Source organism: Solihabitans fulvus (genome assembly GCF_008386585.1).
Taxonomy (GTDB): Bacteria; Actinomycetota; Actinomycetes; order Mycobacteriales; family Pseudonocardiaceae; genus Solihabitans; species Solihabitans fulvus.
On the sequence record NZ_VUOB01000003.1, the window covers coordinates 112,792 to 170,462 of the forward strand.

A 57,671-nucleotide genomic window follows, 5' to 3' on the forward strand; every position below is an offset into this window, starting at 1 on the left:
AGCAGGATTGCGGTGACACTCACCGGGAGACCCTTCTGGTTTTTCGCGCGCGCGAAAACCCGGTTCCTCCAGGCTTTTGTCCCGTCAGATGACAGAAGGCCGCCCCTCGGCCCCCGGTGGTGCCGCTCGGACCTGACCCGTCGTCCCTAGTTGTGGTGGTGCGCTCAGCGGGACTGCGGCGGAACCCTAGGCACTAGCGAGATCAACACTACTCCCGGCCGATCCCGGCCGTGCTCCATTCGAGTAGTAGTTGCCGGCTTGACCAAGTGCCGCACGGAAAGCACCTACTGTGACTTTTGGGGTCGGGGGACCTCCAAACAGTTCACCGTGCTGGGGGGCAGGTATGACTGGGGACTGGCGCGCGCCGTGCGACGCGCGCGTGCTGCACAGATCCGGCTGGCGGTCACCGGGGTGGTATTCGACGGTGGTTGCCGGCCCAGGTGGTCCGGTCGACGCGCCGGGATTCTGCCCGCCGCCCCGACGACCCGAGCCCGCCGCGCGGACCTCGCCGGTCACCGCGTCGGCTCGGCTGGCGCGCGGCGTGCTCGCCGGGCTGGCCCGCGCGGGGCGACGGTCCTGGCTGGCGGCGCGCAGGCCGTGGGCCTGGGGGTTGTGGTCGCAGCGGCCGCGCGTGGTCGGCTACGTGCTCACGATCGAGCTGCTCGCGGTGGTCGCGGTCACCCGGCGGATGGTCGGCGCCCTGCTGGCGCACGACGAGGACTGGGTGCGGTTCGCGCTGCTGGCGGCGTGCGCGACCGTGCACCTGTGGCTGTCGCGGCGGCAGGACGAGCGTCAGCAGGGCGCGGCGCAGGGCGGTGTCCAGCCGCGCATCGGCCTCGCCTCGGCGTGGACGTTCGCCGGCGTGGTGGTGCTGCCGGCCCCGCTGATGGTCGCGCTGATCCTGTTCGTCCGGGCGCAACGCTGGCCACCGGTCGGCCGGTCGCCGTACCGCTTCGCCTTCTCCACGGCGAGCATGCTGCTGGCCGCGGTCGTCGCGCGGTTCGTGCTCGACCGGACCGGCCCGCACACCTGGGCGCACCTCGACCTGGCCGACTCGCTCGGGCAGGTCGCCATCGCGCTGGGCGCCGGGCTGGTCTACGCCAGCACGCACGCGCTGCTGATCGGCGTCGCGCTCGCGCTGTCCGGGACGAGTTCGTCCACGGCCGTCCTGCTGGGCACCCGCAGGGACACCGTGCTCGGCATGACGGCCGTCGCGCTCGGCATCGTCACGGCGGCCCTGCTGGTCAGCAGCCCGGCGTTGGCCTGCGTGATGGCGCTGACGGCGGTCGGGGCCGGCAACTACCTCGGCCAGGCGCAGGAACTGGAACAGGCCTGGGGGCACGCGCGCAGGGACGCCAAGACCGGCGTCCTCAACGACCTCGGCTGGGCGGAGCGGGCCGAGCGCGAGCTGGCGCGGGCCAGGGACACCGGCCGCCCGGTCGCGCTGCTGATGGTGGACGCCGACAAGTTCAAGCGCATCAACGACACCCTCGGCCACCCGGTCGGCGACGCGGTGCTGCGCGCCATCGGGACCGTACTGCGCACGGCCACCAGGGACCGGGACGTGGTGGCGCGCTTCGGCGGCGAGGAGTTCGTCGTCCTGCTGCCGGACACGGGACGGGCGGGCACCGCGCGGGTCGCGGAACGGATCCGCCGCACGATCGCGGAGTTGCAGCTCCCGGTCACCGATCGGCACGGCGCGGAGGTGGTGTTGAAGGGCCGGCAGGCCCCGGTCCCGGTCGACCCGCGCGGTCGGCCGTTGCGCGACGTGAACGGCAACTACGCCGACGCCGCGTGCCGAGTGTTGAGCGTCTCGGTCGGCGCGGTGGTGCGCTCGGGCGCGGACGCCGACCTGGACGCGATGCTGCGCAACGCCGACGAGGCCGTCTACGCGGCCAAGGACGCGGGCCGCAACACGGTGCGCTTCAAGGCCTGAAGCGCACCGTGTTCGCCGTGTTTACTAGGTTGGCCAGAAATGCTTAGCGATCGTCGCCGCAGTCCCGGACGAGGGTGACGTCGGAGGTCACGTAGCCGTGTGCGGTGCCGAGGTCGCGGCGGTAGCAGCGGCCCGCGTCGTCGAGGCCGTGCCACGCCGCCGTGGACGAACCGTCCGAGTAGGTCAACACCCCGTTGGTGCGACCGAATCCGCCGCTGGTGTCGATCGAGTCGTCGCTGCGGGCGATCGTCCGATCGCGGTCCTCGCCGACCTGACTGCGCAGTGACCGTCCCATGTGGACGGACGCGTCGATGCGGTAGTTGTTGTCGTTGACGATCTTCTGCGTCACGTCGGCGCGCAGCGTGAAGTCGAAGCTGTCGCGGCGGCCGGTCGACTCGTCGTCGTGCCGGGAGCCGCCGCTGTTGCGGTAGGCGCCGGTGGTCCGCTGCTCGGTCGTCTGCTTGTTCGCCGAGTCGGCCAGCGTGGTGGTGTTGTCGAAGGTCCAGTCACCGGACGAGCTGGCCGTCACCGTGCCGGCCGAGGTGTGCAGCACTCCCTCGGTGCGCCAGGCCCGATCCACGTGCGTCGCGACGCTCACGTCCAGCCCGGTGCCGGTGGTGGTCGTCCGGACAGCGGCGTCCGGGACGTTCGCCGCGCGCAGCTCGCCGGTGACCCGCGAGACCTTCGGGTCGGTGCTGGCGAACAGCGTGCCGCCGAGCGTCCAGTTGTCCACGATCCCGTGCGGTGGCACCAGTTCCACGGTGTGCTTGGCGCCGTCGGTGAGCGTGCCGACGAACGGGGTGAGGTCGACCGTGTAGGGCAGGGTCACGATCGCGTCGATCGCCGAGACCGGCCGCCACAGGATCGGCGCGACGCCGCCGGTGTAGATGGTCGGGTACGGCACCACGACACCGGCCGGCTTACCGTCGACGCGGACCGTGACCTCGCGGTAGGTCCCGCCGCCGCACAGGCCCGCCTCGGGGTGCGCCTTGGCGAGGTCGGTCGGCACGTTGGACCACCAGAACTCCTCGCAGCCGCCGCCCCGCGCGTACACCTGGGCGGTCAGCTTCGCGGTGTTGGCCGGCACGCCGACCGAGGCGGTGTAGACCTTGCCGTCGGTCAGGTCCTGCCAGCCGGGCTTGGTCGCGTCCTGCGCCAGCGGCACCACGACGTCGGCCTGCTGCGGCGCGGAGTGGCGGCGGTCGGCCTGGTAGTAGGTGATCGTGACCTCGATGTCGTACAGCCCGGTGTAGGTGTCGTTGACGACGTTGCCGAGGTCGACGACGAACGGCTGCTGGGTGCGCAACAGCGGGCTGAATGCGGTGATGTCCCGGTCGAAGTGCCAGGTGATGCCGGACGGATCGGGCTCGGGGGTGGACGTGCGCAGCACCTCGGCCCCGCCGATCCACAGCCCGGCGAGCCGGTCGTACTGCCGCCCCTTCACCTTCCCGGTCCAGTCGAGCACGACCTTCGTCCACGGGCCCGCGCAGTCCGTCGGCGGCGTCAGCGTGCCGACGTAGGGCTGGCCGTAGGAGTTGGCGAAGACGTGCTTCATCGCCGTGACCTGACAGTGTTTCGTCGGCGGCCGGCTCACCGGCGGCAGCGGCTGCAACGGGTCCTGGTAGTCGGTCACGACCCGGTCGGCGGCGAACGCCGACGGCGCGGCCAGCACTCCGAGCGTGGTAAGCAGGGCGGTCACGGTGGCGAGCAGGAGACGGCGCACGGGGTGCGACGCTAGCCCGGCGGTGGACCGTTCGGACCCACCGAAAGGGGACCACGCATTTTAAGTTTTAAAGGGGATACGGCGGGACACGGTCGGTGCCACGGTGGGTGACATGACCGATATCGACCCGGCTGACGCCCGCGCACTGGCCCGCGCGTTACGCGACCTGCTTGAGCGAGCGGGACAGGTCCTCTCCGCCGAGCGGGAGTCCCCGTTGGTGAAGCTGATCACCGACCACCTCGGCTGCCCGCTGTCCCAGGTGCCCAACGTGACCATCCGCTTCGACGGCCTTGAGCACGTGAACCTCCAGCGCGCGGTGGACGCCTACGTGGCCGAGCACTCCCCCGACGCCGCGTGGTTCGGCATCGCGGGCGGGCACCCGTTCACCTCCCTGATCGAGATGCTGACCGCGGCCGCGCAGTCCGGTTCCCTGCATCTCGCCGCGGTCAACTACGTGACCACGGCGATCGGCCCGGACACCTCGACCGAGGTGGTGCAGTTCGGCCTGGTGCGCACCGCCGCACCGGACGGCAGCCCCGCGGTGTTGGCGATTTCCGGCGCAAGGGAGGAACGCGGCGACCCGAGGTGTTCGGTGCAGGTGCTGGCCGCCAGCCGGGAAACGGCCGCCGAGGTGCGCGCCGAGGTCGAACTGTTGCACCGTAAGCACAACGTGTTCCTCGGCCAGGTGCTGACGTTCGGCGCCAACGAGCACCGCGCCATCCAGGCGGTGTCGTTCCTGCCCCGGCCGGAACTCGCGGCGTCCGACGTCATCCTGCCCGATGGCGTGCTCGACTCGATCGAACGGCACGTGGTGCGGTCCTCGGCGCTGACCGAGCGGCTGCGGGCGCACGGCCAGCACCTCAAGCGCGGGCTGCTGCTCTACGGGCCGCCCGGCACCGGCAAGACCCACACCATCCGCTACCTGCTCAGCCGGCTCACCGACAGCACGGTGATCCTGTTGTCCGGCACGGCGATCATGCGGATGTTGCAGGCCAGCTCGGCGCTGGCGCGGCGGCTCGCACCGGCCGTCGTGGTGGTCGAGGACGTCGACCTGATCGCCGAGTCGCGCCACATCAGCCCGAGCGGCAACCCGGTGCTGTTCGAACTGCTCAACGAGATGGACGGCCTCGCGGCGGACGCGGACGTGACGTTCGTGCTGACCACCAACCGGGTCGAGGTGGTCGAGCGCGCGTTGATCGACCGGCCCGGCCGGATCGACCTGGCCGTCGAGGTGCCGCGCCCGGACGCCGACGCCCGCGAGCGACTGCTGCGCCTGTACGCCAGGGACGCCGAACTCGACCCGACCGCGGTCGAGGAGGCGGTCGCGGCGACGGAGGGCGTTGCGGCGTCCTTCGTCAAGGAGCTGGTGCGCAGGGCCGTGCTGACGGCGCTGGAAACGCAGCAGGGCGAGGAAGTCTCGCGGCTCGACGGCGCGGCGCTCAGCACGGCGCTGGCCGGGCTGCTCGACGAGCGGCAGGCGCTGACCAGGAGCGTGCTCGGCGGCGGTGCGACCAGATAGCCCGGATAGCGCAGGACAGCGACAGCTCGACGGCGACAGCGCGGTAACGGCGGCGAGCTACCTGCTCACCAGCACTGCCGACCCTCGGGCCGGTCGACGCAGGAGGTGACGCCGCTGGGCTGCTCGAAGAAGTGCGCGCCGCCGGGGACCATCAGGTAGAAGCCCGCGATGACCAGGAGGAATCCGACCGCCCAGTAGACGAACTGCCGCCAGGTGTGCCACCACCGGTCGCACAGCTCGGGCGGCACGCAGGAACACAACGGGTGGCCGTGCTGGTTGACGGGCATCGTCCTCACCCACTGCCGCTCGCGGGTCCGTCCTGACGCTCGTCGAGCCTAGTCCTCGAACGGCTCCGGCAGCCCGTGAGCGATCAGCCGATGGCGACCTTCCAACCGAGGCTGACCACCAGGGTCACCACGACGGTCAGGAAGACGCGGCGGACGAAGGCCGAGCCGCGGCGCACGGCGATCGTCGCGCCGAGCACCGCACCGGTCATGCTGCAACACGCCATCACCAGGCCGAGGCCCCAGAGCACGCGGCCGGCCGGCACGAAGTAGAGCAGCGCGCCGCAGTTCGTGGCGATGTTCACCACCTTGGCGGTGGCCGAGGCGCGCAGGAACGCGTAGCCGACGACGCTGACCAGCAGGAAGACCAGGAACGATCCCGTGCCGGGGCCGGCGAGCCCGTCCCAGAAACCGATCACGGCGCCGCCGACGACCATCACGGCGAGCTGCCGGCGACGGCCGAGCCGCGCCACCTCGTGCACGCCGAGCTGCCGCTTGCGCCAGGTGTAGAGGCCGACACCGACCAGCGCGACGAGGACGATCACGTTGAGCGCCTTGGCCGGTAGCGCGTTGGCGCACGCCGCGCCGCCGAGCGAGCCGAGCAGGGCGGCGGCGGCCATGCCGAGCGCGGCCGGCCAGTCCAGCTTGGTCTGGCGGGTGTAGGTGCGCACCGCGGCGGAGGTGCCGACCACGGACGCGATCTTGCTGGTGGCCAACGAGTACACGGGCGCGCCGCCCGGCATGAGCAGCAGCAGGGCCGGCAGCTGGATCAGGCCGCCGCCGCCGACCACGGCGTCCACCGCGCCTGCCAGGAACGCGGCCAGGCACAGGAACAGCAGCCCCGCCAGGGAGATCTGGCCGAATCCGGCCCAGTCCAACGGGTTCGTCACCGCAGAAGCTTAACCGGACGCTTGTACTGCTTTCGGTGAGAGCGCTCTCAAGTTCGACCATTCGGCGCTGTACGTGACCCACCTCACAAGGTGAGAGTGCGAGTCGCTGTCCCTGCCCGAGCCATGGAGGCATCGTGAACCGGATCCGCCCCTCGACCAGGCGCGGCTATCGCACCGCGCTCTGCGCGATAGCCGCGGTCGCGCTCACCATGACCGTGACCCAGTCCAACGGTCAGGCCCAGTCGGCCGACGACCAGTCCGCGCAGAGCAACGGAAAGGCGCTCTACCTCGACCCGTCCGCCCAGGTCGACCGCCGGGTGAACGACCTGCTGCGCCGGATGACGCTGGAGGAGAAGGTCGGCCAGATGACCCAGATCCGGGTCGGCAAGCTGCGCGGGGACTGCCAGTGGACCGCGGGCGCGCTGCGGGACGACTGCATGCAGGCCGTGCTGACCGACAAGAACGTCGGCTCGATCCTGTCCGGCGGCGGCGACTTCCCGGTGCCGGACAACACACCCAAGGCGTTCGCGGAGATGACCAACACGATCCAGCACTACGCGCTGGACCACAGCAGGCTGCACGTGCCGATCATCTACGGCGCCGACGGCGTGCACGGGCACAACAACGTGGTGACCGCGACGATGTTCCCCCAGCAGATCGGGCTCGGCGCGACCTGGGACCCCGCGCTGCTGGAGAAGCTCGGCGCTTCCACCTCGCGGGCGATGCGCGCCACCGGCGTGTTCTGGGACTTCGCGCCGGTCTCCGACGTGTCCCGCGACACCCGCTGGGGCCGCTACTTCGAGACCTACAGCGAGGACCCGCAGCTGGCCGGCTCGCTGGCGGCCGCGACGGTCCGCGGCCTCCAGACCGCCCCGGGCAAGGACGGCACGGCTTCGCTCACCGCGACGGCCAAGCACTTCGCCGGCTACTCCCAGCCGATCAACGGCCACGACCGGGTGCCGGCGCAGATCCCGGTGCGCGAGTTGCAGGACACCTTCCTGCCGCCGTTCCAGGCGCAGTTCGACGCGGGCGTGCGCACCGTGATGATCAACTCCGGCGCAGTCAACGGCGTGCCGGTGCACGCCTCGAAGTTCATGCTCACCACGGAACTCCGGGACCGGATGGGCTTCAAGGGCGTGGCGATCAGCGACTGGCAGGACGTCCGCGCGCTCACCGACACCTACCACCTGGCCGCCGACTACCCCGGCGCGATCGCGCTGGCCGTCAACGCCGGCGTCGACATGGCGATGGAGCCGTCCGAGGCAGGCCAGTTCACCGACGGCCTGCTCCAGGACGTGCACAAGGGCCTGGTGAGCACGAAGCGCGTCGACGAGGCCGTGCGGCGCATCCTCAAGCTCAAGTTCGACCTCGGCCTGTTCGAGAAGCCGTTCGTCGACGCGAACGCGGCCAACGGCGTCGTCAACGGGGCCGACCGCGATCTCGCCAGGCAGTCGGCGGCCGAGTCGACCGTGTTGCTGCGCAACGACAAGAACGTGCTGCCGCTGGCCAGGAGCGTGCACAAGCTGGTGGTGATCGGCGACACCGCCGACGCCCCCGCGCGGCAGGTCGGCGGCTGGACCGTCGGCTGGCAGGGCCCGCCGGACAACCAGGTGCCCTCGGTCGTCACGCCGTTGCAGGGCATCCGAGAGGCGGTGCCGGGCGCCACGGTGACCAGCGCACCGGACGCGGCGACCGCAGTCGCACAGGCGGCCGACGCCGACGCGGTGATCGTCGCACTCGGCGAGAAGCCCGGCGCGGAGGGCCTCAACGACAAGGAGGACCCGTCGCTGACCGCCGACCAGCAGAGCCTGGTCGACGCGGTGCGGGCCACCGGCAAGCCCGTGATCGTGGTGCTGCTCACCGGCCGGCCGCTGGTGCTCGGCAGCGTGGCGAACGCGAACACGCTGCTGGAGGCCTGGCTGCCGGGCACCGAGGGCGGCCACGCCATCGCCGACGTGCTGTTCGGCGCGGTCAACCCGAGCGGCAGGCTGCCGGTGTCGTGGCCGAAGACCGTCGGCGACGAGCCGATGTCCTACGACCAGCTGCCCGGCACCAACGGCGGGCCCAGCTCCAACTACGACCCGGCGTTCCCGTTCGGCCACGGGCTGTCGTACACGACGTTCACCACCTCGACCCCGACCGTCACCGGTGAGGTCGACACCGACGGGAAGGTCACCGTGCGGACGACCGTCACCAACACGGGCGCCAGCGCGGGCACCAACGTCGTGCCGGTCTACGTGCACACGCCGGTGAGTCGCGTGCTGGTGCCGGACAAGCGGCTGGTCGGCTACGCGAGGGCGGACCTGAAGCCGGGTGAGCAGCGCGAGGTCACGGTCACCTTCGACGTCGGTACTCTGGCGCTGACCAGCGGCGATGTGGACGCGGTCGGGAAGCGCGAGGTGCCGCGCGGCGCCTACCAGGTGGTGGTCGGCGACGCCGCCGTCGGGTTCACCGTGCGATAGGCGGCCGCGCCGCAGCGGGCCGAGTTGGGTGCGCCGATGACCCGCTGTTACTATTCTCGATCGTGCCGTGCGGCATTCCGTCATGGAGGAAAGCTGCACACGAGCCGTGCCCGTCACGGCGGTGTCAGCGCCACACAGTCGCGGCACGACCAACGTCTACCGAGATCGAGGCATTCGCGTGGCCAACATCAAGTCCCAGCTCAAGCGGATCAAGACGAACGAAGCGGCTCGGCTGCGGAACAAGTCCGTTAAGTCGTCGCTGAAGACCGCGATCCGCAAGTTCCGCGAGGCCGCCGAGGCCGGTGACAAGGAGAAGGCGACCGCGATGCTGCGCGACGCCTCCCGCAAGCTGGACAAGGCCGCCAGCAAGGGCGTCATCCACGCCAACCAGGCGGCCAACAAGAAGTCCGCGATGGCTCTGCGCGTCGACAAGATCTGATTGTCGACCACCAGCTGACATCGCAGCGGCGTCGTCCCCTCGGGGGCGGCGCCGCTGTCGTCGTAAAGGGCGCCCGAGCTGCGCGCCGGCATCCAACGCCGAGCATCCGAGAACCGCCCGCTGACCGCGCACCCGCCCGCACCCAGCCCGCAGGCCGGGATCCTCGCCACCCCGCAGCTTCGCTACCCCGCGCTTCTCGACCTCGCTACTTCGCTACCGTCCGCGCTGCTGGTGCGCGGCCACGATCCGCAGCACGGCCCGCTCGAGCGCGTAGTCGGGATCGGCCGCGGCACCCTTGACGTCCGCGTTCAGCCCGGCCACGACCTGCATGCACTCCGCGAGGCCCTGTTCGGTCCAGCCCCTGGCCTGGCCCTGGGCCTTCTTCACCTTCCACGGCGGCATGCCGAGCTGCCCGGCGAGCTGGAACGGGTCGGCGCGGCCGACGGCGGACACCCTGGCGACCGTCCGCACCGCGTCCGCGAGCGCGTCGGCCACCAGCACGTGCGCCACGCCGGTCTGCATGGCCCAGCGCAGCGCCTCCATCGCGCCGGCCCGGTCGCCGATCACGGCCTTCTCCGCGACGGCGAACCCGGTCACCTCGGCCCTGCCCCGGTGGTACCGGCGGACCGCGTCGGCATTCACCTTGCCTGCGGAGTCTGCGACGAGCTGCGACGCGGCCGCGGCGAGCTCCCGGAGATCGGAGCCGACGGCCTCGACCAGCGCCGCCACTCCCTCCGGGTCGATCTTGCCGCCCGCGGCGCGCACCTCGTTGCGCACGAAGGCGTCCCGGTCGGCCGGCTTGGTCAGCTTGGGGCACTCGGTGACCCGCGCGCCCGCCTTACGCAGCGCGGCCGGCAGCTCCTTGGCCACCTTGCTGCGCCCGCCACCGGTGTGCACCACGACGAGGGTGATGCCGTCGGCCGGATGGGCGCAGTAGGAGATGACCGCGTCCGCGATCTCCTTGCCCGCCTCCTGCGCGGCCTCCAGCACGATCACCCTCCCCTCGGCGAACAGCGAGGGGCTGACCAGCTCGGCAAGCTCCGGCGGCGTGAGATCGGTCACTCTGACCCTGGTCAGGTCGGCCTGCGAATCGGCCAACCGCGCGGCTTCGAACGCGGTCCGCACCGCCCGTTCGACCAGCAACTCCTCGTCGCCGAGGATCAGGTGCAACGGGTCCGGCGTGACGGCTGGCGCATTCACGACGCCAATCCTCGCACGACCCGCCAACAGCCCGTCGCCTCCCGCATCGTGGGCAACCCTGGCCCCGCCCCGAGATCATGCCGTAACGTGGACGGCACAACTGAATACCGCTCATCCAGAGGGGCAGAGGGATCGGCCCGACGAAGCCCCGGCAACCGGCGTCAACCAGCTCGCTTCAGCGCGGGCTTATTCAGACGATCACGGTGCCAATTCCGACCCGCAGACGCGGGAAAGATGAGGAGACACCTCGCGATGACTGCTGTCAGTGCGCCAACGAGCGCCGGTACTTCCTTCGACCTTGGCCCCGCCCGTGCGTTGTCCTGTCGGGAATGCGGCCACCAGATCCCCCTCGCCGCCGAGTTCGCCTGCGCCGAGTGTTTCGGGCCGCTGGAAGTGGCCTACGAGTTCGGCAAGATCCGGCGCGAGGACATCGAAGCCGGACCCAAGTCGATCTGGCGCTACCGCGGCCTGCTCCCCGTTCCGTCCGATGTGGACAGTCACCCGAACACCGATCCCGGCCTGACCCGCCTGGTGCGCGCCGACCGGCTCGGCGCCGCGCTCGGCGTCAAGAACCTGTGGGTCAAGGACGACACCGGCAACCCGACCCACTCGTTCAAGGACCGCGTGGTGGCCGTCGCGCTCGCCGCCGCACGGCAGCTCGGCTTCACCGTGCTGGCCTGCCCGTCGACGGGCAACCTGGCCAACGCGGTCGCCGCCGCGGCGGCCCGCGCCGGCTGGCAGTCGGTCGTGCTGATCCCCTCCTCGCTCGAGCGGGCCAAGGTGCTCACCACCGCCGTGTACGACGGCGCGCTGCTCGCCGTCGACGGCAACTACGACGACGTGAACCGGCTCGCCACCGAACTGGCCTCGGAGCACGAGGACTGGGCGTTCGTCAACGTCAACGTCCGCCCGTACTACGCCGAGGGCTCCAAGACCCTGGCCTACGAGGTCGCCGAGCAGCTCGGCTGGCGGCTGCCAGGTCAGATCGTGGTGCCGGTGGCGTCCGGATCCCAGCTCACCAAGGTGGACAAGGGTTTCCGCGAGTTCGGCGAACTCGGCCTCGTCGAGCCGACCCCGTACCGCGTGTTCGGCGCGCAGGCCACCGGCTGCTCGCCGGTGTCCGCCGCGTACAAGTCGGGCCTCGACGTGGTCGCCCCGGTCCGCCCGGACACGATCGCCCGCTCGCTCGCGATCGGCGCACCGGCCGACGGCCCCTACGTGCTGGACGCCGTGCGCCGGACCGGCGGCGCGGTCGAGGACGTCACCGACGAAGAGGTCGTCGAGGGCATCCGGCTGCTGGCCAGGACCGAGGGCATCTTCGCGGAGACCGCAGGCGGCGTGACCGTCGCGACCGCGAAGAAGCTGATCGAGACCGGCCAGCTCGACCCGGACGCCGAGACCGTGCTGCTGATCACCGGCGACGGCCTCAAGACCCTCGACGCGGTCGCCGACCGCATCGGCCCGAAGGCCACCGTTCCTCCTTCCGCCAAGGCGGTCCGCGAAGCGCTCGGCTTCTGATCGGCCGCGACAACCTTTCCCCAGCAACGGAAACACCGAAACCAAGACGCACATCGCAAGTCCGGTGACCGGCACGGCGCCCCCGTGGTCCGCATCGGCAACCTCGGCCACCGTCCCGCCAGGACGGTGGCCGAGGCGCGTCAGCGCCCCACAGTTCTGGTGCTCTAATGCCTGGGCGGCCCGCGCGGGTCGCCGCGCCGAACCACCCGTGCCCCGGTCAGCACGGCGGTGTCGCCGGCCTGGTCGGTGCGCAGCACCAGGGCGCCCTGCCCGGCGAGCAGGTCGATCACCGGCTGGTTCGGGTGGCCGTACCTGTTGCCCGCGCCGACGCTGATCAACGCCACCCTCGGCCGCACCGCCGCCAGGAACTTCGGCAGCGAGTACCGCGAGCCGTGGTGCGGCACCTTCAGCACGTCGGCGCTGAGGTCCGCCCGGTCGGCAAGCAGCGCGGCCTGCCCGGCGAACTCGACGTCCCCGGTCAGCAGCACCCGCCCCACCGACGTGGTCGCCCGCAGCACCAGCGACGCGTCGTTGATCAGCGAGCCGGGATCGCCGCTGCTCGCCCACTGACCCAGCCGATGCGGGCCGAGCACCTCGACGGCCAGGCCCGGCCAGTCCAGCCGGTCCCCCGCTTCGAGCTCCACCAGCGGCACACCCGCCGCGCGGGTCTGCCTCGCCACCTCCTCCCATGCCCATGACGGTTGTTTCAACGGCCCCACCGCGACCGCCCCGACCGCGTGCTCCGCGAGCACCGCGCCGAGACCGCCGATGTGGTCCGCATGCAGGTGACTGAGGATCACCAGCGGAATGGTCCCGACGCCGAGCCTGCGCAGGCACTCCGCGATCGGCGCCGGGTCCGGCCCGGTGTCCACGAGCACCGCCCGATCCGGTTCGGCCGTGGCCAGCACCGCGGCGTCGCCCTGCCCGACGTCGCAGCTCACCACCCCCCAACCGGCGGCCGGCCAGCCCGGCGACACCGCGCCGACGGGCACCAGCACGACCAGCACCCCGATCAGGACGGCGGCCAGCAGCACCCGGAACCGCCGCAGCCGCAGCAACACGACCGCACCGGCCAACGTCCCGGCGAGCAGCAGTCCACCGCCCCAGCCGCCAGGCCACCCGATCGTCGCGCCCGGCACGGCGGACGCCCACCGGCCCACGGTGATCAGCCAGCTGGTCTCCGGTCCGGCGAGGCGCACCAGGAACTCCCCGACGCCCTGGTGCAGCGGGGTGAGCACCGTGGCGAGCACCCCGAGCAGCGTTGCCGGCGCGACCGCCGGCTCGGCCAGCATGTTGGCCGCCACGGTGACCAGGCTGACCTGCCCGGACAGCCCAGCGAGGACCGGCTCGGTGACGAGGCTCGCCGCCACCGGCACCGCGAGCGCCTCGGCGATGCCCTCCGGCAGGCCCCGCTTGCGCAGCCTGGCCACCCAGCGAGGAGCGAGCGCCACCAGCGCCCCGGTGGCCAGCACCGACAGGGCGAACCCGGCGTGCTTGCCCAGGCTCGGGTCGTACAGCAGGAGCCCGATGACGGTCGTCGCCAGGGCCGGCAGCCCCGACCGCTCTCGGCCGAGCACCAGGGCGAGCAGCCCGACCGCGCCCATCACGGCCGCCCGCAGCACGCTCGGATCCGGCCCGGTCAGGATCACGAACCCGACCAGGACGACCAGCGCGCCGCCTCCGCGCACCCTCGGCCCCAGCCGCAGTGCGCGCAGCAGCAACAAGGCCGCGCCACAGACGATGGCGACGTTGGCCCCGCTGACGGCCGTGAGGTGGGACAGCCCGGCCACCCGGAACTCCTCGGTCACGCGCTGCGGGAGCGCGCTGGTGTCGCCGACGACGAGTCCGGGCAACAGGCCTGCGGGTTCCGCGTCGAGCACGGCGCAGGACCGGCGCAGTCCCTGTCGCAGGGATTCCGCGCCGCGCTGCCACATCGACGCCGGCTCCAGCCCTTCGGGCGGTCCGCGCACGCGCAGGACCGCGACGGTCAGCTCGCCGGGCCGGGCGGGCGCGAGCACTCCGGTCGCCTGGAGCGACTGGCCCGGCAGCAGGTCGTTCCAGCGCTGGGCCGGTGCCATGAGGAGCACATCGCCGCCCTGTTCCACGACCTCTGTGCCGACCTTTGCCCAGCGCAGGTCGGCCTCGATCAGCACTTGGTTGATCTGAGCCTGGCGTCCGCCGAAACCCACCGAGACGAGCCCGCGAGGGTGGGCGCTCACCTCGACCGACATGGTCGTCGGCGTCGCACGCTCGGCCGCCTCGCGCAGCGGATGCGTGGCAGAGCTGTGCAGTCGGAGCCCGATCCAGCCGGACGCAGCCGACGCGCAGACCAGCAACGCGACCACGGCGGCCCGACACCACCAACCGCGCCACCACGCCAACCCGCCGACGCAGCAGGCGACGACCCCGCCGAACACGGCCGCCGGCCAGCCCCAGTAGAGGCCGGTCAGAGCGACGGCCCAGACGGCCAGGGCGGACGGCACGAGCCGGTAGGCGCCGCTCATGTCCGCACCTGCGCAATCGGTTGGTTGGGTTGGTGGCGGCGGTGTTTGTTCCGGTGGACGGTGTTGGGGTGGCGGTTGAGGGGTTGGGGCGAGTGGTTTTCTGCCTCTCCGTTGACGGCGGGACGGCGGTTGAGGGACTTGGACGGCTGGATCTGCTTGCACTGACTGACGGAGCGGTGCATGACGCTGTTCATGCCCGGACAACCCGAGCGAGCGATTGAGGTAGGTGGTGTGCTCGCAGGCCCACGAGCGTTGGAGTGGCAGTTAATGGATCGGGGCGAGTGGTTTTCGACCACTCCGTTGACGGCGGGACGGCGGTTAAAGGATCGGGACGGCTGGATCTGCTTGTGTTGGTTGACCGAGCGGTCCATGGCGCTGTTCATGCCCGGACAACCTGGGCGAGCGATTGAGGTTGACGGTGTGCACGCGGGCCCGCGAGCCTTGGGGTGACAGTTAATGGACCGAGACGAGTGGTTTTCGACCACTCCATCGACGACGAGATGACGGTTGAGGGATCGGCACGGGTGGATCTGCTTGCGCTGGCTGACGGAGCGGAAGGTGGTGGCCAGGTTGCTGCTCGGGGGCGCGTTGTGTGGTGGGTTGATGGGCGGTGCTGCGGTTCGTGGGGTGGGGGTCGAACACGTTGGCTGGTCGGGGTTTGTCGGGTTCGGACTCGGCGAGGTTGTCGAGTCGGGGCCTGGCACGGAGATCGGTTGCCTGGCGTTCGTCGACGCGCTCGTCGGTCGCGCGGGCGTCTGGTGTGTCTGGCGAAGGCTGCGGTGTGGGTGTGGGTCGTCGGACAGCCGGAGTTGGAGAAGCTGGCCGTGGCGATCGATAGTGCGGAGTGCGCTCATCGCGGTGGTCTTCATCAACTCCTCCAACTGTCGGGTTAGCAGAACGGCATAGATATGGTTGGTGGCAACGAATTCAGCGGAGCGAGGACCGGTTAGACCCGCACTCGGGCGATCAGCTGGGAGAGGCGGTTGCCTCTTAGGCCTTCGACCTCGCGTAGTTGGTTCACGGACCGAAATCGGCCGTGTTGTTCGCGCCAGTCGACTATGCGTTGCGCGGTCACCAAACCCACTCCTGGCAGGGCGTCCAACTGTTCCCTCGTTGCCGCGTTGAGGTCGAGCTTCGCGCCCGGCGCGGGTGAACCGCCTCCGAGCACAGGCTGTTGCTCAGCGGCTGGCACGCCGACGGCGATCTGTTCGCCGTCGGCCAACCGGCGGGCGAGGTTGAGTGCACTCAGGTCCACGCCCGGATTGGCTCCGCCGGCCGCGCGCAGGGCGTCTGCCACCCTGGCGTTGGCCGGCAGGGTGGCCAGTCCCGGTTTGGGCACCGCGCCAACGACGTTCACGACGACGTCGGCCTCGGCGTCCTTGGTGGGGTCGGCGGAGTGCCCTGTCGACTGGGACCGCTGGCTGACCACCGCCGCGGGCAGGGCCGGGACGGGCTCGACCGAGGGTCGCGCCAGCCAGGATCCGGTCGCCGCAAGCACTGCCGCCACGGCGGCGACCGCCGAGAGGACCGGGACCATTCGACGCCTGGCCTTGTCTGGGGCGCGGGCGGCGGCCGGGACCCATCTCTCGACCAGGCGGCCTGCGCGCCTGCGCACGCGTCCCTGGCGGGGTGGTGAACCGTCGGTTGTCGGAGACTCCTCGGGTGGCGAATCGAGCGGAGGAGTGAGGGGTTGAGTGCTAGGGGAGGCGGGCGATGGGTTGGGGGGTGCCGCCAGTTGGTCGACCAGGGCGGCCAGGCGGGCTCGGGGGTGGTTGTTGTCGTTACGGCGGTGGGGCTGGTGATCGAACATGGGACGGACGCTAGGCGGGTGTCCGGGGCGGCGCGATGATGAAGCTGTCCACTGTGGACAAGGTGAGGGGTTGTGGATAAGTAGGGGTTGGTGTTCAGCCGAATGGGTGGGGGTGTCGGGGTTTGGTGCGAGAATGTCGCGCCCTCTGGGCGCGGACCTTGATCCGGATTTGGCGCGGGCATGCGGGCGAGTCTTGGCGCACCCTTAGGCGCGGGCTTTGCTGCGGGATCTGCTGTGGGCTTTGGTGCGGGGAGTGCCGGGCCCGGTCAGGCCTCGTCCAGTCCGCCGGGGAGGACGACGACGCCCAGCACTCCGGGGCCGGTGTGCGCGCCGATCACGGCGCCCACCTCCGAGATCAGGCAGCCGTCCGCGCCCGGCAGGCGCTCGTTCAACTGCAGCGCCAGCTCGGTGGCGCGCTCCGGCGAGGCGAGGTGGTGCACGGCGATGCCGACCCGCTCATCGCCGGCCGTCGACGCGGCGAGGTCGACGAGCCTGCCCATCGCGCGGCTGATCGTGCGGACCTTCTCCAGCGGCACGATCCGGCCGTCGTCCACGTGCAGCAGCGGCTTGACGGCGAGCGCGGTCCCCAGCAGCGCGGCTGCGGCACCGATCCGGCCGCCCCTGCGCAGGTGATCGAGGGTCTCCAGGCAGAAGAACGTGCGGGTGCGCGCCACCGCCCGCGTCGCCGCGTCCACCACGTCGGCCAGCTCGCCGCCGGCCGCCGCCACGACCGCGGCGTTGAGCACGGCGAAGCCGAGTCCCATGCCCGTCGACCGTGAGTCGACCACGCGAACCCGGGCCGGGTCTATCTCCTCGGCCGCCAGCCTCGCGGCCTCCCAGGTCCCGGACAGCTCGCGGGACAGGTGCACGGCGACGACCGCGTCGGCGCCACCGTCCAGCGCGGCCCGGTAGACCTCGGCCAGTTCGGCCGGGCTCGGGCGCGAGGTCGTCACCCTGCGATGCTCGCCAAGGGCAGTGGCCAGGGCGTCCGGTCCGAAGTCCACGCCGTCCAGCCGGCCATGGCCGTCCACGGCCACGTGCAGCGGCACGACCCTGATCGACCGTCGCCGCGCGAACTCCTCCGGCAGGTACGCGGTGGAGTCGGTGACGACGGCGACGGACACGAACGCCGAGCCTACGGCTCCGCAGCGCCAACTCCGTGAAACGGCACGGTTCAGATCGGGTCAGGGACGTTCGTTGGCTCGGGTCGAGCGGCTCAGGTCAGGTCGGAGACAGACAGGTCGGGCAGGTTCTTGCGGATCAGGTCGACCAGCTCGGTCGCGACCTTCCGGTGCGCGGACCAGCCCCAGTGCATGCCGTCGGGGTTGCCCTGGCCGGCGCGCAGGTGGGGGCCGACGAGGGTGGGCAGGTCGAGCAGGGGGACGTCCGCCTCGGCGGCCCAGGTCCGCACGGCGCGGACGGCCTCGGCGTGGCCGGTGTGCACGCCGGCGTAGGCGGGGGCGCGGTGCACCGAGGGCACGATGCCGACCACCGGCAGTCCGGGACGCAGGGCACGCACGGCCCGCAGGCTCTCGTCCAGGTGGTGGACGGTGAGCCGGGGCGGCAGCGCCACCGGTCGGCCGCCAAGCGCCCTGGCCAGCCAGGGCTGCGCGGCGACGTAGCCGCGCCGCGCGGCCCGCCGCAGTCCCTCGGGACGCAGGTACCGCAGGCCCTGCCGCAGGTAGGTGGGCAGCGGCGAGGGCAGCGTGTCCATGCTGCCGACGGCGAGCACCAGCACGTCCGCGTCCGCCAGCTCCGCCCACACCCTCGGGTCGCCGGTCAGCGCCCACCAGGCTTCGCGGGCGGTCCACCCGAAGCCGGCCGCCAGTTCCGCCCTGCCGCCGAGCTCGGCGGCGGCGAGGTTCGGCCACAGGCGCGGGTCGTTGGCGGGCAGTGGACCGGCCGGGCCGTGGAAGGCGAGCGAGTCCGCCAGGACGAGCAGGCGCACGTCAGCCGGTGATGCCGGCGTTGTAGGTGGCCAGCCGCCAGCGCCCGTCGGTGTCGGGACGCCTGGTCAGCACCGTCCAGTGGCAGTTGCCGATCCCGGCGAGCTGCGGCCACAGCGGCACCGGCAGGTCGAGCAGCCGCGCGGTCAGGGCGGTGATGAGGCCGCCGTGCGCGCAGAGCACCACGGTGTCGTCCAGCTCGGCGTCGAGGTCCGCGACCACCGCCGCGGCGCGCACGGCCACCTCGACCTTGGTCTCCCCGCCTGGCGGGGCGAACTCGGGGTCGCGCTGCCAGACGGCCATCCGGCCGGGCCACTCGGCCTCCACCTCGACGCCCGTCAGGCCCTGCCACTTGCCGAGGTTCGTCTCGCGCAGCCGCTCGTCGATGCGCAGCGGCACGCCGACCGCGCTGGTGAACACGGTCGCGGTGTCCTTGGCGCGACGCAGGTCTGAGGCGACCACCACCTCGGGCGCGAACCCGGCGAGCACCGGCACCGCGAACCTGGCCTGGTTCCAGCCGGTCTCGGTGAGCGAGGAGTCGAGATGGCCCTGCATCCGACCGCTCGCGTTGTAGTCGGTCTCGCCGTGCCGCCACAGCACGACCCGCCGCAGTGTCATCTGCCCACGCCTCCCCGCAGCCGACTCACGCCTGCGTCTCCTCGCCCGGGATCGAGTCGACGGCGTCAGCGACGGCGGCGACGGTGTCATCGGCCGGCGTCGGGTCGAACTCGATGCGCGGGCAGTCCTTCCAGAGCCGCTCGAGGCCGTAGAAGGTGCGCTCCTCGACGTGCTGCACGTGCACCACGACGTCGACGAAGTCGAGCAGCACCCAGCGGCCCTCGCGCGCGCCCTCGCGGCGCACCGGCTTCGTGCCGGCCTCGCGCATCTTCTCCTCGATGAAGTCCACGATCGCGCCGACCTGGCGTTCGTTGGGCGCCGAGGCGATCACGAAGCAGTCGGTGATCACGAGCTGGTCGGAGACATCGAGCACGATCACGTCGTGCGCCTTCTTGTCGGCCGCTGCGTGCGCGGCGACCAGCGCCAGCCGTTGTGCCTCGTCGGTGGCTGCCACGTCACTCCTCAGGGTCGAACACCATCACGGTGCGGGCACGAAATGACCCGCACGAATCAATCAGAGTACCGGCGTGGCCAGGGTCGGCCGTGCCAACGCTCCCCGGACGGGCCGCCGGGTCCCCGTCGCCGCGCGCGATGCCCACTGCCGCAGGGCCAGTGGCCGTTCGTGCGTTTGCCCACACCTCGCCCACGCGTCGCCCCCACCTCACTCGCGCGTCGCCCGCGCGTCGCCGTCAGCCGACCTCCTGGCGCCGGCCGTCCACGCGCGGCGCGAGGCCGTTGCGGCGGACGGACTGCCAGCGCAGCTGGGTGCCCTGCAACGCGGTGACCAGCGACTGGACCACCACCAGGTAGGTCAGCTGCCGGTAGGCGAGCTGTTGCAGCGGGAGTGTCCACAATGGCCTGAGCGACTCCCCGTCCAGGCGCATCGCGTAGCCGGCTCCCGCGGTCTGCGCGGCCAGGAACAGCAGCCAGATCAGCGCGGCGCGAGGCGCGTCGGCGATGGCCATGCCGTAGATGACGTACACGTCCATCAGCGGCGCCAGCAGCGGCAGCAGCAGTTGGAACAGCAGCAGATAGGTCAGGCCGCGCCGCCCCATGTGCCCTGCGGGCCCGCGTTCGACCAGCGCGCGCCGGTGCTTCCACATGGCCTGGAAGGTGCCGTACGACCAGCGGTAGCGCTGCCGGTAGAGGCCGCGCAGGGTCGTCGGGGCCTCGGTCCACGCGCGGGCGGCGGGCTCGTAGGTGACCCGCCATCCTGCGCGGGTGATCGCGATGGTCAGGTCGGTGTCCTCGGCGAGGGTGTCCGCGCTGACCCCGCCGACGTCGACCAGCGCCTCCCGCCGGAACGCGCCGATCGCGCCGGGCACGGTCGGAATGCACTGGAGGGAGTCGAGGATCTGACGGTCGAGGTTGGCTCCCGCGCAGTACTCCAGGTGTTGCCAGCGACCGAGCAGCCCTCGGCGGTTGCCGACCTTGGTGTTGCCGGACACCGCGCCGACGCGCGTGTCGGCGAGGGGCTGCACGAGGTGGCCGATGGTGTCCGGCTCGAAGACGGTGTCGCCGTCGACGAGGACGAGGACGTCGTGTCTTGCGGCGTTGATACCGGCGTTGAGCGCGGCGGGCTTGCCGGCGTTGTCCTGTCGGATGACCCGCACGCAGGGCAGCCGCTGGGCCTCGACGAGGTCGGCGGTCCGGTCCGTCGAGCCGTCGTCGACGACGATGACCTCCACCTCGGCGGTGTGCGCGTGCGCGGCCAGCGAGCGGACCGTGGACACGATGTTCGCGGCCTCGTTGTAGGCGGGGATGATCACCGACACCGCTGGCGCGAACCGGGGCAGCGGCTGGTGCGCGCGTTCGCGGCGGAGCCGCCGCGCGGTGTGCGCCAGGCCGAGTTGCATCAGCATGCGGAGCACGGCCAGCGCGGCGACGGTCGCGATGAGCACGTCGAGCACGAGGATCACGGCGTCGCCGGAGAGCTGGGACGCGCCGAGGACGCGCCCGGTGATCTGCGCGGCCACTCCCGCGTCGCGGCCCCCGGGCGGCAGGCCGACGCCCTCGGCGACCGTGTCGAACCGGAAACCCTGTGGCCCCAAGGTTTCCAGCAGTTGGCGCGTCGCGTCGACGCTGATGCTGCCGGCGTCGTGCAGCCGCACGACCGCGCCGCTGCCCGGCGTCGGTGTGCAGACCGCGACGATCTGCTCCAGGTCCTCGACGGCCAGATCGGGACCGTCGAGGTCCGGGCTGACGACCAGGTAGCCCGCGCGCCCGAGTTCGGCGACGGGCGTGTCGGCCGGGTCGCCGGACGCGCCGAACAGCCGCGCCTGGACGCCTGCGGCGCTGGCGAGCGCGCTCTGGGTGAAGGAGCGGTCCAGGTGTCGCCGCCAGCTCGGCAACGCGGCCGGGTCGCCCCGCCGAAATCCGCTGATGCCGACCTCGTGGCCCTCCGCGATCATCCGGCGCACCAGCTCGGGGTGTTCGTTCACCCGCGCGCCGAGCACGAAGAACGTGGCGTGCGCGTGGTGTCGCGCCAACACGTCGAGGATTCGCGGTGTCCAGACGGGGTCGGGGCCGCCGTAGAAGGCGAGCGCGACGGTGTCCGGCGGCATGCTTCGGCCGCGCAGCTGCTCGCCGTCCGAGCGCAACACCGGACCGAGCGACGAGGCCGTGTGCCGCTCCTGCCCGAGTGCCCGCGCCGACGGGCTCGGGGCGGTCGCGTAGGCGTGAAACGCAAGCACGCCAAGGAGCATGCCCACGCCGAGGAGCATGGTGACCCAGTGCGCGGATGGGATGCGGCGACGGCCCCTCACGGCGCGGTCTCGACGGTGTCGGGCCACGACGGGGGTGTCCGGTCGACGGGGTCGAGCACGGTGGCCGCGATGACGATCGCCAGACCGGACACGACGCAGGCGAGCCCGACGCTGGCGGCGCGCACCGCCGTCCGCCGCCTGCCGGCCGGGTCGACGAACACCTGGGTCGGGTCGGGATTGCGCTGCGGCGTCAACAAATGCCTGTCCAGTCGTGCTGCTTGTGGGTGCGTCACGCGTGGTCGTCGACGGGGTTCGCGGCGCGGGACCTGCCGAACACCGCCCTGATCACCGCGACGCCGAGGGCGACGGCGATGGCGAGCGCCAGGTGCGGAAAGCCGTGGATGAACCAGGGGGCCGCGGCTTCGAGGAACTTCTTCTCGCTCCCCCACGCCGTCTGCCGCCGCCAGGCCGCGTTCGCCGCCGCGAGCACCAGGAACACCGCTGGCGGCGCGGGCACCACGATCCAGAGGCCGACCGGCCGGACCAGCGCGGCGGCCACGAACGCCCCGGCCGCCAGCCACGCCCCGAAAACCCAGCCGAGGATCGGGCCGTCCATGGCGATCCCGATGCCGCCGAAGACCGCCGAGACGCCCACCGCCGCCAGCGTGGGCAGCTGAACCGGCGCGCGCGGATGCACCGGTCCCCCGCCTGACCCCATCACGCGCGCCGCCCCCATTCCCCCCGTCAGTGGCCCCATTAGAGAGGGCGAATCCACCCTATAGATACAGAACGACGCACCTGTTCAGGTGAGGTCGATCACCGATCGCGCCGGGGACAAGTCGGTCGTTTCGCCGCGACTACTTCATTAGAGTGACCATGGGGGTGTGCTGTGGGGGATGACAGCGCGGCGGGTGCGGCAGTGCGCTCGCGGCGGCGATGGTGGGCGGTCGGCGGACTGGTGGTCGCGCGGACGGCGTGGGTGCTGACGTCGGTGGTGTTGATGGTCGCCTCGGGCGTCGCGTGGGCGACCTACCAGGACTTGGACGCCGGCATGCAGCGGTCGGACGCGATCGCGGCGGACGCGCCGAGGTCGCCAGGCGGCGCCGACGGCGCCGTCAACATCCTGCTGATGGGGCTGACCACGCGGCTCGACCTCAACGGCGACCCGCTGCCCGAGGACCTGCTCCGCAGGCTCAACGCAGGCGAGAGCGACCGGGGCGGCTACAACGCCAACACGCTGATGCTGTTGCACGTGCCCAACAACGGTTCTCCCGCAACGGCTTTCTCCGTTCCGCGCGATGACTACGTCGACTTCGTCGGCGTGCCGGCCGGACCCAAGCAGGGCAAGATCAAGGAGGCCTACGGGCGGGCCAAGGAGATCGAGGAGGACCGGCTCACCGCCAACGGCCTACGGGACCGGCACGAGTTGGAGCGGCTGGGCCGCGAGGCTGGGCGCAGGGCGCAGGTGGAGACCGTCCGGGCGTTCCTGAACGTGCCGATCGACCATCTGGTCGAGCTGAGCCTCGTCGGCTTCTACCACCTCGCGGACGCGCTCGGCGGCGTCGACGTCTGTCTGAACAACGCGACCCGCGACCACTTCTCCGGCGCGAACTTCCCGGCAGGCCGCCAACATCTCGACGCCGCGCAGGCGCTGTCGTTCGTGCGGCAACGCCACGAACTGGCCAACGGGGACCTGGACCGAACGCGCCGCCAGCAGGCGTTCCTTGCCTCGGTGACGCGCCAGCTCAAGGGCAGGGGCGTGTTCTCCGACCTCGGCGCGTTGCGCGCGCTGCTCGGCGTGGCGAAGCAGGACGTGGTGCTCGACAGCGGCTGGGACATCCTGGACTTCATCAGGCAGGCGCCGAACCTCGCGGGCGGCGTCCAGTTCCGCACCCTGCCGATCCTCGACGTCACCACCGTCGACGGTCAGATCGTCAACACTGTGGACCGGGCCGCCGTCCGCGCGATGGTGTCGGCACCGGCCGTGCGGTCGGCGCCGGGCACGTCGGCAGTGGCCGGACCGCGGCCGGCGCTCACGGCACCGGGCAGCGGCGAGCGGCAGAGGGTCAGCGAGATCCTGGTCATTGACGAGGGGCCGGGTGGCGGCGAGGCCGCGAACGGGATCCCCTGCGTCGACTGAGTCCCCGGCGGGCGGCGGGCCTCAGGCGTCCGGGGCGCGGTAGAGGTCGCGCTTTTCGATGTACTGCACGACGCCGTCGGGGACCAGGTACCAGACCGGCTGGCCGGCCGCGGTGCGGGAGCGGCAGTCGGTCGAGGAGATGGCCATGGCGGGCACCTCGATGAGGCTCACCGCGCCGCGCGGCAGGTGGTGGTCGTCCAGGTCGTAGCCGGGGCGGGTAACGCCGATGAAGTGCGCCAGGTGGAACAGGTCCTCGGCCTGGTGCCAGGACACGATCTGCTCCAGCGCGTCGGCGCCGGTGATGAAGAACAGGTCGGCGTCGGGGTGCGCGTCACGCAGGTCGATGAGCGTGTCGACCGTGTACGTGGGCCCGGTGCGGTCGATGTCGACGCGGCTGACCGAGAACCTGGGGTTCGAGGCGGTCGCGATGACCGTCATCAGGTAGCGGTCCTCGGCGGCGCTGACGGCCTTGTCGTCCTTCTGCCACGGCTGGCCGGTCGGCACGAAGATCACTTCGTCCAGGTTGAACCGGGACTGCACCTCGCTGGCCGCGACGAGGTGCCCGTGGTGCACCGGATCGAAGGTGCCACCCATGACGCCAATTCGACGACGATCGGACATAGCTGGTCAGCCTACGTGCCGCCGTCGGCTCAGTGGTCGCGCGGGCGGCGGAAACGCTCCCCGGCTCGCCGCCCGCGCAACACTGGACTCCCTCGACGGACGCTGGGGGTGTCACCCGTCGCCAGGAGCGCGAGCCCTCCCCCGCGAGGGCCACGCGGTACTGAGACGCCGCTGGCCCGGCCGCCATGACGCGGACCGCGCGAGAAAGTCACCGCACAGCCCATCAATTCTCCTTATGGCTCGGCGGTATGTCCCAGCTCGTCCATTTGGCCCTGCTCTGCGGACTCCGCGCCGGGAAAACTTGAGGGACATGAGCACCTGGACACCCATGCACGGTCAGCCGTACCAGCCCGTCCCGTACCACCCGGCCCGAATGCCGGTCGACGAGTCCCTGCACACCGCAGCCACGCTGCGCGAACGCATGATGGAACGCCGCACGGTGCGCGCCTTCTCCACCGAACCCGTGCCCGAGCAGCTCGTGGTGGACGCGATCGCGGTCGCCGGGACGGCCCCGTCGGGCGCCCACCAGCAGCCGTGGACGTTCGTGCTGGTCACCGATCCAGAGGTGCGCGCCAAGATCCGGGCGGCGGCCGAGAACGAGGAGAAGCTGTCCTACGACGGCAGGCTCGGCGAGGAGTGGCTGAACGCCCTTCGGCCTCTGGGCACCGACATGCACAAGCCGCATCTCACCGACGCGCCGTACCTGATCATCGTGTTCCAGCAGCGGTTCTACCTCGACGAGGACGGCGAGCAGCACAAGCACTACTACGTCGACGAGTCGGTCGGCATCGCGGTGGGCATGCTGCTGACCGCGCTGCACCTGTCGGGCCTCGCCGCGCTCATCCACACGCCGAGCCCGATGCGGTTCCTGTCCGAGGTGCTGGCGCGCCCGCGCAACGAGAAGGCGTTCGCGGTGATCCCGGTCGGCTACCCGGCCGAGGACGCGACCGTGCCGGACCTGGTTCGCAAGTCGCTGGACCAGGTGCTGGTACGGGTCTAGCTACGGGTCCAACCGTGCGGTGGGACGGCCGCGCGACCGACCAGGGTCGCGCGGCCGACGTGCGCTACGCCTCCGGGGCGAGCACCGCCCCGGAGGAGGCGTCCTTGACCAGGATCGCCTCCATCGGACAGGAGTCCGCCGCGTCAAGCACGACCTCGTCCGAGTCGATCAACTCGGCGACCGGGTACGACTTCCCGGCGTCGATCCGGAAGTACGCCGGCGCCGTGCCGGCACAGATTCCGGATCCGATGCAGGCACCGTGATCGACCCCGACCTGCCAACGACCTTCGCTCATCGACATCCCTCACCACTCGATGGGCAACGACTCGAGCCCTCGAACCAGCATGCCCCTCTTCCACCGCAGCTGTTCCTGCGGAACGGCGAACCGCAGATCGGGGAAACGGCCGAGCAGCGTGCCCAACGCCACCTGGAGTTCCAGCCGTGCCAACGGCGCGCCGAGGCAATGATGCACGCCGTGCCCGAAGCCGATGTGCGGATTGGTCGAACGCGCCAGCCGCAGCTCGTCCGGGTCCTCGAACACCGACTCGTCCCGGTTCGCCGAGGCGACCGCGACCAGCACCGGCTCGCCCGCCCTGACCAGCACCCCGCCGACCTCGATGTCCTCCTTGGCGTAGCGGGGAAACGCCGCCGCGGTGCCGAGCGGCACGTACCGCATCAGCTCCTCGACGGCCTGGGCCACCTGCTCGGGCCGCTCCCGCAGCCAGGCGAGCTGGTCGGGATGGTTCAGCAGCACGTAGACGAAGTTGGGGATCTGCGTCGCCGTCGTCTCGTGCCCGGCAACCAACAGCCCGACCGTGAGGCTGATCAGCTCGTCCTCCGACAGCACGTCCTGCTCGTCGCGGGCGAGCACCAGCGCGCCGATCAGGTCGTCGGTCGGCTCGACGCGGCGCTGCTCGATCAGCCCGCCCATGTACTGCCAGAGCTTTCCCTTGTACTCCATGACCTGCTCGAGGGTGAGCGAGGTCGTCGAGAGGAAGGCGTCTGACCAGACCCGGAAGTGCTCCCGGTCCTCGACGGGCACGCCGAGCAGCTCGCAGATCACCGTGATCGGCAGCGGCAGCGCGAACTGCTCGACCAGGTCGGCCCGCGAGCCGCCGGCCAGCATCTCGTCGGCGAGGCCGTCGGCGATCTCCTGCGCGCGCGGGCGCAGCAGCTCGACCCGGCGCATCGTGAACGCCTTCGTGGCCAGCCTGCGGATCCTGGTGTGGTCGGGCGGATCCATGCTCAGGATGCCGCCGTTGCCCTGCTCGGGCCGCGTCCTCGGCTCGTCCCTGCCGACGCTGAGCGCACGGCTGAACCGCGCGTCGCCGAGGACGACGCGCGCGTCGACGTGCCGGGTCGCCAGCCAGGCATCCTCGCCGAACGGCAACCGCACCCTGGTGAGCGGCTCCTCCTTGCGTAAGTGGGCGTACAGCGGGTCGAGCCGCAGTTGTTCCGCCGTGAACGGGTAGATCCTCGGCTCGCCATCGATCGCAGTCACTGCGTTGTCCCTCCTCACCAGGTGACCGGCAGGGCCCGCAGGCCTCGCACGAGCCGGCCACGCTTCCATGGAACCTCGTCTGCCGGCACGGCGAAGTCGAGCCGGGGAAAGCGATCCAGCAGCGTGCCGACGGCCACCTGGAGCTCCATCCGCGCCAGCGGCGCACCAAGGCAGTGGTGCACGCCGTGCCCGAAGGCGATGTGCGGGTTGTGCGCCCTGACCAGGTCGAGGTCGGCGGCGTGCTCGAAGACCCGCTCGTCGCGGTTGGCCGACACGGCGTGCACGAGCACCGCCTCGCCCGCCCGCACCAGCACGCCCCCGACCTCGACGTCCTCCATGGCGATCCTCGGGAAGCCCGCGGACGAGCCGAGCGGAGTGAAGCGCAGTAGCTCCTCGATCGCGGTCGGCAGCGCCTGCGGATCGGCCCGCAACGCGGCCAGCGGCCCGGGATGGGTGAGCAGCGCGTAGACGAAGTTGCCGATCTGGTTCGCCGTCGTCTCGTGGCCGGCCACCAGCAGCGTGACGCCGAGCCCGACCAGCTCGTCCTCGCTGAGCCGGTCGTCCTCGTCGCGGGCCAGCACCAGGGCGCCGAGCAGGTCGTCGGTCGGTTCCTCGCGGCGCTGCTGGATCAGCCCGGCGAGGTAGCCGTTCAGCTCCGCGATGGCGACCTCGATCTCCTCCGGGGAGAACGCGGTGAGCGCCAACACGGTGTCCGACCACGCGCGGAACCGGTCCCGGTCCTCGGTCGGCACGCCGAGCAGCTCGCAGATCATCGTGATGGGCAGCGGCAACGCCAGCCCCTCGACCAGGTCGGCGGGCGAACCCTGCGCGACCAGGTCGTCGAGCAGCCCGTCCACGACCTGCTGCGCCCTCGGCCGCAGCTGCTCGACCCGCCGCGCCGTGAACGCCTTGGCCACCAGCCGCCGGAGCCTGCTGTGCTCCGGCGGGTCCATGCTCAGGATCGAGGAGTCCCGCGAGAGGGACGGCGTCAGCCTCGGCACGTCCCTGCCGACGGTCGCCGCCCGGCTGAACCTGGGGTCGCCCAGCACCAGCCGCACGTCCTCGTGCCTGGTCGCCAGCCAGGCGTCCCCGCCGTAGGGCAGCCGGACGCGCGCGAGCGGCTCGTGTTCCCGCAGCTCCGCGTATCTGGGATCGATGTCGAGGCGCTCCGACTCCGCGAACGGATACGTCCTCGGCTGCTGATCGACGGTCGTCATCGCACGTCCTCCCCGATGGTCGCGACGGCCCCACACTGCGATGTAAGCGCGTGCTTACATAATTCGACGATAGGGATCCGGCTACGGGCCGTCAACAACTCGTTTCGGTGAGTTTGTGCCGACTGGGCGCGGAGAGCCGGCTACTCGGCGGGCGGCAGCTCGGTGTCCGCGCGTTCCAGCAGGACGCGGACCGCGCGCAGCACGTGCCCGGCGACGTCGTCGGGCTTGGCGCTGGCCAGCGGTTCCTTGCCGTGCACCGAACGCAGCAGCGCGATGCCGAGCAGCCAGGCGAGCACGAGGTCGGCCCGCACGCGGGCGTCCTCGGCGTCGGTGAGCGCGGCCAGCGCGCTCGCGTACTCCTCGCCGAGCTCCTGGCGGATCGCCGTGGCCGCGTGGTCGTGGCCGCTGGACCGCAGCACGGCGTACATCGGGTGGTCGATGAGCTTGAGCGACTCGTTGTCGAGCATCTGCCGCAGCACCCTGCCGAGCAGCTGCTCGGCGGGCGAGTCGTCGAGCAGTTCCCTGCCTCGCCGCGCCATCGCGGCGGCGAACAGGGCGTCCTTCGAGCCGAAGTAGCGGAACAGCAGGGCCTGGTTCACCCCGGCCCTGCCGGCGATGTCGCGGACCGTGGTCCGGTCGAAACCGCGCTCGCCGAACAGCTCGGCGGCGGCGTCGAGCAGCGCGGCCCGCGTCGCGGCCGAGTCCCGACGGCGCGACCTCGGCTCCGCCTCATGCTCCGGCACGGCACCCCCTCCTGCGGTCAGGGTCGTGCCCGCAACCTACGGCACCTCGGCCGGCACTGCGGCGAACTCAGGACTCCGCGCGGATGTGCCCGTCGCCCCAGACCACCCACTTGGACGAGGTCAGCTCCGCGAGCCCCATCGGGCCCCTGGCGTGCAGCTTCTGCGTGGAGATGCCGATCTCCGCGCCCATGCCGAACTCGCCGCCGTCAGTGAACGCGGTCGAGGCGTTCACCACGACGGCCGCCGCGTCGACGCGCGCGGTGAACTGCCTGGCGGCGCGGACGTCCGAGGTCACGATCGCCTCGGTGTGACCGGAGCCGTGCGCCGCGATGTGGCCGATCGCCTCGTCGAGGGAGTCGACGACCCCGACGGCGATGTCCAGCGACAGGTACTCGGTGTCCCAGTCCGCCTCGGTGGCCGGCACGACCCCGGCGCCCCCGGCCAGCGCGAGCACCCGCTCGTCGCCGTGCACGGTGACCCCGGCGGTCCGGAACTCCCCGACGACACGAGGCACGAACTCCTCGGCGACGTCGGCGTGCACGAGCAGCGTCTCGGCCGCGTTGCACACGCTCGGCCTGCGGGTCTTCGAGTTCAGCACGATCCGCAGCGCCTGGTCCAGGTCCGCCGCCGCGTCCACGTAGACGTGGCAGTTGCCGACACCGGTCTCGATCGTGGGCACGGTGGCCTGCTCGACCACGGCGGCGATGAGGCCAGCGCCGCCCCGGGGGATCACGAGGTCGACCAGGCCGCGCGCGGTGATCAGGTGCCGCACCGACGCGCGGTCGTGGCAGGGCAGCAGCTGCACGGTGTCGCGGGGCAGGCCGCTCGCCGCCAGCGCGTCCCGCAGCACCGCGACGAGCGCCTCGTTGGACCGTTCGGCCGAGGAGGAACCGCGCAGCAGCACGGCGTTGCCCGACTTCAGCGCGAGGCCCGCCGCGTCGACCGTGACGTTCGGCCGCGCCTCGTAGACGATGCCGACGACGCCGAGCGGCACGCGGACCTGCCGCAGCTCCAGGCCGTTGGACAGGACGCCGCCGCGCAGCACCTCGCTGACCGGGTCGGCCAGGTCGGCGACGGTGAGCAGCCCGTCGGCCACGCCGGCCACCCGCTTCTCGGTCAGCGCGAGGCGGTCGAGCAGCGCGTCGGACAACCCGGCCGCCCGTCCCGTGGCGAGATCCTCCTCGTTGGCCGCCAGCACCTCGGCGACGCGGGAGCGCAGCGCGTCGGCCATCGCGTGCAGGGCGTCGTCCTTGTGCCGCCTGGTGGCCAACGCGAGCTCGACGGCGGCGACGCGCGCCCGGCCGGCCGCCGCGCGGACCTGTTCCCTCAGCTCGTCGCCGGTGGCCGGGGACGGTGACTTGGGGGTTTCGGTGGCGGTCGTCACGCGCGCAAGCCTACGACCCGCGTCGACGCGGTTGGCCGGCGCGTCGAGGTGAATGACTCATTCGGTCGCCCGCACGGGGTGAATGACCCATTCACCCAGCCAACAGGAGACTGCGCCGCCGGATGCTGCAAGGGTGTGCCATATGGACGAACACGCCCTTCGAGAGCTCGCGGAAGAACGCCTGCGCGCCCTGGCCGGCCCGGGAGCCACGCTCCGGGAGGACCAGTGGACCGCGATCGAGGCGCTGGTCTCCGGCCGCCGCCGCGCGCTCGTCGTGCAGCGCACGGGATGGGGCAAGTCGGCGGTGTACTTCATCGCGACGGCCCTGCTCCGCTCGCTGGGCGAGGGACCGACGGTGATCGTGTCGCCGCTGCTCGCTTTGATGCGCAACCAGGTGGAGGCGGCGGCGCGGGCCGGCGTGCGTGCGGCCACCATCAACTCGGCGAACATGCAGGACTGGCAGTCCGTCCAGGAGTCGGTCGCGGCCGGCACCGTCGACGTGCTGCTGGTCAGCCCGGAACGGCTGAACAACCCCGACTTCCGGGACACCGTGCTGCCGGAGCTGACCGCGTCCGCCGGCCTGCTCGTGGTCGACGAGGCGCACTGCATCTCCGACTGGGGCCACGACTTCCGGCCGGACTACCGCAGGCTGCGCACGCTGCTGACCGAGCTGCCCGAGGGTGTTCCGGTGCTCGCCACCACCGCGACCGCCAACGACCGGGTGGTGCGCGACGTCGCCGACCAGCTCGGCCTCGGCCCGGCCGGCGGCGAGACGCTGGTGCTGCGCGGCCCGCTGGACCGGGAGAGCCTGCACCTGTCCGCGCTGCGGCTGCCCACCGCCGAGGCGCGGCTCGGCTGGCTGGCCGACCGGCTCGGCGAGCTGCCCGGCTCGGGGATCATCTACGCGCTGACCGTCGCCTCCGCCGACGACGTCGCGTCCTTCCTGCGGGAACGCGGCTACGAGGTCGCCGCGTACTCCGGCAGGACCGACCCGGCCGAGCGGGAGCGCGCCGAGGAGGACCTGCTGGCGAACCGGGTGAAGGCGCTCGTGGCGACCTCGGCGCTCGGCATGGGATTCGACAAGCCGGACCTCGGGTTCGTGGTGCACCTCGGCGCGCCGCCGTCGCCGATCGCCTACTACCAGCAGATCGGCCGTGCCGGGCGTGGCGTGCGGCGGGCCGAGGTGCTGCTGCTGCCCGGCCCGGAGGACCGCGACATCTGGGCGTACTTCGCCTCGCTCGCGTTCCCGCCGGAGGCGACCGTGCGGCAGGTGCTCGGCGCCCTCGCCGACGCGAACCGGCCGCTGTCCACCGCGGCGCTTGAGCCGATGGTCGAGCTGTCCCGCACCCGGCTGGAGGTGGTGCTCAAGGTGCTCGACGTGGACGGGGCCGTGCATCGGGTGCGCGGCGGCTGGGTGTCCACCGGGCAGCCGTGGACCTACGACGCGGAACGCTACGAGCGGATCGCGCAGGCGCGGCGGTCCGAGCAGGACGCGGTGCTCGGCTACCTGAACACCACCGGGTGCCGGATGGAGTTCCTGTTGCGGCAGCTGGACGATCCGCACGCGAGCCGCTGCGGCCGGTGCGACAACTGCACCGGGCGCGGCTGGTCGGCGGAGGTCTCCGGCCAGGCGTCCTCGGCGGCGCGGGACCGGCTGCGCAGGCCCGGTGTCGAGCTGAGCCCGCGCAAGCAGTGGCCGTCCGGCATGTCCGCGCTCGGCGTGCCGGTGTCGGGGAAGATCGCGGCCGGCGAGTCGGCGCTGCCCGGCCGGGTGCTCGGCCGGCTGACCGACATCGGCTGGGGCAATCGTTTGCGCGGGCTGCTCGGCACCTCGCCGGACAGCCAGGTCACCGACGGCCCGGTGCCCGACGACGTGTTCGACGCGGTGGTGCAGGTGCTCGCCGCGTGGGACTGGCCCGCGCGTCCCGCAGGCGTGGTGACCATCGCCTCGCACCGACGGCCGACCCTGGTGCGCAGCCTCGGCGAGCGGTTGGCCGGGATCGGCCGGCTGCCGCTGCTCGGCGAGGTCGAGCAGGTCGGCGACGGTGCGCGCCGGGCCAACAGCGCCCAGCGGCTGGCCAGCCTGTGGCAGGGGCTGCACGTGCCGATGGAGTTGGCGGAGCGGCTGTCCACTGTGGATGGTCCGGTGTTGTTGGTGGACGACCAGGTGGACACCGGTTGGACGATGACGGTGGCCGCGCGGCTGCTGCGCAAGGCCGGCGCCAGGGAGGTGTTGCCGTTTGCGCTGGCTGTCACGGCGTGAGCCGAGGAAACCCGCTGGCGAAACCGTATGCGGTGACTGATCATCTCGGGCGTGACGTACTCAGTCCTGGCAAGGGATCCCGAGACCGGTTGTTTCGGCGTTGCGGTGCAGAGCTGTGTGCTCGCCATCGGCACCCGGGTGCCGGCGGCGCGCGCGGGAGTCGGCGCGGTCGCGGTGCAGTCCGGTTCCAGCCTGCGCTGGCGTGGGCTGCTGCTCGACTTGCTCGACCGGGGCATGTCGGCTGATGCGGCCGTGGCGGCGCTGCGCACGCTGCCCGGGACCGAGCAGGCCCAGTTCGCCGCGATCGATCGCACCGGGTCGGCCGCGGCCTACACCGGGCCCGACTGCTACGGGGATCACGCGGGTCATGTGGTTGACCTCGACGCGCAGTTCAGCGTGCAGGCCAACCTGATGGTGTCGGACGCCGTGTGGCCGGCCATGGCCGCCGCCTACCGCGAGGCCGAGGGCGGCCTGCCCGAGCGCATGATGGCCGCGTTGCAGGCCGCCGAGCGCGAGGGCGGGGACGCGCGCGGCGTGCAGTCCGCCGCGCTGCTCGTGGTGGGTCCGGAGCACGGCGGGGACTCCACGGGCGAGGCCGACGACGAGGTGTTCGACCTGCGGGTGGACGACTCCCGGGATCCGGTCGGCGATCTGGCGAGATTGCTGCGGACCGCGCGGGCGCATCGTCACCTGATCCGCATCGGCAGCCTCGCCGAGGAGCCCGACCGGCTCCACGACGAGTTGCGTGCGGCGGTCGCGCTCGCGCCGGACGACCTGACCTGCCTGCTGTACGCGATCAGCAGGCTGGGCCTGCGCGGGCATATCGAGGAGGTTCGTCCGCTGCTGGCGCACGCCGTCGGCCTGGACGCGGCGATCGCCGACCGGGTGCGGGGCCGCGCCGAGGCGGCCCGGCGCACGGACAACCCGCACGCCGCCGCCCTGCTAGCACTGGTGGACGAGCTGAAGTAGGGCGGGCGACGGCGCGCTTCGCGACAAACCCGCAGGTCATCGAGCCGCAGTAGTCGCGGATGGCAATGCACGGAAACTCGTGCACGGAAAGTCGTGCACGAGTCTTCGTGCATTGCTAGGCTGGGCTCATGCCAGACCCGGCCACTCCTTCCCAGACCGTTGACCTGAGCACGGTCAAGGCGCTGGCGCACCCGCTGCGCCAGCGGATCCTGCGCCGGTTGGCGGTGGACGGGCCGGCCACCTCCACGACGCTCGCCAGCGAGCTCGGGGTGACCAGCGGCGGCACCAGCTACAACCTTCGAGTACTGGCCGAGCACGGCCTCATCGAGGAAGTGCCCGAGCGGGGCCACGGCCGGGAGCGGTGGTGGCGGCACGTCCGCGCCGACCTGCGCATGCCCCTGGCCAGCCAGCAGGACCCCGCGATGCGCTCCGCGCTGAACGAACTCCACAGCCTCTGGCTCGCCGAAGACCTGGAGTCGTTGGGCCGCTTCGAAAGCACCCGGCACGAGCTGGGCGAGTGGGCGGACGCGCTGGTCTACTCGCGCGGCGGAATCCACGTGACGACCGACGAACTTCGCGCGTTCTTCGAGGAGTACGTCGCGCTGCTCATGCGTTACGCGCGACCAGCCGAGCAGGCCCCGACCGGGGCCCGCAGGGTGCTCACCCGACTGCTCGCCTTTCCGGAGACCTCCACGACCGAACCACCAGAGGAAACCACCAGCTGAACCAAAAAACTGGGGCACCGAGCGGCAACTCGGCACCCCAGCACCGGAAGAGGCACGACCTCGCCCGCTGGGCGAGTCCTTCGCACGCACGCTCAACCTTCGTCTAGGAGACCATCCCGTGCTGTCCGCATGCAACCGCATCGTGCCCAGGTTAGGCGCCTGGCTGGCCGTCCTTCTCGTCATCACCGCACTGCTGCCGGGAAACACCGCGAGTGCCCAGCCCGCTCCCGCCGGCCTGACCAACACCGACGTGACGTTCCACAACGGCGACGTCACCTTGCACGGAACGGTCGTCGCGCCAGCCGGCGGCGACGCGAAACACCCCGGAGTGGTGCTCGCGCACGGCTCCGGCCCCCGTCAGCGGGACGCCCTCCGCCCGCAGGCCGAGGCGTTCGCTCGCGCGGGCATCGTCGCGCTGATCGCCGACAAGCGCACCGAGGGCTACACGCAGTTCCATCGGGACTTCGAGGCGCTCGCCGACGACGCGATCGCGGGTGTCGAGGTGCTGCGCGCCCGGCCCGACGTCGACCCCGGCCGGGTCGGCGTGTGGGGCTTCAGCGAGGGCGGCTGGATCTCGCCGCTTGCCGGGTCTCGGTCGGCGCACGTGGCCTTCGTCATCACCGTGGGCGGCAGCGGCCTGCCGCCGGCACGCGTGCAGGCATGGAGCAACGGCAACTATCTTGCGCACGCCGGCGTTTCCAACTCGCTGCTACGCCCGCTCGGCGTGGACTTCACCCGGCTGTTGGCCAAGGCCGGTCTGTTCGGCGCGGCCGACCACGACCCCGTTCCCCCGCTGGAACACCTGCACCAGCCTCTGCTCGGCATCTTCTTCGGGCACGACCAGTCCACCGCCTCGCAGGAGAGCATGGCGATCTTCCGCGACGCGCTGACCAGGGGCGGCAACGAGCACTACAACCTCCGCGTGATCCCCGAGGCCAATCACCGGATGCACGCCAGCGCGGACGGCTTCACGGCTTCCGACGAGTTCGCGCCGGGCTTCTTCGACCTGATGACGTCCTGGGTCAACGGCCTCGGCCACGGCCTGCCGGTCGCGAGCGCCGACGCGCCGCCCCACCAGGATCGACAGTCCGTGCCCCTGGAGCCGTCGAGCTGGTACGAGTCGCTGTGGGCGCAGCTGACTGCGTTCGTCCTGATCCTGGTGTGCTTCCTGATCTATCCGGTCAGCGCGCTCATCCGACGGCTGCGGTCCCGCCGCGACCCCGTTCCGGCCCGCGCTGCCGCGCGCACACTCGCGGCCACCGGCCCCGTCGCGGCGCTGGGCGCGCTGCTCTTTCTCGGGTACGTCGCGATCAACGCCGGCCAGACCGTCGGGCCGGTCGTGCTTGGCAGGCCGGTCGTCTGGCTGGTGCTCCAACTGCTCGCGGTCGGCGCCGCGATCGCCTTCGCCGCAACGGTTCTCGCGTGGTGGCGCGGCCGGAGCACGCTGGCCGGCTGGGCGAAGCTGCGGCTCGGCACGCTCGCGCTCGGCGGCGTGGTGTTCCTGCCCTGGGCTGCCTACTGGGGCCTGTTCACCGTGTGACGCCGCCGCGTTGGCAGCCTGCGCGGACAGGCTGCCAACGCGGCACAGGCATGGGCAGAGATGCTGGCGAGGAGACGGTGGTCACGTCCTCTTGATCTCTACCATAGTCGAGGTTGCATGATTCTCTCATGGACATCACGACAGCGACTTCGATTGCGGCACAACGACAGCACGACCTGGTGACCGAGGCGGCCAGGTACCGCTCGGTGGCCAACCCCCGCCGCATCAAGGGCGGCAACCTGTTCGGCCGACGCACCAAGCACTGAAGCACCTAGCACCGAGTGACCACGCCCCGCACACCGCCGCACCGCGCACGGCCCGAGCGTTCGCTCAGGCCGCCACGGTGACGGTGAAGAACCCGGCCAGGGGCGAGCCGAGCGACAGCCCCGGCGCGAGCAGCCGCCAGTTCACCAACAGCGGCCGGCCGGCGGCCAGGCCCTGCGGCACGCGCAGTCCCAGCGCGAACCGCACCGAGCCGTGCGCCGGGATCTCCTTGATCGGACGGCAGTTCATCCGGAACACCCCGGAGTCGTTCACCGGCCGCACCCCGTTCCCGCCCTCGGAAGCGAGCTGCTGGAGGTAGCCGGGGCACGGGTCGAGCGAGACCGCCTTGTCGGTCTTGTTCTCCAGCCGAACGTAGCAGGTCTCGAGCTCTCCCGACCTGGCCGACACCACCGGTTCCTGGGTCGCGGACAGCGCCGCGAGCGGCGAGTCTGTGGCGGCATCGGTCGGCGGCTCATCGAACGCGCTCGCCGACAGGTACGAGCTGTACTCGGGATGGTTCTCGTCCTGCGAACACGGCGGTCGATCCGCGCTCCGCACCGGGGCGCGCAGCGACCCGCCCTCCTCCGGCAGACGGATGTCCAGTTCGACGGAACCGTTGGGGTGCAGGCAGAACGGGCCGGTCCAGTCCAGCCGCAGCACCGCGTCCCCGCCGGGCGGCACGACCGTGACGCGCGTCCTGCTCTCGTCGTTCACGCCATGCGAGTAGCCGATTCTGAGCTCGCCGCCCTGGTCGCGCATGCGGGTGTCCACCTCGCCGCGCAACCGGCAGGCGACCTTCCCGGTGTTGGTGACCTTGACGAAGCCGATGAGCTTCGCCGGTTCCCGCTGCGGGCGCGCGCCCGATTCGACGACGCCCTTCGGGGCCGACCACGACGGCAGCTCGCCGCGCAGCTGGTCGGCGCGGCACGGACCGGCGTTCGGGTCCGCCAGCCTCGGCGTCGCCGGAGTGCTGAACTCGTTGTTGCCGCCGGGTTCCTCGACCCACGGCACCGTGCCGTCCGGCAGCAGAGTGGGGGCAGCCGACACGTGCGGCGGGACCGGGTAGGACGGCGTGGTGGCCAGGTCGACCCGCGAACCGCAGCCGGCCAGCAGCACAAGGGGAACCAACACCGCGAAACGCGCAACTCTCGTCACCGGCCCAGTCTCGCGCGCCTGCGGTGACGTGGGCACGAAACGCCGACTATCCGATCAATCTCCGCGCTCAGCCGGTGACGGCCGTACCGCGCAGCGGGACAAGGTCGTCGGCGTGCACCACCTCGCGGCGCTGTTCGGGGGCGAGCTGATGGCTGGAGCGCCCGATCAGGGCGGGCAGCTCGCCGGCGTCGAAGGCCACCACGCCCCTGGCGACCACGTCACCGCCCAGGCTCAGCAGCTCCACCACGTCGCCAGCCTCGAAGGCGCCCTCGACCCCGGTGATGCCGGCGGCCAACAGCGAACGCCGCCGCCCGACCACGGCCGCGACCGCGCCGTCGTCGAGGCGCAGCCTGCCCCTCGCCCCTGCGGCGTGCCCAAGCCAGAACCGCCTGGCCGACAGCCTCGCCCCGGTCACCGCGAACGCCGTGCCGACGTCGGCGGGGCCGAGCGCCCGCGCCGCCTGCGCGGCGGACGCCAGCAGCACGGGGATGCCGGCCGAGGCCGCCAACCGCGCCGCGGCCAGCTTGGACGCCATGCCACCGGTGCCGAGTCCCGACGCCCCAACGGTTCCCGCGCGCACACCGTCCACATCGGACGAACTGGCCACCTCGGGAATCCGCCGCGCGCCGCCCCGCCGGGGGTCACCGTCGTACAGCGCGTCGACGTCCGAGAGCAGCAGCAGCGCGTCCGCGCCGACCAGGTGCGCGACGAGCGCGGCGAGCCGGTCGTTGTCGCCGAAGCGGATCTCCTCGGTGGCCACCGTGTCGTTCTCGTTCACCACCGGCACCGCGCGCAGCGCGAGCAGCCTGGAGAAGGTCCGCTGCGCGTTGCGGTAGTGCGCGCGCCGCACCACGTCGTCCGCCGTCAGCAGCACCTGCCCGACGGTCAGCGAGTACCGCCCGAACGACGCGGCGTAGGCGTGCGCGAGGGCCAACTGGCCGACGCTGGCCGCCGCCTGCTGGGTGGCCAGATCCTTGGGCCTGCGGCCGATGCCGAGCGGGGCCAGCCCTGCGGCGATCGCGCCGGAGGACACCAACACCACCTGGCTGCCCGCCGCGCACCTGGCCGCGACGGCGTCGACCAGCGCGTCGAGCCTGGCCGGATCGAGCCCGCCCTCAGCCGTGGTCAGGGACGACGAACCGACCTTGACCACGACCCGGCCTGCGCAGGCGACAGCCTGACGGGGCTCGGACAGACCCGACACGGTCACTCCTCGTCGTCACCGATTTCGGCGTAGTCGCCGTACTCGCCCGGCGCGCGGCGCGCCTTCTTGGCGACCATGCGCTCGGACGCGCCGATGCGCTCGTTGCGTTCCAGCCGCGCGTCGGTGCCGCGACCGGTCATCATGATCGCGATGCCGGCCGGCGTGGACGGCTCCCAGTCGAAGGTCACGCCGCCGACGGTGACCGCGCAGCCCGGCACGGCACCCATCTTGGCCAGCTTCTCCTCGACACCGAGCCTGGCGAGCCGGTCCGCGAGGTAGCCGACGGCCTCGTCGTTGTCGAAGGCGGTCTGCCGCACCCAGCGGTCCGGCCGCTCGCCCCGAACGATGAAGCCGCCCTCGTTCTCGGGATCCTCAACGACCGTGAAGCCCGCGTCGTCCACCGCGGTCGGGCGGATGACGACCCTGGTGGCCTCCTGCACCGGCTGCGCGGCGCGGTAGTCCTCGACGACCTTGCCGAGGGCGAAGGTCAGCTCGCGCAGGCCCTCGCGGGAGGCCGTGGAGATCTCGAACACCGGCAGGCCTCGGGCCTCCAGCTCGGGGCGCACCAGCTCGGCCAGTTCCTTGGCCTCCGGCACGTCGATCTTGTTGAGCACCACCACGCGCGGCCGGTCGGCGAGGTCGCCGCCAAGCGAAGGCGTGTAGCGGGCCAGTTCCTGCTCAAGCGCGTCCACATCGGACAGCGGGTCGCGGTCGGCCTCGTAGGTCGCGCAGTCGACGACGTGCACCAGCACGGCGCAACGCTCGATGTGCCGCAGGAAGTCGAGGCCGAGGCCCTTGCCCTCGCTGGCACCAGGGATCAGGCCGGGCACGTCGGCCATCGTGAAGATGGTCGCGCCAGCGGTGATCACGCCGAGGTTGGGCACGAGGGTCGTGAACGGGTAGTCCGCGATCTTCGGACGGGCCGCGGACAGCACCGAGATCAGCGAGGACTTGCCGGCGGACGGGAAGCCGAGCAGGCCGACGTCCGCGACGGACTTCAGCTCCAGCACCAGGTCCCTGGTCTCGCCGGGCTCGCCGAGCAGCGCGAAGCCGGGGGCCTTGCGGGCCTTGGACGCGAGCGAGGCGTTGCCGAGGCCGCCGCGACCGCCCTCGGCGGCGATGAAGCGGGTGCCGTTGCCGACCAGGTCGGCGACGACCTCGCCGTCCTCGGTCATCACCACGGTGCCGTCGGGCACGCGCAGTTCGAGGTCCTCGCCCATCGCGCCGTCGCGGTTGGCGCCCTGGCCCTGCTTGCCGTGGGTGGCTGTCGCGTTCGGACGGAAGTGGAAGTCGAGGAGGGTGTGCACGCTGGGGTCCACCACGAGGACGACGTCACCGCCGCGCCCGCCGTTGCCGCCGTCGGGCCCGCCGAGCGGCTTGAACTTCTCCCGGTGCACCGAGGCACAACCGTTCCCCCCGGCGCCGGCGGCGACGTGGATCACCACCCGGTCGACGAATCGGGACACGGGGAATCCTCTCCTCAAAACGCTATTACTGAACAAAAACAACAAGGGGCGGGCCGGAGATGTTCCGGCCCGCCCCTCGCTGGGGATGTGCTAGACGTCTCGGTCGAGCCTCAGGCAGCAGCCTCGGCCGGGACGACGATGTTCACGGTCTTGCGACCGCGCTTGAAGCCGAACTGCACGGCGCCGGCGGACAGCGCGAACAGCGTGTCGTCCTTGCCGATGCCGACGTTCACGCCCGGGTGGAACTTGGTGCCACGCTGGCGGATCAGGATCTCGCCGGCCTTGACGACCTGACCACCGTAGCGCTTGACACCCAGGTACTGGGGGTTGGAGTCGCGCCCGTTACGGGAGCTGGATGCACCCTTTTTATGTGCCATGGCTGGTCAGACCCTCACTTACCGGTGATGCCGGTGACCTTCACGCGGGTCAGCTTCTGGCGGTGACCCTGACGCTTGTGGTAGCCGGTCTTGTTCTTGAACTTGTGGATACGAATCTTCGGGCCCTTGGTGTGCTCGACGACCTCGCCGGTCACCGAGATCTTCCCGAGGGCTTCGGCGTCTGCGGTGACGTCAGTGCCGTCAACGACGAGCAGAGCCGGGAAGTTGATTTCGGTGCCCGGCTGGCCAACGAGCTTCTCGACCACGACGATGTCGCCGACAGCCACCTTGTACTGCTTGCCGCCGGTCTTGACGATCGCGTACATCGGACGAAAGTCTCCTGCTGCTCGACGGGACGGGGTCGCGCGCGCCCTGGGCAGATTGACATCAGGCCGGGCTGCACACGACAGGACCCACCAGGACGGCGGGTCGAACAATAGGTTACGGGCCGGGCTGCGGCGGGGTCAAACCGGGTGGGCGCGCACTGCGGCCTACCGCGCTGACCAGGACGAACACCGGACGCCGCGCTGCGGCCCGCCCGGCGCGACCGACCAGCGGCACCGACCATTTCACGACGGCCCGGCTCGGCGAACGGCCATTGTGCGCTTCACCACAACAGGTTCGGCCGTTAATCCACCGACAAAACACGGCGGGGGCGGAACCGTTCGGTTCCGCCCCCGCCGTCGTCGTGGGACTCAGCCCTCCTGCACCGCGCCGAGCGGCGGCCCTGCCGGGCGGGAGGCCGCCCTGCGGGACGTCCGCCGCCTGGTCGTCGCGACGACCGGGGCGGGCGGCTCCGGCCGCTCCTCAACGGGCGCGTGGCCGTTGAGCGCGGGCTGCTCGGTCGAGGGCACACCGTTGCGCGCGGCTGGCTCGGCCGCCGGCCTTGCCTCCGCCTGCTCGACCGGGGCCTGCTTCGGCTCGGCCTGCTTCCCCTGCTCGGCCTGCAACGGAGCCTTGGCTGGCTCCGCCGACGGCTCGGGCTGGGCGACCGGTGCGGCAGCCTCGACCGCGACCGCAGGCGTGGCGGCCTCGGCGGCCCTGGCCGCCTCCTGGCGGGCCGCGCCGGCCTCGCGACGGGCCTCGCGCCGGGCGTTGCGGCGTTCCCGCTGCGCCTCCCTGCGGTCCCGGCCGCCGTCCTGCTTCGGCTCGGCTGCCGGCTCGGTCTCCTGCTGCGCTGGCTCGGCCACCGGGGCGTCCGCGACCGGCTCGGCGACAGCCTCGACCGGCGCCGCCGGCTCGACGGCCTGCTGCTCGCCGGACTTGCCGCGCCGCGACTTCCGGCCGCTCTGCTGCTGGCCGCCGCCCTGCGCCGCGTTCTGCTGGCCGCCCTGCTTCTCCTTCTCGCCGCCCCCCGCGCCGTGCGAGTGCTGCACGGGCTCGGTGGACACCAGCACGCCCCGGCCACGGCAGTGCTCGCAGGTCGTGCTGAACGCCTCGAGCAGGCCGGTGCCGACCCGCTTGCGGGTCATCTGCACCAGGCCGAGCGAGGTGACCTCGGCGACCTGGTGACGGGTGCGGTCCCGGCCGAGGCACTCGGTGAGCCTGCGCAGCACCAGGTCCCGGTTGGACTCCAGCACCATGTCGATGAAGTCGATGACGATGATGCCGCCGATGTCGCGCAGCCGGAGCTGGCGGACGATCTCCTCCGCCGACTCCAGGTTGTTGCGCGTGACGGTTTCCTCGAGGTTGCCGCCCGACCCGGTGTACTTGCCGGTGTTGACGTCGATGACCGTCATCGCCTCGGTGCGGTCGATGATCAGGTAGCCGCCCGACGGCAGCCAGACCTTGCGGTCCAGCGCCTTGAGCAGCTGCTCGTCGATGCGGTGCTCGACGAACGCGTCGGTGGTGCCGACGTGCCGGCGCAGCCGGTCCCGCAGGTCCGGCGCGACGTGCTGCACGTAGGCGTCGATGACGTCCCACGCGTCGTCGCCCTGCACCACCAGGTTCGAGAAGTCCTCGGTGAACAGGTCGCGCACGACCTTGACCAGCAGGTCGGGCTCCTCGTACAGCAGCTGCGGGGCCTGCGCCCTCGGCTGGTCGGCCTTCTCCTTGATGACCTGCCACTGCGCCTGGAGCCTGCGCACGTCGCGGCCCAGCTCCTCCTCGCCGATGCCCTCCGAGGCGGTGCGGATGATCACACCGGCGTCGTCGGGCACGACCCGCTTGAGGATGTCCTTGAGGCGCTTGCGCTCGTTGTCGGCCAGCTTGCGGCTGATGCCCGTCGCGCCGCCGCCCGGCACGTAGACCAGGAACCGGCCGGGCAGGCTGATCTGCGTGGTCAGCCTGGCGCCCTTGTGGCCTACCGGGTCCTTGGTGACCTGCACGAGCACGCTGTCACCGGTGGACAGCGCCTGCTCGATCTTGCGGGCCTTGCCCTCCAGCCCAGCGGCGTCCCAGTCGACCTCGCCGGCGTAGAGCACCGCGTTGCGGCCCCTGCCGATGTCGATGAACGCGGCCTCCATGCTGGGCAGCACGTTCTGCACGCGGCCGAGGTAGACGTTGCCGACCAGCGAGCCGGTGCCGGCCGAGGTGACGAAGTGCTCGACGAGCACGCCGTCCTCGAGCACACCGATCTGGGTGCGGTCGCCGCGCTCGCGCACCACCATCGTGCGGTCGACGGCCTCCCGGCGGGCCAGGAACTCCGCCTCGGACAGCACGGGCACGCGACGGCGACCGGCCTCCCGGCCGTCCCTGCGGCGCTGCCGCTTGGCCTCCAGCCGCGTCGAGCCCCGCACGCTGCGGACCTCGCTCTGCGCGGCCTCGGAGTCGGCCTTGTCGTCCCGCGCGTCGCGGACGTGCACGACCGTGTTCGGCGGGTCGTCCTCGTTCGGGGCGGCCTCGTCGTCCGCGCCGCTCTTGCGGCGGCGACGGCGCCTGCGGCGGCGGCTGCCACCCTCGCCGCCCTCGTCCGAGGCTCCGTCCTCATCGGACTCGTCACGCCCGGCGTCCTGGTCGGATTCCTGCTCCTCGCCGGAATCGGCCGGTTCGTCGTCGGCGTTCTCGTCGTCGGCGTAGTCGTCGCCGAAGCCGCCCTTGCCCCGGCCACGGCCGCGACGGCCGCGGCGACGGCGGCGGCGACCGGCCGCGTCCCCGTCATCGGACAGGTCGTCGTCGGCGTGCCCGTCCTCCGGCTCGTCCTCGGGCTCCGGCTCGATCGCCTTCTCGACGACGGTCTGGCGCGGGCCAGCGCCTTCGGCCTTGGCCGCCTTGCCCTTGCCGCCCGACTTCGCCGTGGCCTTGCCGGCCTTGGCGGGCTCCGCCTTCGGCGCGGCCTCCGGCTCGGCGGCCTGCGGGGGCAGGAACACCGGGGACGGCGCCGCGAACAGCGGCGCGAGCGCGACGGCGGGTTGCTGGACGCTCACCGCCACCGGCTGCGGCTCGTCGGCGATCTCCTCGCCCGCGATCTCCTCGACCGGGGTGGACTCCCCCAGGTCGGACGGGTCGGCGGCGGGCGCCGGCAGCAGCGTGTCGGCGACCTTCAGGGCGATGTCCCTGCTCAGGCTCGACTGCACGCTGCGCGCGGGTTCCCCGATGTCGGCGAGCGCCGCGATGATGTCCTTGCTGCTCGCACCGAGCAGCTTGGCCAGCGCGTGCACCCGAATCTTCGATGGCAGTTCGGCCAGCGCGGGATGTGTGGGTGCGGTGTTATCCCCGCCGGTAGCTCCGGCGGGCTTGTCCGTGTTCGACATGCAGCTCCTCCGCCCCCGGGCGCGCCCATCCAAGGACGCGGCCGCGCAGGGGCCTCTCTTGTCCAGTCTCCGCCGCGGCTAGCGGCGGGAATCCTTGCCTAGCGCCGACCGGTACCAGGGCCTCCGTGCCCAGGCGCTCAGTCAGCAGGTCCCGCGACGACGGCTAGTCGCGCTCCTGCTCCCCGGACTCCACTGCGGACTCCGTCGCCCTGTCCTGGGCGAACGGGTCGGCAAGGCGACCATCGTCGTCGAGCCGTCCCTGTGCCAACCGGGTCGCCCTCGCGGGCACCGGTGGAACCAGGTCGGCGACGACGCGAAGCGCGCTGAGCACATCGTCGGGTCGGACAGCAGGTGTGGTCTGCCGTACAACCGTCACGAGTATCCCACACGGTTCGCCGGAAGCCGTCCAATCATCTGGCTGAACGTGGCCAGCGTCGCTTTGCTCACTCTCCGTGATCATCAGATCGTGTGACGAAACGACCTCGGCGGACATCACCGCAGGTCGCACGTCGATGATCCGCTTCCCGTCCTTGGTCAACCGCTCGACCTCGACCTGCTCGACCGCGAGCAGGCCGGCCACCGCAGCACGCAGCGCGTCCACCGACACCCCGGGCAGCTCGATCCGCCACAGGCTGGCGTCGATCCGGTCGGGCAACGAGCCGGTGCTGGCCTGCACGACCTCGAGCACGTCGAGGCCGGGCGGCAGCGCCGCGTCGAGCGCGGCCCGCAGCGCGACCGGGTCGATCTGCTCGACGACCTGCACCTCGACGTATTCGGCCTCGCTGGCCACGCCGGTCGGCGACGCGCCGATCCAGGACACCTTCGGGTGCGGGTTGAAGCCCTGCGAGTACGCCATCGGCACGCCCGCCCTGCGGAGGGCGCGCTCGAAGGTCCGTGCGACGTCGCGGTGCGAGGTGAAGCGCAACCGGCCACGCTTGGCGTAGCGCAGTCGCAGCTTCTGCACCGCCGAGGCGGACGGGTTGGGCTGGTCCTTGCGGCTCAGAGCTACTCCCCTTCGACAGGTCTGCACGCGGGCCCTGCGCCAAATGGGCGGCTCGGTCCATCGTCGCAGTCCACTACTCCGGCAGGACGGTACCTTGGAGCTGTTTTGGGTCGCCCCGCTTGTCTGCGCCAGCCAGTCTGGCTACCGTCCGGCTCGTTGGACAGAGGGCTCCCCCGAAACCGGCCTGCCCAGCCCTGGAGGTCCCCCGTGCCTCTGCTACACCGCGCCCGAGCGGTCGCGCTCAGCGCTGTGCTGCTCACCGCGGGCTGCCTGGCGGCCACCGCCCCCGCGGGGGCGGACACCGTGGCACCCAGCCGGCCGTGCGCGCAACAGGGCCCCACGCTGCGCTACCTCGTGCTGTTCGACCGGGGCACGCAGGAACCGCAGGCCGACGCTGAGATCGCCGCGGCCTGCGGCAGCACCACGGTCTACTACCCGCAGATCGCGGTCGCCGTGGCCACCTCCCCCGACCCGTCGTTCGGCGACCGGATCGGCGCCGACCGGGCCTACAGCGCCCAGGCCGAGAGCCTGTCGAGGAACAGCGACGCGCCGACCCGGAAGAAGGTCGACGAGACCGAGGCGGCCCAGTTCCAGCCGGACGGCAGGGACGTGCCGACCGCCGACCGCAGCGCGGAGCAGTGGGACATGGCCCTCATCCAGGCCGACCGCGCGCACCAGGTCAACGAGGGCAGCAGGAACGTCGTGGTCGGCGTGCTCGACTCCGGCATCGACCCGACCCACCCGGACCTCGTCGCCGCCCTCGACCCCGCGCTGTCCGCTGGCTGCCTCACCGGCAAGCCGGACACCGCGCAGCAGGCGTGGGCGCCGACGACCTCGCCGCACGGCACGCACGTCGCCGGGATCGTCGCGGCCGCCGACGACGGCAAGGGCGTCACCGGCGTCGCTCCCGGTGTGCGGATCGCCTCGGTGAAGGTGGTCGACGACGACGGGTACATCTACCCCGAGTACGCCGTCTGCGGGTTCATGTGGGCCGCGACGAACGGGATGACCGTCACCAACAGCAGCTTCTTCGTCGACCCGTGGGTGTTCAACTGCCAGAGCGAGAACGGCCAGCAGGTCGTGCACGACGCAGTGCGCAGGGCCGTCGACTACGCGACCAGCCGGGGCGTACTGAACGTGGCGGCCACGACCAACAACGGCGTCGACCTGGCGCGGCCGGGTAGGGACACCGCCAGCCCGGACAACGCGGGCCCGGAAGCGCTCCGGCCTCGGCCGCTGACCGGCGCCTGCCTGGTGCTGCCCGCCCAGCTGCGCAACGTGGTCGCGGTCTCCTCGGTGGGGGCCAGGCAGGTCAAGGCCGGCTACAGCTCCTACGGGCTCGGCACGGTGGACGTCACCGCGCCCGGCGGGGACCGCAGGCAGCAGCCGTTCGGATCCGGCCAGAGCTGCGTGCTGTCCACGGTGCCCGGCGGCTACGGGTACTACTGCGGCACGTCGATGGCCGCGCCGCACGTCACGGGCGTGGCCGCGCTGCTCGCCTCGACGCACCCGCACGCCTCGCCCGGCCAGCTGCTCCGGCTGCTGAACTCGCAGGCCGACACGCTGCCGTGCCCGTCGGACTACGACCTCAACGGCACCGGCGTGCAGGACGCCTACTGCACCGGTTACTCCGAGTACAACGGCTTCTACGGCCACGGCCTGGTCAACGCCCTGGCCGCCGTGCAGAACTGATGTCATGAAGGACCCTTCAGGACGCTCAACGCCCTGAAGGGTCCCCTTTTCAGGACAAGTGCAGGGCGGGGTTGCGGACCGGGGAGCCCTTGCCGACCGGGCTGATCGGCAGCAGCGTCCGGCCGCTCGGGCCGACCTGGATGTCGGTGTTCATCGCCGGGCACACACCGCAGTCGAAGCACGGCGTCCACCGGCAGTCGTCCTGCTCGCGCTCGTCGAGGGCGTCCTGCCAGTCCGCCCAGAGCCACTCCTTGTCCAGCCCGGAGTCCAGGTGGTCCCAGGGCAGTACCTCGGTCTCCTCGCGCTCGCGCGTGGTGAACCAGGCGAGGTCGACGCCCAGCGGCACGAGCTCGGCCTCGCAGGCGTCCACCCAGCGCTGGTAGGAGAAGTGCTCGCTCCAGCCGTCGAACCGGCCGCCCTCCGCCCACACGCGCTCGATCACGCGGCCGACCCTGCGGTCGCCCCTGGACAGCAGCCCCTCGATCAGGCTGGGCTTGCCGTCGTGGTAGCGCATGCCGATGTTGCGGCCGATGCCACGGTCGGAGTTGACGGCCTCGCGCAGCTTGCGCAGCCGACTGTCCACAGTGTCCGGGGCGCACTGCGCGGCCCACTGGAACGGCGTGTGCGGCTTCGGCACGAACCCGCCGATGGAGATCGTGCAGCGAACATCGTTGCGGCCGCTGGCCTTCCGGCCGGCGCGGATGACCTCCTGGGCCATGCCGGCGATCTCCAGCACGTCCTCGTCGGTCTCGGTCGGCAGCCCGCACATGAAGTACAGCTTCACCTGCCGCCAGCCGTTGGAGTACGCGGCGCTGACCGTCCTGATGAGATCCTCTTGGGACACCATCTTGTTGATGACGCGGCGAATCCGCTCGCTGCCGCCCTCCGGCGCGAAGGTCAGGCCGGAGCGCCTGCCGTTGCGGGACAGCTCGTTGGCGAGGTCGACGTTGAAGGCGTCCACCCGCGTGCTCGGCAGGCTGAGGCTGGTGTTGGTGCCCTCGTAGCGGTCCGCGAGGCCCTTGGTGATCTCGGCGATCTCCGAGTGGTCCGCGCTGGACAGCGACAGCAGGCCGACCTCCTCGAAACCCGTTGCCTCCAAGCCCTTCTGGATCATCGCGCCGATGCCCTCGATGGACCGCTCGCGCACCGGGCGGGTGATCATGCCGGCCTGGCAGAAGCGGCAGCCCCTGGTGCAGCCCCGGAAGATCTCCACGCTCATCCGCTCGTGCACGCTCTCGGCGAGCGGCACCAGCGGCTGCTTCGGGTACGGCCAGGCGTCCAGGTCCATCGTGGTGCGCTTGAACACACGGAACGGCACTCGGTCGCGGTTGGGCACCACGCGCTGGATGCGGCCGTCCGGCAGGTACTCCACGTCGTAGAAGCGCGGGATGTACACGCCGCCGGTCTCGGCGAGCCTGGTCAGCAGCTCGTCGCGGCCGCCGGGGCGCCCCTCGGCCTTCCAGGCGCGGACGATGTCGGTGACCTCGAGCACGGCCTCCTCGCCGTCGCCGAGCACGGCGGCGTCGATGAAGTCGGCGATCGGCTCGGGGTTGAACGCGGCGTGCCCGCCTGCGATGACGATCGGGTGCTCGTCGGTGCGGTCGGCCGCGTGCAGCGGGATCCCGCCGAGGTCGAGCGCGGTGAGCAGGTTCGTGTAGCCGAGCTCGGTGGAGAAGCTGACGCCCAGCAGGTCGAACGCGCCGAGCGGGCGGTGACCGTCCACGGTGAACTGCGGCACGTTGTGCTCGCGCATCAGCGCCTCGAGGTCCGGCCAGACCGCGTAGGTGCGCTCGGCCAGCACGTCGGGCTGCTCGTTGAGGACCTCGTAGAGGATCATGACGCCCTGGTTGGGCAGGCCGACCTCGTAGGCGTCCGGGTACATCAACGCCCAGCGCACGGTCGTGCTGTCCCAGTCCTTGACGGTGGCGTTGAGCTCCCCGCCGACATACTGCACCGGCTTGGACACCCTGGGGAGCAGGGCCTCCAACCTGGGGAAAACAGACTCGACACTCACGCGACCAGGGTAGCCGCTCCCGGTGGTTACTTCAGCAGGAGCCTGCCGAGCCGCCGCGCGGCGATCACCACGCCGATCACTGCCATGCCGACGAAGTAGGCGAGGTGCCCGAGCATCGACCAGTCGACGTAGCCCGTGGTCAACCCCCGCATCAGCACCACGGCCTGGTACAGCGGGGTGCACTCGACGACGTGCTGCAACGCCGTCGGGTAGACCGACAGCGGGTAGAACGTGGTGGAGAACAGGAACAGCGGCATGATCACCAACTGCACCAGATCGAAGTCCTGCCAGGACCGCAGGAACGTCGCGCAGGCCATGCCGACCGCCGCGAACGCGAACGCCACCAACAGGGCGACCGGCAGCGCCAGCAGCCCCCACGGGGAGGCGATCAGGCCCATGCCGAACATCACCGCGAGGAAGCCGGCGGCGTACATCCCACCGCGCAGCAACGCCCAGGAGATCTCGCCGATCGCGATGTCCAACGGCCCCAACGGGGTCGCCAGCATCGCGTCGTAGGTGCCCGCGTACTTGAACTTGAAGAAGATGTTGAAGGTGGCGTCGTAGATCGCGCCGTTCATCGCCGAGGCCGCCAGCAGCGCGGGCGCCACGAACGCGACGTAGCTGATCGGCTGGCCGCCGGGGCCCGTCAGCTGGCCGACCAGCTTGCCGAACCCGAGGCCAAGCGCCAGCAGGAAGAACAGCGGTTCGAAGGCACCCGACAGGACCACGAACCAGGTGCGCCGGTTGACGAGCAGGGAACGCTCGACGACCATCCGCGCGCGGCCCGCGTACAGGCCGGGCGGCACGATCCGCAGCAGCGGCCCGCCCCGGTGGTGCGGCGGCGGACTGTCCTTGTCCCGTCTGGTGATCACGTCCTGCGACATCGCTCCCCCTACACAGCCAGCCTGCGCCGGAACAACCGGCAGGCCAGCAACGCCCCGGCGACGAGCAGCGCCACCAGGTAGCCGACGTGTCCCAGCGTGGCCAGCGGCCGCAGCGTGCCGAACGCCGCGCCCCTGGCCAGCTCGTTGCCGTGCCACACCGGGGTGAGCCAGGCCAGCGGTCGCACCCACGCGGGCAGCTGGCTGATCGGGAAGAACGTGCCGGCGAACAACGTCATCGGCATCACCACGAACCGGAACAGGCCGGCGAAGCCCTGCCCGTCGTCGTCGCGCGAGGCCGAGAACGCCACCACCGGCGCGCAGAACGCCATGCCGGCCAGCACCGCGAACAGCAGCGACAGCAGCACTCCGGGGCCGGTGACCGCGCCGAACAGCGCCGCGATGGCCAGGTACACGGCCCCGGAACCCAGCAGGCGCAACGCGATCCACAGCAGCTGACCGGACAGCAGCTGGCCGGGGCTGATCGGGGTGGCCACGACACCCCAGTAGGTCTTCTGCCACTTGAACGCCGAGAGCACCGGGTAGGTGGACTCGCCGCCCGCGTTCTGGATCGCGCCGGAGACCAGCAGCGCGGGCGCGAGGTACGCGACGTACCGCAGCCCGCCGGTGGCATCGCCCGGCTGCACCTGGGACCCGAAGCCGAAGCCGAGGGCCAGCAGCATCAGCACCGGTTGGAGGACGCTGGACACCACGGTGGCCCGCCAGCTGCGGCGGTACCAGGTCCACAGGCCCTCGATCACCAGCCACGTGGCGCGCCAGGACCCGACCACCGTGCCGGTTGATCGGATCGTCGTCGTCGGACCGGTCATGGTCATTGCTCTGTCACCAGCCTCAATCCACCAGCCTCAGTCCACCAGGCTCCGGCCGGTCAGCCGGAGGAAGACGTCTTCCAGCGAGCTGCGCCGCACCAGGCTGGAGATCGGCCGCACGCCCCGGTTGTGCGCGGCGGCGAGCGCCCCCTCGCCGTCCTCGGTGTAGAGCAGCAGGCGGTCCGGCAGCACCTCGACCCGCTCGGCCAGGTCCACGACGTCGGGCAGCACGGCCTCCTGCCCGCCGGGGACAAACCGCAGCTCGAGGACCTCGCGGGTGGAGTAGCGGCCGATCAGCTCGGCCGGGGAGCCCTCGGCGGCGATCCTGCCCTGGTCCATCACGACGAGCCGGTCGCACAGCTGCTCGGCCTCGTCCATGTAGTGCGTGGTGATGATGAGCGTGACGCCGGACTGCTTGAGCCGGAAGAGCCGGTCCCAGAGCAGGTGCCTGGCCTGCGGGTCCAGGCCGGTGGTCGGCTCGTCCAGCAGCAGCAGGTCGGGCTCGTTGACCAGGGAGCGGGCGATGGTCAGGCGGCGCTTCATGCCGCCGGACAGCGGCTCGACCTGGTCGTCGGCGCGGTCGGTCAGCTGGGCGAACTCCAGCAGCTCGGTGGCGCGTTCGCGCACGCGGGCGCGAGACAGGCCGAAGTAACGGCCGTAGACCTGGAGGTTCTGCCGGACCGTGAGCTCGTTGTCCAGGGTGTCCTGCTGCGGGCACACGCCCAGCCGCGCCCTGATCCTCGGGCCGTCGACGTCCGGGTCGAGGCCGAACACCCGCAGGTCCCCGCCCGTGCGCGGCGAGACCGCGGCCACCATGCGCATGGTGGAGGACTTGCCGGCGCCGTTCGGCCCGAGAAAACCGAACGCCTCACCCCGGTTGACCTCGACGTCGATCCCGCGCACGGCCTCGAAGTCGCCGAAGCGCTTCGCCAGGCCCGTCGCGGTGACCAGAGGGTGATCGACAGTGCTCACGAGTCGGACAGTAGCCGCCGACCCCGACGAAGTCGGAGCGGATTACGGGCGACTCGGCCGGGTCGCGGGGGCGGCGCGGCCCCACCAGACGGGTGCGCCGGCCGGCCACGGGGGCCGACCGGCGCAGTGGTTCGCGCGCGGGACGCTCAGAGGTTGGGGAACCAGAGCTTGATCTCGCGCTCGGCGGACTCGACCGAGTCGGAGCCGTGCACGAGGTTGAACTGCGTCTCGAGGCCGAAGTCGCCGCGCAGGGTGCCGGGGGTGGCCTTCTCGACCGGGTCGGTGCCGCCGGCCAGCTGGCGGAACGCGGCGATGGCCCTCGGGCCCTCGACGACCGCCGCGACGACCTGGCCGGAGGTGATGAAGTCGAGCAGGTCGGCGAAGAAGCTCTTGCCGTCGTGCTCCGCGTAGTGCTGCTCGGCGAGGGCGCGCTGCACGGTGCGAAGTTCGAGCGCGGCCAGCTTGAGGCCCTTGCGCTCGATCCGAGAGATCACCTCGCCGACCAGTCCACGGCTGACGCCGTCCGGCTTGACCAGGACCAGGGTGCGCTCGCTCACGGCTTTCCGTTCTCCTTCGTGCGGGATCCTGTGCCCCCGCGAGATCGCGCGAGGCGTGCGGTCAGCCTAACCGCGTGCCGGTGGCCCGTCCGAGTGGCCTTGGCCGATCAGGTGTTCCGTCCCCGGCTGCGCTCCGGGAAGATCGCGGCCGTGAACGGATTGCGAGTGCGTCGGGGTGGCTCGGGCGGGCCGACACTGTTGCTGCTGCACGGACTCGGCGCGACGGGCGGCGTGTGGCGCGGGCTGACCGGGTTGTTGGACGACCGCTGGCCCGGCGGCTGGCTCGCGCCGGACCTGCCGGGGCACGGCGGCTCGGACCCGTTGCCCCGCTACACCTACGGCCACCTCGCCGCCGCGGTCGCCAGCGCGGTCGAGGACACCGAGGACGTCGTGGTGCTCGGCCACTCGCTTGGCGGGGTCGTCGGCCTCGCGCTCGCCAGCGGCTGGTTCGGGCCGTCGGTGCGCGCGGTGTGCGGGCTGGGCATCAAGGTGTCCTGGACGCAGGAGGAGCTGGCGAAGTCCTCGGCCATCGCGGCGAAGCCGGCACGCACGTTCCCGAGCCGCGCCGAGGCCGCCGCGCGGTGTCTCGCCGTCGCCGGGCTGACCGGGTTGGTCGCCGAGGACGCCCCCGAGGTCGATGAGGGGCTGGTGACGCGGGCCGACGGGTGGGGGCTGGCGCTGGACCAGGCCGCGTACGGGGTCGGCGCGCCGCCCATGCCCGGCCTGCTCGCCGCGGCGCGGGCCACCGGCGCGACGCTCGTGCTCGCGGCGGGCGAACGCGACCCGATGTGCGCCGAACAGGACCTGGCAGCGCTGGTCGACGCGCCGGTCGTGCTGGCGGGCCTCGGGCACAACGCGCACGTCGAGTCGCCGGAGGACGTGCTGGACCTCGTGCTGCGGGTGCTCGGGTAGCGGACTGTTCCGGTCTTGTAATACTTCTACCGCTCGAGCACCACGACCGTGCGGGCCTGCACGGCAACGGTGTCGCCGGACGGCCCGAGCCGTGCCGTGTCCGGCGCGCCCGCCTGGAGTTCGTGTGGCCGCCAGCCGCCGCCCGGCGGGAGCGCGACCGTCTGCGGCTCGGGGCGCGGGTTGAGCACGACCACCACTCCTCGGCGCGCCGGGTCGACGTCGGGGCCGACGGTGTCGTCCAGGTGCTGCACGACCACACCGGGCCCGGCGAGCGGGCCGGGATCGGGGAAGGACACCTTCTGCTGCACGAGCGCCGCGTCGCCCAGCGTGAACAGCGGCGAGGACTGCCTGATCCGCAACAGCCACAGCGTGCCGTCGAGGGCGGCGCGCAGGTCGGCGGGTTTGGGCAGCAGGGCCGGGTCGCCGAGCAGCGGACGCGCGTACGGCCACTTGTCCGCGTTGTCGGCGGCCGGGGGCAGGCCGCCGGCGAAACCGTTGGCGCGCAACAGCGGGTCGTACCTGTTGAACCAGTCGCCCGAGTTGAAGCTGTTGCGGTCGAACGACTTCGAGCGCAGGAACTCGGTGCCGGCCAACACGAACGGCTGGCCCTGGCCGAGCAGCACCGGCGCGAGCGCGAGCAGTTGGCACCGCACCCGGTCGGCCATCGACGTGCGCTGCGGCAGCTTGTAGGCCAACGCGTCGTACAGCGTCTCGTTGTCGTGCGCATCCACGTAGGTGATTGCCTCGGCCGGGGCCGCGGTGTAGCCGGCCGGCGCGCCGTTGTAGCTGACCTGGCTGCCGGTCACCTCGGCACCGCTGGTCGAGCGGAACCGGTACGCGGCAAGGTTTCCCGCCATGCCCAGCTTCACCAGGTCCGCATAGTTGACCAGCCGCGCCGACTGCTGCGCGTCGTCGCCGTTGGCCGGCGAGCCGTTGGGGTCGCCGGCCAGCCCCGAGGCGAAGCCCTGGATCCTGGGGTCGCCGTCGAAGGGGCCGCCGCCGCGCACGCCGTCGCGGAGCCGGTCGTTGAAGGTGCCGATCCCGGTGCCGGCCAGGTTCGCCTGGGTGGCCTGCACGAAGCGCGCGCCGCCGGCGACCTCGCCGAAGTCCCAGCCCTCGCCGTAGATCCTGATCCGCCTGCCGTCCACGCCGTCGGCCTGCGGGGTGAGAGCGTCCAGGGCGGCGCGCACGGCGAGGATGTTCGCCTTGGGATGGTGGCCCATCAGGTCGAACCGGAAGCCGTCGACCTTGTACAGTCGCGCCCACCGCACGACCGAGTCGACCACGAGCTTGCCCATCATGGCGTTCTCCGGCGCGGTGTTCGCGCAGCATGTCGAGGTCGCGATCGAGCCGTCGTCCAGCAGCCGGTGGTAGTAGCCGGGCACCACCCTGTCCAGCACCGAGGTCGGATCGTCGCCCGCCGCGGCGGTGTGGTTGTAAACCACGTCGACGACCACGCGATTCCCGTTGTCGTGCAACGACTTCACCATCTCGCGGTACTGCCGCGACCTGGCCGGGCCGGACCGCGCGTCGCTGGTCGCGTAGGAGCCTTCCGGCACGTCGTAGTGCCACGGGTCGTAGCCCCAGTTGTAGGCGTCGACGGCGGCGGTCACCCCGACGCACTCCTGCTGCACCGTGGAGTCCGGCGCGAAGGCGGCCGGATCGCACGGCGGGGTCCGCTGGTCCGACCGCCGCTCGGGGATGGTGGCGATGTCGAAGGTGGGCATCAGGTGCACGGTGTCCATGCCGGCCTCGGCGAGTTCCCGCAGGTGCCGCATGCCGGCGGAGTCGCGGTGCGTGAACGCGAGGTAGGTGCCCCGGTCGGTGGCCGGCACGGTGTCGTCGCCGATGGAGAAGTCCCGCACGTGCAGCTCGGTCACGGCGTGCGCGACCGGATTGTCGCCGAGCCCCTTCGCGACCTCCTCGCGCCAGCCCGCCGGCATCGTGTGCTGGTCGGCCAGGTCGACGATCTGGGAGTGTGTCGAGTCGACCGACAGGGCGAGCGAGTAGGGGTCGGTGACGTCGATGACGCGCACGGAGTGCGTCGCGGGCTGCCAGCCGGTCACCTCGTAGCGGTAGTAGCGGTCGATCCAGAACGGGCTGCCGGCCCGCGACCACGAGCCGGACTCGCTGTCGCGGAACAGGTCCAGCACGGCACGGGGCGCTTCGCCCGGCGCGGGCGGGGTGCCGCCGTAGAGCTTCAGCCGCACGGACCGCGCGGTCGGCGCCCACAGCCGCAGGGTCGGCCGCCCCTCGGCGAAGACGGGTCCGTAGTCGAGCCGCCCGGCCGCGGCCGCGTACCGGTCGTCCAGCACGCCGGCCAGTTGCACGCCGGTGGCCTGCGCCAGCCCGCCGTCCGCGCCGAACCGGACGGCGACGACCTGGCCGCGCACCGCGTCGTCCACGGTCGCGGGATCGGACTGCCGCAGCCGGAAGGCCGGTTTTCCCCGCAGGTAAGGGAACTTGGCGGCGAGTTCGGGCGGGAGGCCGCCGGGGGCCGGGTCCATCGGCAGCGCGACACCGCCCCGGATCCCGCCGCCCGCGACGGCGATCCGCCCGTCCGGGTCGGTGCGCAGCTGGTAGGCGCTCGGGCCGCCCGACGGGTCGCCCGCGTCCCAGACGACGAACTCGCGGCTCAGCCAGACGGCCCGCGCCCTGCCGAGGTCGGTGTCCGCCTGTCCCGGCGCGGCGACCGCCGGGGTCGCGGTCAGGAACGGCCCGGTGAGCAGGGCGACCAGGACGGCGAAACCGGTGCGTGGACGGCCACGGCCCATCTCGACCTCCGTGTCGCGGGGTCCCCGGGGGTCTCGGCGCGTCGAGCACCGAGCTGACCGCAGAAAACCACGGCGGTACCGGGCCAACAAGGCCCACCACGGTGCAATTGTTTGCGGGCGCGCGGCCTACCCCGTCAGCGCGTGCGCGAGGCGATAACCCGCGCCGGCCAACCGATCCGGCGAGTTGAAGCTGTAGCTGAGCCGGATCGCCGCCGTCTCGGACACTCCGAACCGCGACCCCCCGGCGACCTGGACCCCGGCCAGCGTGGCCGCCTCAACGACCGCCGCCTCGGCGGTGCCGCCGGTGGCGCGCAGCCACAGGAAGAACCCGCCGTCCGGCCGGTGGAACTCGAAGCCGCCGTCGGGCCCGGCCGCCAGCGCGTCGGCGAGCGCGTCGCGCCGGTCGCGCAGCTGCCCGCGCAGCCACGAGACGTGCCGGTCGAACCTGCCGTCGGCCAGCAGCACCGACACCATCAGCGAGCTGACGTGGTTCAGGCCGCCGCCGCTGGTGAGCAGGCCGTTGTGCGCGATGCCGCCGACCAGCGCGGGATCGCCGAGCAGCCAGCCGAGCCGCAGCCCGGGCGCGAGCGTCTTGGAGAACGAGCACAGCCGGACGACGTCGCGGTAGTCGGCGAGCGCGGCCAGCGACGGCGGGGCCTCGACGCCGTCGGTGAGGGGCAGCTCGCCGTACGCGTCGTCCTCCACGATCGGCAGGCCGTGCCGCGCGGCCACGGCGAGCACCTCGCGCCGCCGGTCCAGCGGCATCAGCGTGCCGGTCGGGTTCTGGAAGGTGGGGATCAGGTATGCGAACGCGACCCTGCGGCCGGCCGCCCGCTCGGCCAGCAGGGCCTCCTCGAGGGCCTGCGGGTCGACGCCGTGCCGGTCCATCGGCACCGGGCGCGGCAGGAGCCCCCGGTCGGTCAGGATGCGCCGGCCGAAGTCGTAGCTCGCGGACTCGGTCAGCACCACGTCGCCCGGCGAGCCCAGCGTGCCGGCCAGCAGGTGCAGCCCGACCGAGGTGCCCGAGGTGATCAGCACGTGCTCGGGGCCGCACGGGTGCGCGTCGGTGGCGGCCCGGCGCGCCAGCTGCTCGCGCAGCGGCAGCACGCCCTGGTTCTCGCCGTAGGTCAGCGCCGCCGAGCCGTACTCGGCCAACGCGTCCGCGTAGGCCTCGCGCAGCAGGTCGACGGGCAGCAGCCCGGGATCGAGGTAGCCGGGGGCGAGGTCGATGACGCCGCCCGGCGACACCACCTGCACGACTCCCGGCACCCACTGCCGTCGGTGCGACAGCGGGCCGGACACCTGCTGACTGTTCGCCAGTTCCCTGAGCCGGGTCACGGGATCCTCCGCAGCGTCGTCGGCACTGCGGCCAGTCTGCCCGACGGAAACCGCGCGGTACGGCGAACGGAACCAATTGGTCCCGACCGGACCGCCGACTCGGCAGAAGTCGCGCGAAACGCGCCGGACGGCGATCATCTTGACGAGATTTTGACGCTCCTACCCGATACCGGAACGCCCCGGCTATGGACAATCAGGAGGCGGCTTGTACCGGACATCGCCGTCGGGTGCTTCGCGGCGCGGAGCGGCTGTCAGCACGACCCGCGCGCTCGGTTCACTCGATCGGGTTGGCGGCGGAAAAACGGGGAGTTCGCGGTGTTCGACGTGCTGAAACGGCTGCTGGTCGGCCGGCCGCTGCGCAGTGAGCGGCTTGGCGACACGCTGCTGCCCAAGTGGCTGGCACTGCCGGTGTTCTGTAGCGACCCGATCTCCTCGGTCGCCTACGCGACGGAGCAGATCCTGCTCACCCTCGCGCTCGGCGGCGCGGGCTACCTGTCGCTGTCCACGCCGGTGGCCGGGGCCGTCGGGCTGGTGCTGATCGTGGTCGTCGCCTCCTACCGGCAGACCTGCTACGCCTACCCGAGCGGCGGCGGGGCGTTCGTGGTCAGCAAGGAGAACCTCGGCGAGACGGCGGCGCTCACGGCCGCCGCCGCGCTGCTGGTCGACTACGTGATGACGGTGGCCGTCTCCGTGGTGTCGGGGGTGGTGGCCATCACCTCGGCGTTCCGCTCGCTCGCCCCGCACGCGGTCGGCATCTCGGTCGGGTTCGTGGTGCTGATCGCGCTGGTGAACCTGCGCGGTGTCAAGGAGTCCGGCAAGTCGTTCGCGCTGCCGACCTACGCGTTCATCGCGCTGACGTTCGCCATGTTCGCGGTGGCGATCA

General features: G+C 71.9%; 49 protein-coding genes and 1 riboswitch (2 of these 50 only partly in view). Of the genes, 15 read left to right on the forward strand and 34 right to left on the reverse strand.

Translation table 11 applies throughout. The features are described 5' to 3' along the window. Positions 1 to 23, reverse strand: partial view of an EamA family transporter gene (locus F0L68_RS03060; protein WP_149847849.1) — the 5' end (the start) only. 844 nt of this gene lie to the left of the window's left edge; the window shows 23 of its 867 coding nt (coding positions 1-23); the start codon lies at positions 21 to 23; its stop codon lies beyond the left edge, outside the window. A 401-nt stretch (positions 24 to 424) separates the two neighbouring features. Here F0L68_RS03060 and F0L68_RS44495 point away from each other — a divergent pair, with 401 nt between their 5' ends. Then, entirely contained in the window at positions 425 to 1,936 is a 1,512-nt protein-coding gene (locus F0L68_RS44495; RefSeq protein WP_149847850.1) for a GGDEF domain-containing protein, read from the forward strand. Positions 1,937 to 1,979: 43 nt separating this feature from the next. Here the strand turns inward: F0L68_RS44495 and F0L68_RS03070 are convergent, their stop codons facing one another. Further along, positions 1,980 to 3,659, reverse strand: a complete 1,680-nt coding sequence (locus F0L68_RS03070) for a peptide-N4-asparagine amidase (RefSeq protein ID WP_149847851.1) — start codon at positions 3,657 to 3,659, stop codon at positions 1,980 to 1,982. 112 nt (positions 3,660 to 3,771) lie between these two features. On the opposite strand from F0L68_RS03070, the gene F0L68_RS03075 reads away from it, so the two are divergent. Beyond that, a complete protein-coding gene (locus F0L68_RS03075) occupies positions 3,772 to 5,178 on the forward strand; it encodes an AAA family ATPase (RefSeq protein ID WP_149847852.1) in 1,407 nt (468 codons plus the stop codon). Between the two features lie 65 nt (positions 5,179 to 5,243). Here the strand turns inward: F0L68_RS03075 and F0L68_RS03080 are convergent, their stop codons facing one another. Continuing rightward, the gene (locus F0L68_RS03080) at positions 5,244 to 5,465 is read right to left on the reverse strand and encodes a hypothetical protein (protein WP_149847853.1); all 222 of its coding nucleotides are present in this window, start codon (positions 5,463 to 5,465) and stop codon (positions 5,244 to 5,246) included. 83 nt (positions 5,466 to 5,548) lie between these two features. After that, the gene (locus F0L68_RS03085) at positions 5,549 to 6,352 is read right to left on the reverse strand and encodes a sulfite exporter TauE/SafE family protein (protein WP_149847854.1); all 804 of its coding nucleotides are present in this window, start codon (positions 6,350 to 6,352) and stop codon (positions 5,549 to 5,551) included. Positions 6,353 to 6,486: 134 nt separating this feature from the next. On the opposite strand from F0L68_RS03085, the gene F0L68_RS03090 reads away from it, so the two are divergent. Next, positions 6,487 to 8,814 (forward strand): beta-glucosidase family protein, encoded by a 2,328-nt coding sequence (locus tag F0L68_RS03090; RefSeq protein ID WP_149847855.1) that lies wholly within the window; start codon positions 6,487 to 6,489, stop codon positions 8,812 to 8,814. A 178-nt stretch (positions 8,815 to 8,992) separates the two neighbouring features. Then, a complete protein-coding gene (gene rpsT, locus F0L68_RS03095; RefSeq protein WP_149847856.1) occupies positions 8,993 to 9,253 on the forward strand; it encodes a 30S ribosomal protein S20 in 261 nt (86 codons plus the stop codon). Between the two features lie 213 nt (positions 9,254 to 9,466). On the opposite strand, the gene holA is transcribed toward rpsT, so the two are convergent. Continuing rightward, on the reverse strand, positions 9,467 to 10,453 hold the full coding sequence (holA, locus tag F0L68_RS03100; protein WP_149847857.1) for a DNA polymerase III subunit delta: 987 nt from the start codon (positions 10,451 to 10,453) through the stop codon (positions 9,467 to 9,469). Between the two features lie 108 nt (positions 10,454 to 10,561). Beyond that, a riboswitch (SAM riboswitch) is annotated at positions 10,562 to 10,694 on the forward strand. Positions 10,695 to 10,705: 11 nt separating this feature from the next. On the opposite strand from holA, the gene thrC reads away from it, so the two are divergent. Beyond that, the gene (gene thrC, locus F0L68_RS03105; RefSeq protein WP_149847858.1) at positions 10,706 to 11,971 is read left to right on the forward strand and encodes a threonine synthase; all 1,266 of its coding nucleotides are present in this window, start codon (positions 10,706 to 10,708) and stop codon (positions 11,969 to 11,971) included. A gap of 164 nt (positions 11,972 to 12,135) precedes the next feature. Here the strand turns inward: thrC and F0L68_RS03110 are convergent, their stop codons facing one another. From F0L68_RS03110 to F0L68_RS03150, 9 genes are all read right to left on the reverse strand, one after another. Further along, positions 12,136 to 14,475 (reverse strand): DNA internalization-related competence protein ComEC/Rec2, encoded by a 2,340-nt coding sequence (locus F0L68_RS03110; RefSeq protein WP_149847859.1) that lies wholly within the window; start codon positions 14,473 to 14,475, stop codon positions 12,136 to 12,138. Positions 14,476 to 15,421: 946 nt separating this feature from the next. Next, positions 15,422 to 15,982: a ComEA family DNA-binding protein gene (locus F0L68_RS43275; protein WP_223198440.1), complete on the reverse strand. Its 561-nt coding sequence runs from the start codon at positions 15,980 to 15,982 to the stop codon at positions 15,422 to 15,424. 569 nt (positions 15,983 to 16,551) lie between these two features. Next, positions 16,552 to 17,409, reverse strand: a complete 858-nt coding sequence (locus F0L68_RS03120) for a DegV family protein (RefSeq protein ID WP_149847861.1) — start codon at positions 17,407 to 17,409, stop codon at positions 16,552 to 16,554. A 92-nt stretch (positions 17,410 to 17,501) separates the two neighbouring features. After that, on the reverse strand, positions 17,502 to 18,233 hold the full coding sequence (gene octT / locus F0L68_RS03125) for a diglucosylglycerate octanoyltransferase (RefSeq protein ID WP_149847862.1): 732 nt from the start codon (positions 18,231 to 18,233) through the stop codon (positions 17,502 to 17,504). A 1-nt stretch (position 18,234) separates the two neighbouring features. After that, positions 18,235 to 18,849, reverse strand: a complete 615-nt coding sequence (locus tag F0L68_RS03130; protein ID WP_149847863.1) for a histidine phosphatase family protein — start codon at positions 18,847 to 18,849, stop codon at positions 18,235 to 18,237. Between the two features lie 25 nt (positions 18,850 to 18,874). Beyond that, the gene (gene rsfS / locus F0L68_RS03135; RefSeq protein WP_149847864.1) at positions 18,875 to 19,303 is read right to left on the reverse strand and encodes a ribosome silencing factor; all 429 of its coding nucleotides are present in this window, start codon (positions 19,301 to 19,303) and stop codon (positions 18,875 to 18,877) included. 235 nt (positions 19,304 to 19,538) lie between these two features. After that, positions 19,539 to 21,554, reverse strand: a complete 2,016-nt coding sequence (locus F0L68_RS03140) for a bifunctional polysaccharide deacetylase/glycosyltransferase family 2 protein (protein WP_223198452.1) — start codon at positions 21,552 to 21,554, stop codon at positions 19,539 to 19,541. Positions 21,555 to 21,610: 56 nt separating this feature from the next. Then, the gene (locus F0L68_RS03145) at positions 21,611 to 21,847 is read right to left on the reverse strand and encodes a hypothetical protein (protein WP_149847866.1); all 237 of its coding nucleotides are present in this window, start codon (positions 21,845 to 21,847) and stop codon (positions 21,611 to 21,613) included. Next, positions 21,844 to 22,311, reverse strand: coding sequence for a DUF6542 domain-containing protein (locus tag F0L68_RS03150; RefSeq protein WP_306463138.1), 468 nt, complete (start codon positions 22,309 to 22,311; stop codon positions 21,844 to 21,846). The genes F0L68_RS03145 and F0L68_RS03150 overlap by 4 nt, the downstream gene beginning before the upstream one ends. Positions 22,312 to 22,443: 132 nt before the next feature. On the opposite strand from F0L68_RS03150, the gene F0L68_RS03155 reads away from it, so the two are divergent. Continuing rightward, on the forward strand, positions 22,444 to 23,694 hold the full coding sequence (locus F0L68_RS03155; protein ID WP_223198441.1) for an LCP family protein: 1,251 nt from the start codon (positions 22,444 to 22,446) through the stop codon (positions 23,692 to 23,694). A 21-nt stretch (positions 23,695 to 23,715) separates the two neighbouring features. On the opposite strand, the gene nadD is transcribed toward F0L68_RS03155, so the two are convergent. Beyond that, the gene (nadD, locus tag F0L68_RS03160) at positions 23,716 to 24,315 is read right to left on the reverse strand and encodes a nicotinate-nucleotide adenylyltransferase (protein WP_149847868.1); all 600 of its coding nucleotides are present in this window, start codon (positions 24,313 to 24,315) and stop codon (positions 23,716 to 23,718) included. 310 nt (positions 24,316 to 24,625) lie between these two features. Between nadD and F0L68_RS03165 the strand changes: the two genes are divergently transcribed. After that, positions 24,626 to 25,315 (forward strand): nitroreductase family protein, encoded by a 690-nt coding sequence (locus tag F0L68_RS03165; RefSeq protein WP_149847869.1) that lies wholly within the window; start codon positions 24,626 to 24,628, stop codon positions 25,313 to 25,315. Between the two features lie 64 nt (positions 25,316 to 25,379). Here the strand turns inward: F0L68_RS03165 and F0L68_RS03170 are convergent, their stop codons facing one another. From F0L68_RS03170 to F0L68_RS03190, 5 genes are all read right to left on the reverse strand, one after another. Next, positions 25,380 to 25,610 carry a ferredoxin gene (locus F0L68_RS03170; RefSeq protein WP_223198442.1) on the reverse strand — a complete coding sequence of 77 codons (231 nt, stop codon included), beginning with the start codon at positions 25,608 to 25,610 and terminating at the stop codon, positions 25,380 to 25,382. 9 nt (positions 25,611 to 25,619) lie between these two features. Further along, entirely contained in the window at positions 25,620 to 26,816 is a 1,197-nt protein-coding gene (locus tag F0L68_RS03175; RefSeq protein ID WP_223198443.1) for a cytochrome P450, read from the reverse strand. Between the two features lie 14 nt (positions 26,817 to 26,830). Next, positions 26,831 to 28,033, reverse strand: coding sequence for a cytochrome P450 (locus F0L68_RS03180; protein ID WP_149847872.1), 1,203 nt, complete (start codon positions 28,031 to 28,033; stop codon positions 26,831 to 26,833). A gap of 140 nt (positions 28,034 to 28,173) precedes the next feature. Continuing rightward, a complete protein-coding gene (locus F0L68_RS03185; protein WP_149847873.1) occupies positions 28,174 to 28,776 on the reverse strand; it encodes a TetR/AcrR family transcriptional regulator in 603 nt (200 codons plus the stop codon). A 67-nt stretch (positions 28,777 to 28,843) separates the two neighbouring features. Then, entirely contained in the window at positions 28,844 to 30,160 is a 1,317-nt protein-coding gene (locus F0L68_RS03190; protein ID WP_149847874.1) for a glutamate-5-semialdehyde dehydrogenase, read from the reverse strand. Between the two features lie 142 nt (positions 30,161 to 30,302). On the opposite strand from F0L68_RS03190, the gene F0L68_RS03195 reads away from it, so the two are divergent. The 5 genes from F0L68_RS03195 (at position 30,303) to F0L68_RS42120 (ending at position 35,923) form a co-directional block, all read left to right on the forward strand. After that, positions 30,303 to 32,423 carry a RecQ family ATP-dependent DNA helicase gene (locus F0L68_RS03195; RefSeq protein ID WP_149847875.1) on the forward strand — a complete coding sequence of 707 codons (2,121 nt, stop codon included), beginning with the start codon at positions 30,303 to 30,305 and terminating at the stop codon, positions 32,421 to 32,423. 51 nt (positions 32,424 to 32,474) lie between these two features. Further along, positions 32,475 to 33,392 carry a DUF1028 domain-containing protein gene (locus F0L68_RS03200; protein WP_149847876.1) on the forward strand — a complete coding sequence of 306 codons (918 nt, stop codon included), beginning with the start codon at positions 32,475 to 32,477 and terminating at the stop codon, positions 33,390 to 33,392. Between the two features lie 128 nt (positions 33,393 to 33,520). Next, on the forward strand, positions 33,521 to 34,117 hold the full coding sequence (locus F0L68_RS03205) for an ArsR/SmtB family transcription factor (protein ID WP_149847877.1): 597 nt from the start codon (positions 33,521 to 33,523) through the stop codon (positions 34,115 to 34,117). 118 nt (positions 34,118 to 34,235) lie between these two features. Beyond that, positions 34,236 to 35,657 carry an alpha/beta hydrolase family protein gene (locus F0L68_RS03210; protein ID WP_223198444.1) on the forward strand — a complete coding sequence of 474 codons (1,422 nt, stop codon included), beginning with the start codon at positions 34,236 to 34,238 and terminating at the stop codon, positions 35,655 to 35,657. Between the two features lie 128 nt (positions 35,658 to 35,785). Next, positions 35,786 to 35,923, forward strand: coding sequence for a hypothetical protein (locus F0L68_RS42120; RefSeq protein ID WP_188316362.1), 138 nt, complete (start codon positions 35,786 to 35,788; stop codon positions 35,921 to 35,923). A gap of 64 nt (positions 35,924 to 35,987) precedes the next feature. On the opposite strand, the gene F0L68_RS03215 is transcribed toward F0L68_RS42120, so the two are convergent. The 7 genes from F0L68_RS03215 to F0L68_RS03245 form a co-directional block, all read right to left on the reverse strand. After that, positions 35,988 to 37,076: a hypothetical protein gene (locus F0L68_RS03215; RefSeq protein ID WP_149847878.1), complete on the reverse strand. Its 1,089-nt coding sequence runs from the start codon at positions 37,074 to 37,076 to the stop codon at positions 35,988 to 35,990. Positions 37,077 to 37,143: 67 nt separating this feature from the next. Further along, positions 37,144 to 38,271 (reverse strand): glutamate 5-kinase, encoded by a 1,128-nt coding sequence (gene proB / locus F0L68_RS03220; RefSeq protein ID WP_149847930.1) that lies wholly within the window; start codon positions 38,269 to 38,271, stop codon positions 37,144 to 37,146. An 11-nt stretch (positions 38,272 to 38,282) separates the two neighbouring features. Continuing rightward, on the reverse strand, positions 38,283 to 39,746 hold the full coding sequence (gene obgE / locus F0L68_RS03225) for a GTPase ObgE (protein ID WP_149847879.1): 1,464 nt from the start codon (positions 39,744 to 39,746) through the stop codon (positions 38,283 to 38,285). A gap of 110 nt (positions 39,747 to 39,856) precedes the next feature. Next, positions 39,857 to 40,123, reverse strand: a complete 267-nt coding sequence (gene rpmA, locus F0L68_RS03230) for a 50S ribosomal protein L27 (protein ID WP_149847880.1) — start codon at positions 40,121 to 40,123, stop codon at positions 39,857 to 39,859. Between the two features lie 14 nt (positions 40,124 to 40,137). Further along, positions 40,138 to 40,449 carry a 50S ribosomal protein L21 gene (gene rplU / locus F0L68_RS03235; RefSeq protein ID WP_149847881.1) on the reverse strand — a complete coding sequence of 104 codons (312 nt, stop codon included), beginning with the start codon at positions 40,447 to 40,449 and terminating at the stop codon, positions 40,138 to 40,140. Positions 40,450 to 40,818: 369 nt separating this feature from the next. Beyond that, positions 40,819 to 43,815 carry a translation initiation factor IF-2 N-terminal domain-containing protein gene (locus F0L68_RS03240; RefSeq protein WP_149847882.1) on the reverse strand — a complete coding sequence of 999 codons (2,997 nt, stop codon included), beginning with the start codon at positions 43,813 to 43,815 and terminating at the stop codon, positions 40,819 to 40,821. 163 nt (positions 43,816 to 43,978) lie between these two features. Then, positions 43,979 to 44,779, reverse strand: coding sequence for a TIGR03936 family radical SAM-associated protein (locus F0L68_RS03245; protein WP_149847931.1), 801 nt, complete (start codon positions 44,777 to 44,779; stop codon positions 43,979 to 43,981). 246 nt (positions 44,780 to 45,025) lie between these two features. On the opposite strand from F0L68_RS03245, the gene F0L68_RS03250 reads away from it, so the two are divergent. Further along, on the forward strand, positions 45,026 to 46,510 hold the full coding sequence (locus F0L68_RS03250; RefSeq protein ID WP_149847883.1) for a S8 family peptidase: 1,485 nt from the start codon (positions 45,026 to 45,028) through the stop codon (positions 46,508 to 46,510). 49 nt (positions 46,511 to 46,559) lie between these two features. Here the strand turns inward: F0L68_RS03250 and F0L68_RS03255 are convergent, their stop codons facing one another. The 5 genes from F0L68_RS03255 to ndk all read right to left on the reverse strand — a co-directional run bounded on the left by F0L68_RS03255 (position 46,560) and on the right by ndk (position 51,764). Beyond that, complete coding sequence (locus F0L68_RS03255) at positions 46,560 to 48,524, reverse strand: TIGR03960 family B12-binding radical SAM protein (RefSeq protein WP_149847884.1); 1,965 nt, start codon at positions 48,522 to 48,524, stop codon at positions 46,560 to 46,562. A 26-nt stretch (positions 48,525 to 48,550) separates the two neighbouring features. Next, complete coding sequence (locus F0L68_RS03260; protein WP_149847885.1) at positions 48,551 to 49,408, reverse strand: ABC transporter permease; 858 nt, start codon at positions 49,406 to 49,408, stop codon at positions 48,551 to 48,553. 8 nt (positions 49,409 to 49,416) lie between these two features. Then, the gene (locus F0L68_RS03265) at positions 49,417 to 50,235 is read right to left on the reverse strand and encodes an ABC transporter permease (RefSeq protein ID WP_149847886.1); all 819 of its coding nucleotides are present in this window, start codon (positions 50,233 to 50,235) and stop codon (positions 49,417 to 49,419) included. A gap of 36 nt (positions 50,236 to 50,271) precedes the next feature. After that, the gene (locus F0L68_RS03270) at positions 50,272 to 51,207 is read right to left on the reverse strand and encodes an ABC transporter ATP-binding protein (RefSeq protein WP_149847887.1); all 936 of its coding nucleotides are present in this window, start codon (positions 51,205 to 51,207) and stop codon (positions 50,272 to 50,274) included. A gap of 146 nt (positions 51,208 to 51,353) precedes the next feature. Further along, a complete protein-coding gene (ndk, locus tag F0L68_RS03275; protein WP_149847888.1) occupies positions 51,354 to 51,764 on the reverse strand; it encodes a nucleoside-diphosphate kinase in 411 nt (136 codons plus the stop codon). A gap of 150 nt (positions 51,765 to 51,914) precedes the next feature. Between ndk and F0L68_RS03280 the strand changes: the two genes are divergently transcribed. Further along, entirely contained in the window at positions 51,915 to 52,676 is a 762-nt protein-coding gene (locus tag F0L68_RS03280; RefSeq protein ID WP_149847889.1) for an alpha/beta fold hydrolase, read from the forward strand. Between the two features lie 26 nt (positions 52,677 to 52,702). On the opposite strand, the gene pulA is transcribed toward F0L68_RS03280, so the two are convergent. Together pulA and F0L68_RS03290 are read right to left on the reverse strand one after the other, a co-directional pair. Next, positions 52,703 to 55,450, reverse strand: a complete 2,748-nt coding sequence (gene pulA, locus F0L68_RS03285) for a pullulanase-type alpha-1,6-glucosidase (protein WP_149847890.1) — start codon at positions 55,448 to 55,450, stop codon at positions 52,703 to 52,705. 126 nt (positions 55,451 to 55,576) lie between these two features. Further along, positions 55,577 to 56,788: an aminotransferase class I/II-fold pyridoxal phosphate-dependent enzyme gene (locus F0L68_RS03290; protein WP_188316363.1), complete on the reverse strand. Its 1,212-nt coding sequence runs from the start codon at positions 56,786 to 56,788 to the stop codon at positions 55,577 to 55,579. Between the two features lie 315 nt (positions 56,789 to 57,103). On the opposite strand from F0L68_RS03290, the gene F0L68_RS03295 reads away from it, so the two are divergent. Continuing rightward, positions 57,104 to 57,671: the 5' end (the start) of an APC family permease gene (locus tag F0L68_RS03295; RefSeq protein WP_149847892.1), read on the forward strand. The gene runs 1,370 nt beyond the window's last position; 568 of the gene's 1,938 nt are visible here — the first part of the coding sequence; its start codon is at positions 57,104 to 57,106; the stop codon falls past the right edge of the window.

Coding starts and splice junctions, on each gene's coding strand:
- pulA (WP_149847890.1), bottom strand. CDS start 55,450: ATGGGCCGTGGCCGTCCACGCACCGGTTTCGCCGTCCTGGTCGCCCTG.
- F0L68_RS03110 (WP_149847859.1), bottom strand. CDS start 14,475: ATGAGCGGCGCCTACCGGCTCGTGCCGTCCGCCCTGGCCGTCTGGGCC.
- F0L68_RS03195 (WP_149847875.1), top strand. CDS start 30,303: ATGGACGAACACGCCCTTCGAGAGCTCGCGGAAGAACGCCTGCGCGCC.
- F0L68_RS03205 (WP_149847877.1), top strand. CDS start 33,521: ATGCCAGACCCGGCCACTCCTTCCCAGACCGTTGACCTGAGCACGGTC.
- F0L68_RS03150 (WP_306463138.1), bottom strand. CDS start 22,311: ATGGGGCCACTGACGGGGGGAATGGGGGCGGCGCGCGTGATGGGGTCA.
- F0L68_RS03075 (WP_149847852.1), top strand. CDS start 3,772: ATGACCGATATCGACCCGGCTGACGCCCGCGCACTGGCCCGCGCGTTA.
- thrC (WP_149847858.1), top strand. CDS start 10,706: ATGACTGCTGTCAGTGCGCCAACGAGCGCCGGTACTTCCTTCGACCTT.
- rpmA (WP_149847880.1), bottom strand. CDS start 40,123: ATGGCACATAAAAAGGGTGCATCCAGCTCCCGTAACGGGCGCGACTCC.
- F0L68_RS03265 (WP_149847886.1), bottom strand. CDS start 50,235: ATGACCGGTCCGACGACGACGATCCGATCAACCGGCACGGTGGTCGGG.
- F0L68_RS03130 (WP_149847863.1), bottom strand. CDS start 18,849: ATGACACTGCGGCGGGTCGTGCTGTGGCGGCACGGCGAGACCGACTAC.
- rplU (WP_149847881.1), bottom strand. CDS start 40,449: ATGTACGCGATCGTCAAGACCGGCGGCAAGCAGTACAAGGTGGCTGTC.
- F0L68_RS03170 (WP_223198442.1), bottom strand. CDS start 25,610: ATGAGCGAAGGTCGTTGGCAGGTCGGGGTCGATCACGGTGCCTGCATC.
- F0L68_RS03165 (WP_149847869.1), top strand. CDS start 24,626: ATGAGCACCTGGACACCCATGCACGGTCAGCCGTACCAGCCCGTCCCG.
- F0L68_RS03080 (WP_149847853.1), bottom strand. CDS start 5,465: ATGCCCGTCAACCAGCACGGCCACCCGTTGTGTTCCTGCGTGCCGCCC.
- F0L68_RS03140 (WP_223198452.1), bottom strand. CDS start 21,554: ATGCTCCTTGGCGTGCTTGCGTTTCACGCCTACGCGACCGCCCCGAGC.
- nadD (WP_149847868.1), bottom strand. CDS start 24,315: ATGTCCGATCGTCGTCGAATTGGCGTCATGGGTGGCACCTTCGATCCG.
- F0L68_RS03240 (WP_149847882.1), bottom strand. CDS start 43,815: ATGTCGAACACGGACAAGCCCGCCGGAGCTACCGGCGGGGATAACACC.
- F0L68_RS03180 (WP_149847872.1), bottom strand. CDS start 28,033: ATGACGACCGTCGATCAGCAGCCGAGGACGTATCCGTTCGCGGAGTCG.
- F0L68_RS42120 (WP_188316362.1), top strand. CDS start 35,786: ATGGACATCACGACAGCGACTTCGATTGCGGCACAACGACAGCACGAC.
- F0L68_RS03260 (WP_149847885.1), bottom strand. CDS start 49,408: ATGTCGCAGGACGTGATCACCAGACGGGACAAGGACAGTCCGCCGCCG.